Annotated in this window: 69 protein-coding genes (1 of these 69 only partly in view); 19 read left to right on the forward strand and 50 right to left on the reverse strand. The window is 55.4% G+C overall.

What is annotated here, in order from left to right; all coding sequences use genetic code 11:
- Window positions 1–222: 222 nt before the first annotated feature.
- From EDC90_RS14480 to EDC90_RS14500, 5 genes are all read right to left on the reverse strand, one after another.
- On the reverse strand, window positions 223–534 hold the full coding sequence (locus EDC90_RS14480; protein WP_132312840.1) for a Dabb family protein: 312 nt from the start codon (window positions 532–534) through the stop codon (window positions 223–225).
- A 68-nt stretch (window positions 535–602) separates the two neighbouring features.
- The gene (locus EDC90_RS14485; protein ID WP_132312844.1) at window positions 603–1,949 is read right to left on the reverse strand and encodes a DNA-packaging protein; all 1,347 of its coding nucleotides are present in this window, start codon (window positions 1,947–1,949) and stop codon (window positions 603–605) included.
- The gene (locus tag EDC90_RS14490) at window positions 1,846–2,358 is read right to left on the reverse strand and encodes a hypothetical protein (RefSeq protein WP_132312846.1); all 513 of its coding nucleotides are present in this window, start codon (window positions 2,356–2,358) and stop codon (window positions 1,846–1,848) included. Before EDC90_RS14490 ends, EDC90_RS14485 begins: the two co-directional genes overlap by 104 nt.
- Before the next feature lie 208 nt (window positions 2,359–2,566).
- A complete protein-coding gene (locus EDC90_RS14495) occupies window positions 2,567–2,908 on the reverse strand; it encodes a carboxymuconolactone decarboxylase family protein (protein ID WP_132312849.1) in 342 nt (113 codons plus the stop codon).
- A 144-nt stretch (window positions 2,909–3,052) separates the two neighbouring features.
- A complete protein-coding gene (locus tag EDC90_RS14500) occupies window positions 3,053–3,526 on the reverse strand; it encodes a YcgN family cysteine cluster protein (protein WP_132312851.1) in 474 nt (157 codons plus the stop codon).
- Window positions 3,527–3,773: 247 nt separating this feature from the next.
- Between EDC90_RS14500 and EDC90_RS14505 the strand changes: the two genes are divergently transcribed.
- From EDC90_RS14505 to EDC90_RS14530, 6 genes are all read left to right on the forward strand, one after another.
- Window positions 3,774–5,123, forward strand: a complete 1,350-nt coding sequence (locus EDC90_RS14505; protein WP_207903921.1) for a substrate-binding protein — start codon at window positions 3,774–3,776, stop codon at window positions 5,121–5,123.
- Window positions 5,124–5,196: 73 nt separating this feature from the next.
- The gene (locus tag EDC90_RS14510) at window positions 5,197–6,213 is read left to right on the forward strand and encodes a branched-chain amino acid ABC transporter permease (RefSeq protein ID WP_132312854.1); all 1,017 of its coding nucleotides are present in this window, start codon (window positions 5,197–5,199) and stop codon (window positions 6,211–6,213) included.
- A gap of 4 nt (window positions 6,214–6,217) precedes the next feature.
- Window positions 6,218–7,363, forward strand: a complete 1,146-nt coding sequence (locus tag EDC90_RS14515; RefSeq protein ID WP_132312857.1) for a branched-chain amino acid ABC transporter permease — start codon at window positions 6,218–6,220, stop codon at window positions 7,361–7,363.
- Between the two features lie 5 nt (window positions 7,364–7,368).
- Window positions 7,369–8,127 (forward strand): ABC transporter ATP-binding protein, encoded by a 759-nt coding sequence (locus EDC90_RS14520; RefSeq protein ID WP_132312859.1) that lies wholly within the window; start codon window positions 7,369–7,371, stop codon window positions 8,125–8,127.
- A gap of 5 nt (window positions 8,128–8,132) precedes the next feature.
- Window positions 8,133–8,897, forward strand: coding sequence for an ABC transporter ATP-binding protein (locus tag EDC90_RS14525; protein ID WP_245511069.1), 765 nt, complete (start codon window positions 8,133–8,135; stop codon window positions 8,895–8,897).
- A 192-nt stretch (window positions 8,898–9,089) separates the two neighbouring features.
- Entirely contained in the window at window positions 9,090–10,016 is a 927-nt protein-coding gene (locus EDC90_RS14530; protein ID WP_132312864.1) for a DUF2336 domain-containing protein, read from the forward strand.
- 18 nt (window positions 10,017–10,034) lie between these two features.
- Here EDC90_RS14530 and EDC90_RS14535 read toward each other — a convergent pair whose 3' ends face one another.
- Both EDC90_RS14535 and EDC90_RS14540 read right to left on the reverse strand, forming a co-directional pair.
- The gene (locus EDC90_RS14535) at window positions 10,035–10,397 is read right to left on the reverse strand and encodes a DUF1491 family protein (protein WP_132312866.1); all 363 of its coding nucleotides are present in this window, start codon (window positions 10,395–10,397) and stop codon (window positions 10,035–10,037) included.
- 15 nt (window positions 10,398–10,412) lie between these two features.
- On the reverse strand, window positions 10,413–11,390 hold the full coding sequence (locus EDC90_RS14540; RefSeq protein ID WP_132312868.1) for a peptidoglycan-binding domain-containing protein: 978 nt from the start codon (window positions 11,388–11,390) through the stop codon (window positions 10,413–10,415).
- A 504-nt stretch (window positions 11,391–11,894) separates the two neighbouring features.
- Here EDC90_RS14540 and EDC90_RS14545 point away from each other — a divergent pair.
- Together EDC90_RS14545 and EDC90_RS14550 are read left to right on the forward strand one after the other, a co-directional pair.
- Window positions 11,895–12,452, forward strand: a complete 558-nt coding sequence (locus tag EDC90_RS14545) for a DUF5330 domain-containing protein (RefSeq protein WP_132312870.1) — start codon at window positions 11,895–11,897, stop codon at window positions 12,450–12,452.
- Window positions 12,453–12,529: 77 nt separating this feature from the next.
- Entirely contained in the window at window positions 12,530–12,958 is a 429-nt protein-coding gene (locus EDC90_RS14550) for a SufE family protein (protein ID WP_132312872.1), read from the forward strand.
- A gap of 4 nt (window positions 12,959–12,962) precedes the next feature.
- Here EDC90_RS14550 and EDC90_RS14555 read toward each other — a convergent pair whose 3' ends face one another.
- The 10 genes from EDC90_RS14555 to EDC90_RS14600 form a co-directional block, all read right to left on the reverse strand.
- A complete protein-coding gene (locus tag EDC90_RS14555) occupies window positions 12,963–13,484 on the reverse strand; it encodes a DUF6456 domain-containing protein (protein ID WP_207903922.1) in 522 nt (173 codons plus the stop codon).
- On the reverse strand, window positions 13,474–13,908 hold the full coding sequence (locus EDC90_RS14560; RefSeq protein WP_245511064.1) for a helix-turn-helix domain-containing protein: 435 nt from the start codon (window positions 13,906–13,908) through the stop codon (window positions 13,474–13,476). The genes EDC90_RS14555 and EDC90_RS14560 overlap by 11 nt, the downstream gene beginning before the upstream one ends.
- Before the next feature lie 418 nt (window positions 13,909–14,326).
- Window positions 14,327–14,749: a MucR family transcriptional regulator gene (locus EDC90_RS14565; protein WP_132312876.1), complete on the reverse strand. Its 423-nt coding sequence runs from the start codon at window positions 14,747–14,749 to the stop codon at window positions 14,327–14,329.
- Between the two features lie 378 nt (window positions 14,750–15,127).
- Window positions 15,128–15,466 (reverse strand): monovalent cation/H(+) antiporter subunit G, encoded by a 339-nt coding sequence (mnhG, locus tag EDC90_RS14570; RefSeq protein ID WP_132312878.1) that lies wholly within the window; start codon window positions 15,464–15,466, stop codon window positions 15,128–15,130.
- 4 nt (window positions 15,467–15,470) lie between these two features.
- Window positions 15,471–15,860, reverse strand: a complete 390-nt coding sequence (locus EDC90_RS14575; RefSeq protein WP_132312880.1) for a cation:proton antiporter — start codon at window positions 15,858–15,860, stop codon at window positions 15,471–15,473.
- Window positions 15,857–16,333, reverse strand: coding sequence for a Na+/H+ antiporter subunit E (locus tag EDC90_RS14580; protein ID WP_132312882.1), 477 nt, complete (start codon window positions 16,331–16,333; stop codon window positions 15,857–15,859). The genes EDC90_RS14575 and EDC90_RS14580 overlap by 4 nt, the downstream gene beginning before the upstream one ends.
- Window positions 16,334–17,890, reverse strand: coding sequence for a Na+/H+ antiporter subunit D (locus EDC90_RS14585; protein ID WP_132312883.1), 1,557 nt, complete (start codon window positions 17,888–17,890; stop codon window positions 16,334–16,336). It abuts the gene before it with no gap.
- A gap of 36 nt (window positions 17,891–17,926) precedes the next feature.
- Window positions 17,927–18,304: a Na+/H+ antiporter subunit C gene (locus tag EDC90_RS14590; RefSeq protein WP_132312885.1), complete on the reverse strand. Its 378-nt coding sequence runs from the start codon at window positions 18,302–18,304 to the stop codon at window positions 17,927–17,929.
- Complete coding sequence (locus EDC90_RS14595) at window positions 18,304–18,723, reverse strand: Na(+)/H(+) antiporter subunit B (RefSeq protein WP_132312887.1); 420 nt, start codon at window positions 18,721–18,723, stop codon at window positions 18,304–18,306. Before EDC90_RS14595 ends, EDC90_RS14590 begins: the two co-directional genes overlap by 1 nt.
- The gene (locus EDC90_RS14600; protein WP_132312889.1) at window positions 18,720–21,098 is read right to left on the reverse strand and encodes a putative monovalent cation/H+ antiporter subunit A; all 2,379 of its coding nucleotides are present in this window, start codon (window positions 21,096–21,098) and stop codon (window positions 18,720–18,722) included. Before EDC90_RS14600 ends, EDC90_RS14595 begins: the two co-directional genes overlap by 4 nt.
- A 223-nt stretch (window positions 21,099–21,321) precedes the next feature.
- On the opposite strand from EDC90_RS14600, the gene msrB reads away from it, so the two are divergent.
- Window positions 21,322–21,729: a peptide-methionine (R)-S-oxide reductase MsrB gene (gene msrB / locus EDC90_RS14605; protein WP_132312891.1), complete on the forward strand. Its 408-nt coding sequence runs from the start codon at window positions 21,322–21,324 to the stop codon at window positions 21,727–21,729.
- A gap of 530 nt (window positions 21,730–22,259) precedes the next feature.
- Here msrB and EDC90_RS14610 read toward each other — a convergent pair.
- Both EDC90_RS14610 and EDC90_RS14615 read right to left on the reverse strand, forming a co-directional pair.
- Window positions 22,260–23,531 carry a hypothetical protein gene (locus EDC90_RS14610; RefSeq protein ID WP_132312893.1) on the reverse strand — a complete coding sequence of 424 codons (1,272 nt, stop codon included), beginning with the start codon at window positions 23,529–23,531 and terminating at the stop codon, window positions 22,260–22,262.
- A gap of 16 nt (window positions 23,532–23,547) precedes the next feature.
- A complete protein-coding gene (locus EDC90_RS14615) occupies window positions 23,548–23,919 on the reverse strand; it encodes a response regulator (protein WP_132312895.1) in 372 nt (123 codons plus the stop codon).
- 123 nt (window positions 23,920–24,042) lie between these two features.
- Here EDC90_RS14615 and EDC90_RS14620 point away from each other — a divergent pair, with 123 nt between their 5' ends.
- The 3 genes from EDC90_RS14620 to EDC90_RS14630 all read left to right on the forward strand — a co-directional run bounded on the left by EDC90_RS14620 (window position 24,043) and on the right by EDC90_RS14630 (window position 26,429).
- Window positions 24,043–24,357: a DUF3572 domain-containing protein gene (locus EDC90_RS14620; protein ID WP_245511065.1), complete on the forward strand. Its 315-nt coding sequence runs from the start codon at window positions 24,043–24,045 to the stop codon at window positions 24,355–24,357.
- Window positions 24,354–25,031 (forward strand): hypothetical protein, encoded by a 678-nt coding sequence (locus EDC90_RS14625; RefSeq protein ID WP_132312897.1) that lies wholly within the window; start codon window positions 24,354–24,356, stop codon window positions 25,029–25,031. Before EDC90_RS14620 ends, EDC90_RS14625 begins: the two co-directional genes overlap by 4 nt.
- Before the next feature lie 69 nt (window positions 25,032–25,100).
- Entirely contained in the window at window positions 25,101–26,429 is a 1,329-nt protein-coding gene (locus EDC90_RS14630; protein WP_132312980.1) for a DNA polymerase IV, read from the forward strand.
- 17 nt (window positions 26,430–26,446) lie between these two features.
- Here the strand turns inward: EDC90_RS14630 and EDC90_RS14635 are convergent, their stop codons facing one another.
- Both EDC90_RS14635 and wrbA read right to left on the reverse strand, forming a co-directional pair.
- Window positions 26,447–27,313 (reverse strand): N-acetylmuramoyl-L-alanine amidase, encoded by an 867-nt coding sequence (locus EDC90_RS14635; protein WP_132312899.1) that lies wholly within the window; start codon window positions 27,311–27,313, stop codon window positions 26,447–26,449.
- Between the two features lie 174 nt (window positions 27,314–27,487).
- A complete protein-coding gene (gene wrbA, locus EDC90_RS14640; RefSeq protein WP_132312901.1) occupies window positions 27,488–28,087 on the reverse strand; it encodes an NAD(P)H:quinone oxidoreductase in 600 nt (199 codons plus the stop codon).
- Window positions 28,088–28,247: 160 nt separating this feature from the next.
- Between wrbA and EDC90_RS14645 the strand changes: the two genes are divergently transcribed.
- From EDC90_RS14645 to gpt, 3 genes are all read left to right on the forward strand, one after another.
- Window positions 28,248–28,997, forward strand: a complete 750-nt coding sequence (locus tag EDC90_RS14645) for a competence/damage-inducible protein A (RefSeq protein WP_132312903.1) — start codon at window positions 28,248–28,250, stop codon at window positions 28,995–28,997.
- A gap of 116 nt (window positions 28,998–29,113) precedes the next feature.
- Window positions 29,114–29,956: a universal stress protein gene (locus tag EDC90_RS14650; protein ID WP_132312905.1), complete on the forward strand. Its 843-nt coding sequence runs from the start codon at window positions 29,114–29,116 to the stop codon at window positions 29,954–29,956.
- Window positions 29,957–30,162: 206 nt separating this feature from the next.
- Window positions 30,163–30,663, forward strand: coding sequence for a xanthine phosphoribosyltransferase (gpt, locus tag EDC90_RS14655; RefSeq protein ID WP_132312907.1), 501 nt, complete (start codon window positions 30,163–30,165; stop codon window positions 30,661–30,663).
- 72 nt (window positions 30,664–30,735) lie between these two features.
- Here gpt and EDC90_RS14660 read toward each other — a convergent pair whose 3' ends face one another.
- From EDC90_RS14660 to EDC90_RS14670, 3 genes are all read right to left on the reverse strand, one after another.
- On the reverse strand, window positions 30,736–30,948 hold the full coding sequence (locus EDC90_RS14660) for a hypothetical protein (RefSeq protein WP_132312909.1): 213 nt from the start codon (window positions 30,946–30,948) through the stop codon (window positions 30,736–30,738).
- Between the two features lie 170 nt (window positions 30,949–31,118).
- Window positions 31,119–32,432: a replication-associated recombination protein A gene (locus EDC90_RS14665; RefSeq protein ID WP_132312911.1), complete on the reverse strand. Its 1,314-nt coding sequence runs from the start codon at window positions 32,430–32,432 to the stop codon at window positions 31,119–31,121.
- Window positions 32,429–33,922 carry a DegQ family serine endoprotease gene (locus EDC90_RS14670; protein WP_245511066.1) on the reverse strand — a complete coding sequence of 498 codons (1,494 nt, stop codon included), beginning with the start codon at window positions 33,920–33,922 and terminating at the stop codon, window positions 32,429–32,431. The genes EDC90_RS14665 and EDC90_RS14670 overlap by 4 nt, the downstream gene beginning before the upstream one ends.
- A gap of 323 nt (window positions 33,923–34,245) precedes the next feature.
- Here EDC90_RS14670 and EDC90_RS14675 point away from each other — a divergent pair, with 323 nt between their 5' ends.
- A complete protein-coding gene (locus EDC90_RS14675; RefSeq protein ID WP_245511067.1) occupies window positions 34,246–34,629 on the forward strand; it encodes a lysozyme inhibitor LprI family protein in 384 nt (127 codons plus the stop codon).
- A gap of 45 nt (window positions 34,630–34,674) precedes the next feature.
- Here EDC90_RS14675 and blaOXA read toward each other — a convergent pair whose 3' ends face one another.
- Together blaOXA and ilvD are read right to left on the reverse strand one after the other, a co-directional pair.
- Window positions 34,675–35,493 carry a class D beta-lactamase gene (gene blaOXA, locus EDC90_RS14680; RefSeq protein WP_132312914.1) on the reverse strand — a complete coding sequence of 273 codons (819 nt, stop codon included), beginning with the start codon at window positions 35,491–35,493 and terminating at the stop codon, window positions 34,675–34,677.
- Window positions 35,494–35,584: 91 nt separating this feature from the next.
- Window positions 35,585–37,420 carry a dihydroxy-acid dehydratase gene (gene ilvD / locus EDC90_RS14685; protein WP_132312916.1) on the reverse strand — a complete coding sequence of 612 codons (1,836 nt, stop codon included), beginning with the start codon at window positions 37,418–37,420 and terminating at the stop codon, window positions 35,585–35,587.
- A 318-nt stretch (window positions 37,421–37,738) separates the two neighbouring features.
- Between ilvD and msrP the strand changes: the two genes are divergently transcribed.
- The 3 genes from msrP to EDC90_RS14700 are packed head-to-tail and all read left to right on the forward strand — an operon-like array spanning window position 37,739 to window position 39,869.
- Window positions 37,739–38,722: a protein-methionine-sulfoxide reductase catalytic subunit MsrP gene (msrP, locus tag EDC90_RS14690; protein ID WP_132312918.1), complete on the forward strand. Its 984-nt coding sequence runs from the start codon at window positions 37,739–37,741 to the stop codon at window positions 38,720–38,722.
- An 11-nt stretch (window positions 38,723–38,733) separates the two neighbouring features.
- Window positions 38,734–39,399 carry a protein-methionine-sulfoxide reductase heme-binding subunit MsrQ gene (gene msrQ / locus EDC90_RS14695; protein ID WP_132312920.1) on the forward strand — a complete coding sequence of 222 codons (666 nt, stop codon included), beginning with the start codon at window positions 38,734–38,736 and terminating at the stop codon, window positions 39,397–39,399.
- A gap of 44 nt (window positions 39,400–39,443) precedes the next feature.
- The gene (locus tag EDC90_RS14700) at window positions 39,444–39,869 is read left to right on the forward strand and encodes a DUF1801 domain-containing protein (protein WP_245511068.1); all 426 of its coding nucleotides are present in this window, start codon (window positions 39,444–39,446) and stop codon (window positions 39,867–39,869) included.
- 86 nt (window positions 39,870–39,955) lie between these two features.
- Here the strand turns inward: EDC90_RS14700 and rplQ are convergent, their stop codons facing one another.
- The 24 genes from rplQ to EDC90_RS14820 form a co-directional block, all read right to left on the reverse strand.
- Complete coding sequence (gene rplQ, locus EDC90_RS14705; RefSeq protein ID WP_132312922.1) at window positions 39,956–40,378, reverse strand: 50S ribosomal protein L17; 423 nt, start codon at window positions 40,376–40,378, stop codon at window positions 39,956–39,958.
- A 47-nt stretch (window positions 40,379–40,425) separates the two neighbouring features.
- A complete protein-coding gene (locus EDC90_RS14710) occupies window positions 40,426–41,436 on the reverse strand; it encodes a DNA-directed RNA polymerase subunit alpha (RefSeq protein ID WP_132312924.1) in 1,011 nt (336 codons plus the stop codon).
- A 96-nt stretch (window positions 41,437–41,532) separates the two neighbouring features.
- On the reverse strand, window positions 41,533–41,922 hold the full coding sequence (gene rpsK, locus EDC90_RS14715) for a 30S ribosomal protein S11 (protein ID WP_132312926.1): 390 nt from the start codon (window positions 41,920–41,922) through the stop codon (window positions 41,533–41,535).
- A gap of 143 nt (window positions 41,923–42,065) precedes the next feature.
- A complete protein-coding gene (gene rpsM, locus EDC90_RS14720; RefSeq protein WP_132312928.1) occupies window positions 42,066–42,434 on the reverse strand; it encodes a 30S ribosomal protein S13 in 369 nt (122 codons plus the stop codon).
- Window positions 42,435–42,734: 300 nt separating this feature from the next.
- Window positions 42,735–43,322 carry an adenylate kinase gene (locus EDC90_RS14725; RefSeq protein ID WP_132312930.1) on the reverse strand — a complete coding sequence of 196 codons (588 nt, stop codon included), beginning with the start codon at window positions 43,320–43,322 and terminating at the stop codon, window positions 42,735–42,737.
- A complete protein-coding gene (gene secY / locus EDC90_RS14730) occupies window positions 43,319–44,656 on the reverse strand; it encodes a preprotein translocase subunit SecY (RefSeq protein WP_132312932.1) in 1,338 nt (445 codons plus the stop codon). The genes EDC90_RS14725 and secY overlap by 4 nt, the downstream gene beginning before the upstream one ends.
- A gap of 209 nt (window positions 44,657–44,865) precedes the next feature.
- Window positions 44,866–45,342 (reverse strand): 50S ribosomal protein L15, encoded by a 477-nt coding sequence (gene rplO / locus EDC90_RS14735; RefSeq protein ID WP_132312934.1) that lies wholly within the window; start codon window positions 45,340–45,342, stop codon window positions 44,866–44,868.
- Between the two features lie 14 nt (window positions 45,343–45,356).
- Window positions 45,357–45,557, reverse strand: a complete 201-nt coding sequence (gene rpmD / locus EDC90_RS14740; RefSeq protein ID WP_132312936.1) for a 50S ribosomal protein L30 — start codon at window positions 45,555–45,557, stop codon at window positions 45,357–45,359.
- 14 nt (window positions 45,558–45,571) lie between these two features.
- Entirely contained in the window at window positions 45,572–46,141 is a 570-nt protein-coding gene (gene rpsE, locus EDC90_RS14745; RefSeq protein ID WP_132312938.1) for a 30S ribosomal protein S5, read from the reverse strand.
- A gap of 188 nt (window positions 46,142–46,329) precedes the next feature.
- Entirely contained in the window at window positions 46,330–46,692 is a 363-nt protein-coding gene (gene rplR / locus EDC90_RS14750; protein ID WP_132312940.1) for a 50S ribosomal protein L18, read from the reverse strand.
- A 12-nt stretch (window positions 46,693–46,704) separates the two neighbouring features.
- The gene (gene rplF, locus EDC90_RS14755) at window positions 46,705–47,238 is read right to left on the reverse strand and encodes a 50S ribosomal protein L6 (RefSeq protein WP_132312942.1); all 534 of its coding nucleotides are present in this window, start codon (window positions 47,236–47,238) and stop codon (window positions 46,705–46,707) included.
- Window positions 47,239–47,280: 42 nt separating this feature from the next.
- The gene (gene rpsH, locus EDC90_RS14760) at window positions 47,281–47,679 is read right to left on the reverse strand and encodes a 30S ribosomal protein S8 (RefSeq protein WP_132312944.1); all 399 of its coding nucleotides are present in this window, start codon (window positions 47,677–47,679) and stop codon (window positions 47,281–47,283) included.
- A gap of 12 nt (window positions 47,680–47,691) precedes the next feature.
- Window positions 47,692–47,997 carry a 30S ribosomal protein S14 gene (gene rpsN, locus EDC90_RS14765; protein WP_132312946.1) on the reverse strand — a complete coding sequence of 102 codons (306 nt, stop codon included), beginning with the start codon at window positions 47,995–47,997 and terminating at the stop codon, window positions 47,692–47,694.
- 33 nt (window positions 47,998–48,030) lie between these two features.
- Window positions 48,031–48,588: a 50S ribosomal protein L5 gene (gene rplE, locus EDC90_RS14770; protein ID WP_132312948.1), complete on the reverse strand. Its 558-nt coding sequence runs from the start codon at window positions 48,586–48,588 to the stop codon at window positions 48,031–48,033.
- Window positions 48,581–48,892, reverse strand: coding sequence for a 50S ribosomal protein L24 (gene rplX, locus EDC90_RS14775; RefSeq protein ID WP_132312950.1), 312 nt, complete (start codon window positions 48,890–48,892; stop codon window positions 48,581–48,583). The genes rplE and rplX overlap by 8 nt, the downstream gene beginning before the upstream one ends.
- A gap of 14 nt (window positions 48,893–48,906) precedes the next feature.
- Complete coding sequence (gene rplN / locus EDC90_RS14780; protein ID WP_132312952.1) at window positions 48,907–49,275, reverse strand: 50S ribosomal protein L14; 369 nt, start codon at window positions 49,273–49,275, stop codon at window positions 48,907–48,909.
- A gap of 378 nt (window positions 49,276–49,653) precedes the next feature.
- Entirely contained in the window at window positions 49,654–49,890 is a 237-nt protein-coding gene (gene rpsQ / locus EDC90_RS14785; protein ID WP_132312954.1) for a 30S ribosomal protein S17, read from the reverse strand.
- Window positions 49,891–49,914: 24 nt separating this feature from the next.
- Window positions 49,915–50,115, reverse strand: coding sequence for a 50S ribosomal protein L29 (gene rpmC, locus EDC90_RS14790; RefSeq protein ID WP_132312956.1), 201 nt, complete (start codon window positions 50,113–50,115; stop codon window positions 49,915–49,917).
- Between the two features lie 12 nt (window positions 50,116–50,127).
- The gene (gene rplP, locus EDC90_RS14795; RefSeq protein WP_132312958.1) at window positions 50,128–50,541 is read right to left on the reverse strand and encodes a 50S ribosomal protein L16; all 414 of its coding nucleotides are present in this window, start codon (window positions 50,539–50,541) and stop codon (window positions 50,128–50,130) included.
- 37 nt (window positions 50,542–50,578) lie between these two features.
- Window positions 50,579–51,292, reverse strand: coding sequence for a 30S ribosomal protein S3 (gene rpsC / locus EDC90_RS14800; RefSeq protein ID WP_132312960.1), 714 nt, complete (start codon window positions 51,290–51,292; stop codon window positions 50,579–50,581).
- Complete coding sequence (gene rplV / locus EDC90_RS14805; RefSeq protein WP_132312962.1) at window positions 51,292–51,675, reverse strand: 50S ribosomal protein L22; 384 nt, start codon at window positions 51,673–51,675, stop codon at window positions 51,292–51,294. Before rplV ends, rpsC begins: the two co-directional genes overlap by 1 nt.
- Before the next feature lie 2 nt (window positions 51,676–51,677).
- Window positions 51,678–51,956 (reverse strand): 30S ribosomal protein S19, encoded by a 279-nt coding sequence (gene rpsS / locus EDC90_RS14810; protein WP_132312964.1) that lies wholly within the window; start codon window positions 51,954–51,956, stop codon window positions 51,678–51,680.
- 15 nt (window positions 51,957–51,971) lie between these two features.
- Window positions 51,972–52,808 carry a 50S ribosomal protein L2 gene (gene rplB, locus EDC90_RS14815; protein WP_132312966.1) on the reverse strand — a complete coding sequence of 279 codons (837 nt, stop codon included), beginning with the start codon at window positions 52,806–52,808 and terminating at the stop codon, window positions 51,972–51,974.
- Between the two features lie 40 nt (window positions 52,809–52,848).
- Window positions 52,849–53,055: the 3' portion of a 50S ribosomal protein L23 gene (locus tag EDC90_RS14820; protein ID WP_132312968.1), read on the reverse strand. 87 nt of this gene lie beyond the right edge of the window; 207 of the gene's 294 nt are visible here — the last part of the coding sequence; the start codon falls outside the window, past its right edge; its stop codon occupies window positions 52,849–52,851.

A 53,055-nucleotide genomic window follows, 5' to 3' on the forward strand; every position in this document is an offset into this window, starting at 1 on the left:
CTGCGCCTCGGTAAAACGGCTCTTTCGCATAAATCTGCTCCATATAAATGAGCAAACTCTACATCAAAACGCGGGACCATGCGGGGGGCAGGTCAGTTCCGCCGGTCGTCGGCCCGGCAGTTGAAACGGCATTTTCATGCTCCACCCCATGTCTGGTGTCTGCAATAAAAAAGCCCCGGAAAACCGGGGCCTGCTCAGTCGATATAGATCCTGCTCTTTGCCTTAAGGCAGGCGTGTCTTCACAGCTTTTGCGCTATCAAAATCGGCAGCAATACGCATTTCCCTCAAAGGCCGAACCTCAGCGGTCGACTTTTCATAAATCGGATGTGCACGGTAAGCGGCAAGCGCAGCATCGTCCTCGAACTCGCCGTAGACCACAAAATCAACCTTTTGGTCATAAAGATCGGTCCGCGTGTTGCGACCAATCTCAAGAACGCTCGCATGAGGGTTTTCCGTCAGCTGCGACAAGCCGCGTTCGATCGCATCAGCATCACCGCCCTCAGGCACGGAAAAGAATACGATATGACGAATCATAAAAACCTCATGCGGTTGAACCTGATTTTTGCGGCTTTCCGCTACCATGCACCCTCAATCAGAGCAAGCTAAACACCGCGCACGCGCGGCATACCAGCCTCTTCCAGCAGCAAGGCGGTCAACGCCCAGACCAGCGCGTCCAGCCGGTCCGGCGAACGTCCGGCTGAAAGTCCGTCAGGGCCGAAATCGCACATCTGGTCGACGAGCCGTGAAAAATGGCCTGCATGGCGCACACGCCCTTGTTCATAAAGCGCAGCGACGGGTTCAGCACGTAAAAACTTGCCGCGCCGGGCCCGTACCGTCGTGACCGGCAACCGCTCATCTACGCTTTTTAACATTGCTGTCACCATGTCACCGCCCTGATTGATCTCCGCCACAACGCGGTCAGCATCGAACCGGCGGAAGGCTTCCACCACAGCTCGCGCCCATTGCGCTGGCGTTCCACCTTCCATTGAGCAGTCGTCCAGCACCAGCGCACCACCATTTTCCATCGCGCCTGCCACCACAATCCCGCAAATGGAATGGCGGCCCGAACCGGCAGGCGGATCGACAGCCACAACAATCCGGCCAGTCGCCATACCACGACGTGTCACCATGCCTTCGAGATCGCTCCGGCGCCAAAGTGCGTCTTCACGATCCTCAATCAGCTCACCATCCAGTTCCTGCCGCCCGAGCCGGGTTCCGCCATAGCGCCGGTTCATCGCACGTATGAAGCCGGGTGCCAGATTTGTCAGATTGTCGGCTGTCGCAATCCGTGTCAGCACGGTATCGTCTGCCGCCAGAATATTTTTCAGCAAGGGTACGGAACGCGGCGTCGTCGTAATCATCTGTTTTGGCTTGTCACCAAGTCTCAGGCCGAACTGAAGCATATCCCAACACTCAGAGGCATAGCGCCATTTTGCAAGCTCGTCGCACCAGGCATAATGGAACTGCGAACCACGCAGCGCCTCCGGATCTTCGGACGAATAAAGATAGGCCATCGAACCATTGGGCCAGATCAAACGTCGCCTGCTGATTTCGAAATCGGGTTTTGCGTACCGCGCAATACGGCAGATTCCGGAAATTCCGTCGATCATCACTTCACGGGCGTCCCCAAGTGTTTCCGCCACAAGAGCGATCCTCAAATCGCTGCTGCGTCCCGGCGCCATCGCCAACGCATGAACCCATTCTGAGCCTGCACGGGTTTTGCCGGAGCCACGCCCGCCCATCAGAAGCCAGCTTCTCCAGTCGCCATCCGGCGGCAATTGTTCGGGTCGGGCCAGAAACGCCCAGTCTTTGGCAAGAAAACGGGCATAGAAAAGCGGATCCGCCTCAGTCTTTTGCCGATGCGCCGGCAATGCTGCGTTTTGCGCTTTTGCGCTCTGCCAGTTCCTCGGCCCGTTTTTCGATGAGATCGAGGAAGTGGGCTCTGGCATCGGCGTAGTCCTTGCTGTCGAAATTTTGATCATCCGCGCTCTGACGTGCAGCAGCAAGCCGCCGTTGCAGTTCATCGGCCTTTTCCAGTGTGCGGATGATCAGCGACATCGCATCCGCCGCCGCCTTCACATCTGCGCGGAGTTCCTTCCCCGCATCATCGGTTGCAGACTTGCTCTTGCGATCAGCGGCAAGCCGCAGCCGTCTGAAGAATGCAAACTGTGCGCGCATTTCTGTGGTCAGATCATTCAGCAATAATCGCAGGCGATCATCTGCATCGGTCACTTTCGCCTTGGGTTCGATGTCATGGTAGCCAGCTTCTGCCGGCAACACACCGATACCCCCGTCATAAACCGGGCTGCGTGGCCAGGGAGCAAACAGCGACAGACGCCCGAAATCATTTTCTGCCATCTCAGAAACCTCTCATTCGAAAACGGCTGTGAGAAACGCAAAAGCCCGGCACAAAGGCCGGGCTTGAAAACGCATGTCGATAAGAAGTGAAGTATGGAACCCCAGATGAGGGCCAGTCCCATGACCGCAATTCTCCGACTGTAAAGACAACCTAACAAAACACCGTTACGCCGTCAAGGATTATTTTCCTAGAGAGGAATTTTTCTTGTCAGATCGCAAGCTGCTCGAATGCTTCCATGGCGTGTGCGGCATACATCACCGCGGGTCCGCCACCCATGTAGATTGCCGTTCCCAGCACCTCCTCAAACTCTTCTCTGGTTACACCCATCTTCACCAGAGAGCGCGTATGAAAGGCAATGCAGGGTTCGCAGCGAATTGCTATTGCGATGCCGAGCGCCACATACTCCTTCGTTTTCGGATCAAGCGCTCCGGCTTTATCCGCAGCACCGGCCATCGCATAGAAATTGGACATGGTGTCGGGAATGTCTTTTTTCAGAACAGCGGTCTGTTTGCCGATGTCAGCCATCATGGCCTTGTAGTCAGTTGCCATCACATCACCTCAGATATTCGTAACTACGATAATTGCAGGATAAAAAGATAGCGCAGAGAATTCCTTGCGCCATATCAACTCCACAGACAGAAGAGCATAGCACATCGCGTAACGTTCAACGCCCGGATCTGATCTTAAGGCCTGTTACTCCTGGCCGGCTTTTACTGGCCAGTCGACCACGTAGTTCTCGTATTCTTCCAGTGGCATACCTGCCTCGCTGACCGTGCGGTCCCGCGCAGAAATACCAGCTTGATGCACCGTTTCGCGATCACCGGACACAAGATAGTGCCACCAGTAGAGGTCACGCCCCTCATAGATCAGCCGGTAAGCGCAGGTCGGCGGTAACCACGGAATATTCTGAACACCTTCAACATCCAGCTGGATGCATTCCGGCACCGTATCCCAGCGATTTTCGTAATCGGAGCACTGACATGAATGACCATCCAGCAGGCGACAGGCAACCGAGGTAAAAACAACCTCGCCGGTGTCCCAGTCCTCCAGCTTGTTCAGACAGCAAAGGCCGCAACCATCGCAAAGACTTTCCCATTCGCCACGGGTCATTTCCTCAAGCGACTTGCGCTGCCAGAACGGTACGGCATTGTCTGGTGAACCGGACATCTTGAACCACTTTCATTTCAGAAGCAGCCCTTATGCGCTCCTCAATAGTCAGGTTCAAGGCCTTCACAATAAAAGTTTGAACGTAAACGTAAGCAAAAACTGTCTTGAACGAAGGTCGTATCACTATCGGTTAATTGCGACAATTTGGCCCACTGGTAGCATTCAATAGCGTTTTTGGGAGAAAACGCACCCGCGCCTTTGAGGAGAGGTGCGCATCTAAATTGAAGACCTGGGAGGAGTCTGTTCAATGTCGAAATTTCTGATAAACCGGCGTGGCCTTTTGCGGGCTGGCGCTGTGGCTGGTGCCACTCTGGCCGCCCCCACCTTTTTCACGCGTGGGGCTTACGCACAGGATATGATGTCCTGCAACATGCCGACGGGCAGCACCGTTACCCTCGGTTTTAACGTACCGCAAACCGGGCCTTATGCTGATGAGGGGGCTGACGAACTGAAAGCACTTCAGCTGGCAGCAAAACACCTGAATGGTGAAGGTGATGGCGGCATGCTGAACACTTTTACGCCGAATACCCTGAAAGGAAACGGTATTCTGGGCAAGAAGGTGGAATATGTGACCGGTGACACGCAAACCAAGTCCGATGCAGCCCGTGACAGCGCAAAGCGCATGATCGAAAAAGAAGGGGCTGTGATGATTACCGGCGGCTCGTCGTCCGGTGTCGCGATTGCGGTCCAGAGTCTCTGCCAGGATATGGGCGTCTTGTTCATGGCCGGACTGACACACTCCAATGACACGACAGGCAAGGATAAGCGGCGCTATGGTTTCCGTCACTTTTTCAACGCTTACCAGTCCGGCGAGGCGCTGGCCCCTGTACTTCAGGCGGAGTACGGTTCAGATCGGCGCGCCTATCACCTGACCGCGGATTACACCTGGGGCTGGACACAGGAAGAGTCGATTAAGAACGCCACAGAAAACCTCGGCTGGGAAACGGTTCAGACCGTTAAAACCCCGGTTGGTGCGGGTGACTTTTCACAATACATCACCCCGGTTCTCAATTCCGGCGCAGATGTGCTGATTCTGAACCATTATGGCGGTGACATGGTCAACTCGCTTACGCAGGCCGTTCAGTTTGGTCTGAAGGACAAGCAGGTGAACGGCAAGAACTTCGAGATTGTTGTACCGCTGTTCTCACGTCTGATGGCACAGGGCGCAGGCAAGGCCGCTGAGAACATTCTCGGATCTGCCAACTGGAACTGGTCACTTCAGGATGCCGGCAGCCAGGCCTTCGTGAAATCCTTTGGCGAGGAATATGGCTTCCCGCCGTCGCAGGCCGCCCACACCTGCTATGTGCAGGCGCTGCTTTATGCCGATGCTGTCGAGCGAGCCGGAACCTTCTATGCACCGGAAGTCATCAAAGCTCTGGAAGGCTTTGAGTTTGACGGCATGGGCAATGGTCCAACGCTCTACCGGGCAGCAGATCATCAGTGCATGAAAGATGTTCTGGTCGTGCGCGGGAACCCGAATCCACAAAGCGAATTTGACCTTCTGGAAGTTGTGAAGGTGGTTTCGCGCTCGGACGTGGATTACGACCCGTCAATCTTTGGTGGTGAACTTGGCCCGGACACGGCCAAAAACTGCTGATTTTTCATTCACATAAACGAGGTCGGGCGATAACGCCCGCCTCTTTTTATCAACGGATGTGGATGGCAGGGTCATGGACGCAATCATCATTCAATTCTTAAACGGGCTGGATAAAGGTGCAGCATACTCGCTGATCGCACTGGGCCTTACCCTTGTTTTCGGCACGCTTGGCGTTGTCAATTTCGCGCACGGGGCGCTCTTCATGCTCGGCGCCTTCTGCGCGGTTACATTCAACGCCCTTCTGACCTGGCCGATCCAGCCGCCAAAAGCCGAAGGCGCGCTGTTTGCGCCCCGCCCCGTTCCCTACATGGAATATGCCTTTGGCGATTTTGGTGCAGCACTGATTAACTGGTCCGTGCCCCTGTCGATCCTTCTGGCCATTCCGGTCATGCTTCTGATCGGGCTTGTCATGGAACGAGGCCTGATCCGCTTTTTCTACAAACGGCCCCATGCCGACCAGATTCTGGTAACCTTCGGGCTTGCAATCGTTCTTCAGGAAATCATCAAGAAGATTTATGGCGCCAATCCGGTGCCGCAGGCCGCTCCGGATGCTTTCGCAGGAACGGCCAACATTGCCGCATGGTTCGGCATGGCAGATGCCTTCATCGTCTATCCATGGTGGCGGCTGATCTATTTCCTGTTTGCAGCGCTGGTTATCGGCGCAGTGTTCGCATTTCTTCAGTTCACGACCTACGGCATGGTTGTTCGCGCCGGGATGCGTGACCGTGAAACCGTCGGGCTGCTGGGCATTGACATCGAGAAGCGCTTCACAGTCGTTTTCGGCGTCGCCGCCGTTGTCGCCGGGCTTGCCGGCGTGATGTACACGCCGATTTTGCCGCCAAATTATCATCTTGGCATGGATTTTCTGGTCTTGAGCTTCGTGGTCGTTGTCGTCGGCGGCATGGGATCATTGCCAGGTGCCATCGTCGCAGGCTTCACGCTTGGTATTCTTCAGTCTTTCGCCTCGATGAACGAGGTCAAGGCCATCATCCCCGGTATCGACCAGGTCATTATCTACCTTGTTGCTGTCATCATCCTTTTAACAATGCCGCGCGGATTAATGGGCCGACGTGGCGTGATGGAGGACTAGAGCAATGTTCGCCAATCTCTCACGCAATGACTGGCTTCTGTTTCTGGCCTTTTCCGCGGTTGTGCTTCTGGCACCAGTCATCTTCATCCCGCTGGGCGCTGCCTATCCGGCCTTGCTGCAAAAATTCGCAATCTTCGGAATATTTGCAATCGGTTTTAACATTCTCTTCGGTCTGACAGGGTATCTTTCCTTCGGTCACGCAGCCTTTCTGGGTGTGGGCTCCTATGCTGCGGTGTGGTCATTCAAGCTTTTGACAATGAACGCCCTGCCCGCGATTTTCTTCGGCATGGTGTTTGCCGGTTTGTTCGCGGCGGTCATCGGTTTCGTCAGCCTGAGGCGTTCAGGCATCTACTTTTCAATCCTGACACTGGCCTTTGCCCAGATGAGCTACAATCTCGCCTATTCGGTGCTGACACCCATCACCAACGGCGAAACCGGTCTTCAGCTCTCGCAGAACGATCCGCGCATCCTCGACCGCCTGTTTTATCCGGCAGGCGAAGGCCTGCCGACACCGGATATGTTCGGTATTCAGCTGCAGGGTTATGAAGGCTTCTATTTCTGCGCAGTTGCACTTCTGGTCTGTTTCTTCATCACACTCAGGATTTTCCGTTCTCCGTTCGGAATGATGCTGAAAGCGGTAAAATCCAATCAGAACAGAATGATGTATACCGGTTTCAACACCCGCCCTTACCTGCGCTCCGCCTTCATCATTTCCGGTATGTTCGCAGGCCTCGCCGGATCGCTCATGGCGGTCACGGATCCGCTGGCCGGCGCGGAGCGTATGCAGTGGACGGCCTCGGGCGAAGTGGTCCTGATGACCATACTGGGCGGTGTTGGCACGTTGCTCGGCCCGGTCATCGGCGCCGTGGTGATCAAGTATTTCGAAAACATTTTCTCATCCTTCAACGAGCAGACGCTGCACAGTCTGTTTGGCGCACTGCCGGATTTTATCGAAGTTCCGCTGATCAAAATCGTTGAACCCTTTGTTGGCGAAGGCTGGCACCTGACTCTGGGTCTGATCTTCATGGCCATTGTGATCTTCCTGCCCGGCGGCATCATGGAAGGCCTTAAACGTCTCAAAGCCCGTTTCACAAATGGCGGCGGCGGCAAAAGAAAAGCCGTGAACGCTCGCCTGCAGCCTGCGGAGTGAAAACAATGACCAACACCGTTCTTCATGTTGCAGACGTTCACAAGAGTTTCGGCGGGCTTCGTGCGCTTTCAGATGTTGAGCTTGAAGTCGAGGAAGGCAAGGTTCACGCGATCATCGGACCAAACGGGGCAGGCAAGTCGACGCTTCTCAATGTCTGCATTGGCAGGATCCGGCCTGACCGTGGCCATGTCATCTTCAATGGTGAAACACTGGATCGACATGAACCGCATGAAATCAATCAGCTCGGCGTTTCCCGGGTTTTCCAGACCCCTGAAATTTTCCCGGACCTGACCCTGATCGAAAATGTCATGATCCCGGCCTTTGCCCGGCGGGACGGCGCTTTCAGGCTCAATGCCATAATGGCGCTCTCCGGTGAAAAAGAAATCCGCGATGAAGCCGAGTTCGTTCTGGAAGATATCGGACTTTCGGCAAGGCGGCACCATGAGGCGGGGTCGCTTTCGCGTGGTGACAAGCGTCGGCTGGAGCTGGCCATGTGCCTGATCCAGAAGCCGAAGCTCCTGCTTCTGGATGAACCGACTGCGGGCATGGCCCGCCACGACACCAATATGACGATTGAACTTTTGCAGCGTATCAAGGCGCGCGGCATGACCAAGGTGATCATCGAACATGACATGCATGTGGTCTTCTCGCTGGCCGATAAAATCTCGGTTCTGGCACAGGGCAGCATCATTGCCGATGGCACGCCGGATGAAGTGCGTGGCAATCCGAAGGTAAAGGAAGCCTATCTCGGGGAGACGCATTGATGAACATGTTTCAGAACAGGAACAGTTTCGTGAAGGAGCAGGATCAGGTGTCAGAGGATCATGGCGGCGCCTTTTTCAGCGTTCGCGACATTCACGCCTGGTATGGCGAAAGCTATATCGTGCAAGGGGTTTCCTTCGATATTGCCAGAGGAGAGGTGCTTTCACTTCTCGGGCGCAATGGTGCAGGCAAGACCTCAACACTTCGAACACTGGCACGGCTGGACAGCCCGGCGCTCACGCAGGGTGAAATCTGGCTGGACGGTGAACCTTTACACAACAGGCGTGCCTTTCAGGCAGCGCAATTCGGCGTTCAGCTGGTTCCGGAAGATCGCCGGATTATTGGTGGTCTGACTGTTGAGGAAAACCTTATACTTGCCCAGGTTTCCGGGCAGAAGGGCTGGGAAATCGAGCAGGTTTATGAACGTTTCCCCCGCTTGGCCGAACGGCGCGGACAGGAGGCCATCACGCTTTCCGGCGGTGAGCAGCAAATGCTCGCTGTAGCACGCGCATTGGCGCGTGATCTGAAAATCCTGTTTCTCGACGAACCCTATGAAGGGCTTGCACCGGTTATCGTTCAGGAAATCGAAAGCATTGTCCGACAGATCCGCGATCTCGGCATCACGACGATTATCGTCGAACAGAACGCCGTTGCTGCTCTGCGTCTGTCCGATAAGGCCGTCATCATGGATACGGGACAGGCAGTCTTCGCCGGAACTGCGCAGGAGGTTCTCGACAACAAAGAACTTCGCGACGAATATCTGGCGATCTGAGCGAGAATATCTTTTTGCAACCGATGTGGCGGCCGAGCGAGACGTCATCTGCGTGACAGACTCAGCGCAGATGGCGTCTCTTGCTTATGAAGAGCAAAGGTCAACGCCCAACCTGTTCCATGGTTAACATCTTTCTAACGATTTGCCGCTAGTTTGATCAAAGCTTTGAAGACGAGTTCGAGGAGTAAGGCTTTGGTTGACCGCTATCGGGAACTTGAAGGAGTAAACAGCGCGCGCAAGCTCGATGTCGTGCTCATGGCAACGGTTTCCAGCTTCGGTTCGCTGCAGCAACCTACAGCCGGAGAAACCCGTCGTTTTGCCGAGCTTTTCGGCCCGGTTTACGAAGCCTCGAGCATGGAAGCCCGGCGTCAGGCTGTCGCAGCGCTTTCCGGCAATGCGCATATTCCGCAAAGCGTTTGTCTGTTTATCGCCCGGCAGGATATCACCATATCAGCGCCGTTTCTTGGCCGCTCACCTTCGATTTCCGATGACACACTGATCAGTATTATCGAAGAAGAGAGCGAAGACCACACGCGGGCGATCATCCACCGCAACGACCTTTCTCAGCGTGTTATCGAAGCACTCATCAGTGCGCACAAGCCACAACCAGACGACAATCAGGATGGTGCCGCAACTGAAAATGCGGCGACCTACGACGGAAGTGAAGCGCTGCGCCAGACGCTGAAAGCAATGGCGGCGAAGGCTGCAGGCAATGACAAGGATGACCGGCTGGGACTGGTGACACTCAATGAGCTTCAAACGGCTCTTCTGGTGCGTTTTGCCCGTCGTCGCGAGCATCTGCTTTTCCGGGAAACGCTGGCGCGTGCTCTGGGCGGTGAAACGCTTCTCGCCAACGACATTCTGAGCGACATCTCCGGTCACCGGCTGGCAACTGCTCTTGTGGCACTCGGCATGTCCGAAGACGACACAACATTTGTTCTGCCACGCATTTTCCCGCATATGGCACTCGATGATGATGGCCACACGGAAATCCGCGCAATGGTCGGGGACATTTCGACAGAGGGCGCGATTGAAAGCCTGCTGCGCTGGCAGTCAGATGCCACGCAGCGCGCGGATGGCCACGAAAGCCCTCAGCGTGACAAGCGTCGAAGCGCCTGACTTAAAAAAGGCGGCCAATTACAGCCTTGCCCTCCAGTTGTGATCCTCTGGCAAAACGGCGATGATATCGCCCATCGTTTCGATCTCGACTCCGACAATCCAGAGGTCACCGTCGAAACGGCGCTCTTTTTCCAGTCGGTCAGAAACTGAAAGCGCATCTGCATCACGCATTCGTCTTTCAAATACGCGATCGGCAATTTCAGCGTTGTCTGCGCTTTGAAGCGCGGGCAGAAACAGATTTTCCGAGCCATCGCGCAGCGTCTGGCGTATCGCGATGGCGCCAGCCTCGGCGGCCCCTTTTTTTTCGATGGCCGCAAAACCACCTTCGGCAAAGATCCGGCGGACAAGAGCGGATACAAAGATATCTGAACGCAGACGCATGTCAGATTATCCCGCTCATAGCGCGCCAATCTCTTTCAGCTTATCCAGAACGGCAACACTCGGTTCACCCGTAGCCGGCAGGCGATAATGCTTCTGGAATTGCAGAATGGCCTCTCGGGTTTTCGTTCCGGCAACGCCATCAACGGTCACATCATCATAAGCAATATTGACCAGGCCGCGCTGGATCTCGACCACCATCGGGCTTGCGACACCAGCAGTTTCAGCACTTTGAGATGCCGATGCGGTTTGAAGCACAGCCGTGACGGCATCGCCAGTGCCAGTGGAGACTTCAGCCGGTGGCCTCGGACTGGGCAGCGGTGGAGAGCCTTGCGACGCGACCGAGTTCAACACCGTCAAAAGCCCCTGATCGGCAGTTCCGGTTTCGGCAAGGTTGTGGTCGGCTTGAAACTTGATAATTGCCGTACGGGTCAAAGGACCTGTCACACCGTCAGCTTCGCCGGTGTAGTAGCCCAGATCAGAAAGCCGCTTCTGAACGGAGATGAGGATCGCGGTCTTATCCGGCAAGGCGTCTTCAAGGGTGGCATCCTGAGCCTCAACATCTGAGGCAGGCTGAACCGCAGGCTCTGGTCGCGGAGGATTATCCTGAACCGATTTCAGGATGGCCATCAGATCTGCTTCCCCGCCCCGATGAGCGCCTTCCTGTGTTTCGACCGAGCCGGTAACAACGTCTTCGTCGCGCTCGATACGGAACGTCTCATACGCCTCTTCTGACGATATCGCATGTTGTCCCGGCACCAGATAGGGATCCACCGGAGAGCGGGTTTTCATCATCGGTCCGGGATGCGGGCCCGGTTGATACCAGAGCGCATTGGCCGAGACAAAACTGAAGACAACCCCGAACACGACAGGACCCGCCAGCCATGAAGGATGGCGTGCCGCAAACCGGCCCGTCTCGGTCATCCATCTGCTCAAAAGCCCCGGCGTCTTCTTCTTTTTCCCACGCCTGGCTTTCTTTTTCACCGTCTTCGCCATCTGTTCCTATCCGCATCAGTTCTGGCGTTACCGTTATCGTCGCCTTCAGGCAGCGCCGAAGAGCATCCAACTTCGGCGTGCATAGACATAGGCCATGACGACTTAACGAAGCGTAATGCTCTGATCCATTCAAAACCAGTCTTGCAGGCCTTTTGCAATGGACATGAAGCATCAAAAATCCGGTCTATGGTTAACGTCGTTAAAACGCCCGCGCTTTTTCTGAAAGGCCGAAAGTAAAAAAAATGACGGAAAATCAGTCTTTTCGTCACAACGTCCAGAGGTTACCAGAGACAAGCATACGCAACCTTGAGCCACACCAATGCCTTCTTAGCGGCTCATTTACCAACTTGGGCTATGACCGATAGAAGATATATGTCTCTCCGGCTCTGCATTGCGAAAGTGACCGGCCTTCAGGCTTGTCTGACGAATGAAGGAATTTGAGGCGGCAATGACAATCCGCAACGGTGAATATGCGGCAAGAGATGAAACAAGACGGGCAACACAATGAGATTTCTTCTGAAGTCAGCATTCATGATATTTCTGCTGCTGCTGGTCATGCCTTTCTTCGCACCGTTTCTGCTTGATAAGCCGCTGACCAGCGAACGCTCAGCGATGCCCGGCCCACAGGAGATCGGTGGAGCGGTTTCCGCAGCGCGCGGAACCATCGAATATATGAGTGGCATCTGCGAGGATAAGCCGGAGGTCTGTGAAGATGGCGCCGGTATTCTGAGCTTTCTCGGGTCACGGGCCAGACAAGGCGCCGAGATCGTCTATATCTATCTCGGTCAGCATTTTGGTGATAATAAAACAACGGAAGAAAAGCAGGCGGACGATACATACGGCTCCACGAACCCAGCGCCTTTGGCCGACCATAATCTGGAAGCCGAGCGCCCTCCACAAGACATGGTCACAACCGGTGCGATTGCAGAAACCAACACGGTCTCAGCCGAACCATCCGCACCAAAAGCCGTGCAACCGCCGGGTCCGGTACCCGATGCCTTTTCTCCGGACATCAGTGGTATTTCCATTGATGTTCCGATCCCGACCCGCCGCCCCCGTTGAGTCGTTTTCAAGACCAAGGTTCAAAACCGGCCCAATCATGGCTATATGGTCTGTGAAGCGAACAAAGGTAAACTTACATGCCCCAGACAATCGACCAGATCATTGACGATTTTGCCTTTCTCGACGACTGGGAAGACCGCTATCGCTATGTCATCGAGCTTGGAAAAACCCTGCCTGACCTTCCTGCGGAAGAGAAGACAGAGGCCAACCGTGTTCATGGTTGCGCCAGTCAGGTCTGGCTGGTTGCCGAGGCCGAAGAGGGACAGGATCCGCCGATCAGATTTCGTGGCGATTCCGATGCTTTTATCGTCCGTGGTCTCGTCTCGATTGTTATGACGGTTTATTCCGGCAAAACAGCGTCGGAAATCGCAAAAACAGATGCGATCGACACTTTCCGGAAGATCGGGCTGGTTGATCACCTGTCCGCACAAAGGGCAAACGGATTGAACGCGATGGTAACGCGAATCCGTGAAATCGCAACCCAGCGCCTTTCGCACAACGCCTGACTGACTACCGCTCATCCCGAAACAGGGCAGACAGATCGGGGCGATAGCCATCGTCGCCCCAATGGCGTATTCCACCTGTTATGTTTGGCGGAGCATAGTGGCGCGCAAGTGCCTGCAAAGCGGTGCGCACCATCACCTTAGCCGAGCGGACGGGCCATTGCCGCTCTCTTTCAATTTGCTCAAGCCCCTTTTCAAAGCAACAGAAATCCAGCACGACATCGGCAAGCTCCGGCCCGATGGCTTTGAGAGCATGCCTAACCCGCCGGCGCGCATCCAGCGCGATATCGGAAAGGTTATCGCCTCCGCTCACGCCACCTGTCCGCGTCTCAAGACGCGGCATCAGCGAGGCGGAAATATTCGGTTGCATCTGTGCCCGGTCAAAATCCCGTGCAATCCGCGCTCCGGCTTCCACGGCCTGACACGTCAGAAACAGGCTGCCGTTGCGGTCTTTCAGACGCGAAAGCTGCATCAGCGGAGATTTCTCGCCGTGTTTCACCGCTGATACTGAATTGATCTCACGCATCATCCAGCAACTCCAAATCTGCCAGAATTGAAATGGACAGACGCTCAATCGAAGCGACGAACTCATCAAAGGCACGGTCGTCGCGTCTGTCTTCGATCACACGGCACGCATAGGCGACGGTGGTACGATCCCGATTGAAGGCCTGACCGACTTCACTTAACGAAAACTGCAAGGCAACATGACAAACATACATTGCGATCTGGCGGCTTTGTGAAAGCCTTTGCTTCTGTGCGCGCTCCACGATGTCATGCGCTCCTGCAAGATGCCCGGCCTCCTTGGTGATCAACCGGACAACACGGCAAGCGCGACGAAGCTGCGAAGGCCTGCTATTGGCCTCATTTAATTGCCCGGAACCAAGTACGCCACTGCATTTCCACTCGCTGAGCGGTGCTCGTAAACTGGTAAAGATCATTCGTTCCCTGCTCATTGTTATCCTCGCCTGAATAGGCTTGAATCCTTACATGTTTTGAAAGAACCGGGGATAGAAAAGAGCTTACGAATACCCTCAATGATTGATTTTATTTGACTTTAAAGTAATATACCAGGATTATTTTCCTATACTTTTCAGACGGCTACCAACCAGAATACGGGTGTAAAACAGTTCAAATGAGGTTTCCCACCTTCATCTATCTTCAACCGAAAGATCACGAAACATGGCTGGCAAAGCGCAACATCCCCTCAGACCATCGGCCGAAATGGATAAAAACCATTGTTGCGAAACGACTTGAGGAAACACTGAACACGATTCAATCTGAGGCAGTCGCGCTGGCGGCTCAGCCAAAAAAAATCGGCCGCCCAAAGGCGACCGAATAAAAAACGTAACATCAGAGCCCGCATGGGACCTGTCAGCGTTTGCGGCGCTGACCGAGCCCCATCTCTTTGGCAAGGCGAGAGCGCGCTTCTGCATAAGACGGTGCGACCATCGGGTAGTCAGCCGGAAGATCCCACTTTTCACGGTAAGCATCAGGTGTCAGATCGTGATGGGTCATCAGATGACGTTTCAGCGATTTGAACGTGCCACCGCACTCAAGGCAGACAAGATGATCGCCACTGATCGACTTGCGAACGGAAACCGCCGGCTTCTGCTTTTCAGCAGCAGCTGCTGCACCGGATGGCTTTGAAGTGTTGCTCAAAGCACTGTGAACTTCTGTAATCAGAGCAGGTAAATCTGCTGTCTGGACAACATGATTGCTGACATATGCGGCGACAATATCCGCGGTAAGCTCCACCAGATTCTGTGTATCTTGCTCAGCGACAGCTTCAGTCATGATTTACTCCAATCCATCTTCGTCTTCCTGTTTCGGCCGAGGCAAGCAGAGCCACTGAACTGCATTGCTGATATGACAGAATACGCGACAATCAGGCTCATACAAAACCACGATTTTCTTGCGCACTGGCGTATAACACCAAATATTCTGCAGAAAGCGCCTCTATCGAAACATGAAAAGGTAAATTTATCTTTTGTGTTTTTAAAGAGCTGAATTCATCTACTCATAGGAAGGCAATATCATTTCATACGAAAATGTAAAGTTATAAAAGACACAATAATACTGTCAGCCGATCTCCAAAACTAGAAACCGAAAGCACGCAAAAGCGGAGCAAAAGAATACTTAACTCAAGCGTCTTGAGGGCTTTTTTTCACTTTTCTAACCATCATCGCTACTTTTAAGTTCATCTTGCACTGTACCTTCGTATAAAGGGTAACCAATCTGATGCGCTGAGCGCGCAAGAAGGTGGGCAGATATCGGCGCAGTCAGAATGAAAAACAAGATACCGGCGACGGCGCGAACGAATGTCGGTATATCGCCTGAGTGAAAGCCGATTGCCAAAAATGTGAGACCCGCACCAACCGTACCGGCTTTCGAAGCTGCGTGCATACGGCTGTAAAGGTCAGGCAAACGCAGGATACCGATCGCCGCCGTCAGCGTGAAAAGCGCACCACCCAGCATCAACAGCGAGACAAGGATTGCCAAAGCATAGTCCATCGTTTCAGCCTTTCTTTTCTGCGTCAGCCGTCACAACCGGCACGTCTTCGCCACTTTCACCATGGTCGTAGGCCATCGGATGCGGTTTGACCTCAAAACCCGTGCGTGTTTCAGCCCGCATACCACTGGAACGAATGAAACGGGCAAATGCAACGGTCGCCAGAAAGCCGACAAGGCCAAGCGCGATGGCGATATCGATATAGAGCGTGAAGCCCGTGCGTATCGCAATCACAACGATGAAGGCCATACCAACAGCAACCAGCATATCCAGTGCGAGCGCCCTGTCAGGCAATGTCGGCCCTTTGACCACCCGGACCCCTGTGAGGATCAGCGAGAGGCAGAGAATCACAATCGACGCCTGAGCCGACCACTGTACGATAGTTTCAGGTGTCATCGGGAAAAGGCCTCCCTGATCTTGGTTTCAAAACCATTGGCAATATCCTGGCGGATTCCTTCGGGATCTGCACAGTCAAGCGCATGAATGTAAAGTCGCTTCTTGTCCTCCGAAACATCCACAGACAGCGTTCCCGGCGTAAGCGTGATCATGTTTGCGAGCAGTACGATCTGAAAATCATCTTCAAGCGAAAGGTCAAAGCGTAAGATACCCGGCTTGAGATGCATCTTCGGCGAACAGACCAGACTTGCGACCGACCAGGCTGATTTCATCAGTTCAAACAGAAACAGAAGAAACAACGAGAGTATTCTCATCAACCGCGTGAAATATCCGGTTCCGCCAACCTGATGGCGGACAAGCGCGACACAGATTGCTCCGATCAGAAGGCCGAAGATGAGATTGTGTAATGAAGCGCTGCCAGTAACAGCAACCCACACAAAGGCCAGAACAAGGTTCAGAAGATACATGGACATCTAGAGCCCTCCCTCAGGAAAGACCGAGGAGAAATAGCCCTCAGGCGAAAGAACACCATCAACAGCGACGGATGCAAGATGAAGGAGACTTTCCGGAAACAGACCAAACCAGACGACAAGCGCGGAAAGCGCCAGAAGCGGGATCCACTCGCTTAGCCTGAGCTCAACCCGCACGCGATCCTCCGTTTCGCTCGGGCGCCAGTACGCCAGCAGAAAGACCCGGCCAAGGGCGATCGAAGAGAAGAAACCGGCAATCAGAATAGCACAAACAAGCCACCAGTTCCCATTGGCAACCGCGGCTTTCACCAGAACCGCCTTCGGCCAGAATCCTGAAAATGGCGGCAAACCGGCCGCTGCAAAGAACAGCGCCAGAGAAAGACCTGCAAAGACAGGGTTGCTTCGGTAAAGCCCGGCGATCTGATTGAGCGAAAACCCACCAGCAAGCTTGCCTGCAAGACCAACGGCCAGATAGAGCGCCGTCATCAGTATGATCGAGTGCAGTGCATAGAAGACGGCCCCCTGAAGCGCCAGGGCATCGCCCATCGCCACACCGGCCAGCATATTCCCGATGCCGACAATCACGATGTAGCCGACGGCTCTGCGAATATCATGCTGCGCGATCGCGCCCATCCCCGCAAGGATCAGAGTCAGGAAAGCACTGACACCCACAACCCAGCCAAGGACTGCCAGATCAGTCGGCAGGATCATCACCATCACACGAATCAGTGCGTAAACGCCGACTTTGGTGAGCAAACCGCCAAACAATGCCGAAACGACAGTACGCGGCGTATGATAAGAGGCAGGAAGCCAGAAATTAACCGGAAACGCGGCGGCCTTCATCGCAAAAGCCAGGACGAAAAGAGCACCGATTGTTCCGGTTGGAAGCGACGGCTCTGAGCGGGAAAGCATCGCGATATCAGCCATATTCAGCGTTCCGAAGACCGCATATAGATAAGCAACAGCAATCAGGAACAGGGTCGTGCCGATCAGGTTCAAAACGGCGTATTTCATCGCACCGTCCAACTGTTCATGGCTTGAGCCAAGGATCAGAAGACCGAAAGACGAAATCAGCAGAACTTCAAACCAGACATAGAGGTTGAAGATATCACCGGTCAGAAAAGCACCGGAAACACCGGCCATCAGCAGCATTAGAAATGGATAGAAACCATAGCGCCGCTCGAGCTTGTTGATATCACCGATGGCGAAAATAGCGCCTGCCAGAGCAACAATGGCAGCGGCAAGCGCAAACAGTGCCCCCAGAACGTCCGCCGTAAAGGCAATACCGAAGGGAGGAAGCCAACGCCCGGCGACCATCGTTATCGGCCCGTTGGTGCAAACGGCGTAAAGAAGAAAACTGTCTACGATCACCAGAAGTGTCAGGGCGGCGATCGCGATTATAGGGTGATAGACTGTGTGCTTTCGCACCAGCATCATCGCTGCGCCCACGGTAATACATAAGGCAATAGGTAGAATGACCAGCCACTGCGTGAGGTCTGACGGCTCCATAGTGAGCGCCAGCGACAGGTCAACATGATGAGCGGAAGACGATGCGGCCATGATGTTTCGTCTTATTTCCTTGTTCTAGCCGGGTTTTCAGTAGCCGAGCGGAGGCAGCGGCTGATCTTTTGGCTCTGCCGCACGCATATCGTCGGTGTCATCGGTATCGAGATCCTGGTAGGCGCGATAGGTCAGCACCAGCAGGAAGGCGAAGAATGAAAACGAGATCACAATCGCCGTCAGGATCAGAGCCTGTGGCAAAGGGTTGGCGGTCCCTTCCGGCAAAGTATCCATGGTTTTCGGAATGATCGGCGGCACGAACCCCATGATCCGCCCGGCTGTAAAAATCAAAAGGTTCACGGCGTTGCCCAGAATGGCAATGCCCAGCATGATGCGAACGCTGTGGCGCGACAGCATCAGATAGATCGCAGCTGCAAAAAACAGTCCGACAAGAACCGACAAAGCCTGTTCCATCAGTTGTGATCCTTTTCTTCCAGAGCAAGAAAGATCGACGAAATCGACCCGACCACGACCAGATAAACGCCGATATCAAAGGTCGTTACAGTGGAGATGGCCACTTCAACACCAAAGATTTTCGGATAAATCCAGTGCGCTGTCATGAAGGGGACATGCGCAAAAATAGAGATAAAGCCCGAAAGTGAAGACAGCAGAAGACCGGCACCGGCAATCGACATCGGGTGAAAGAAGATCGCCCGGCGGACTGCACCAACGCCCATTGCAATTCCGAGGATTGCCAGCGCCGATGCAGCAATCAGTCCTCCGATAAAACCGCCGCCCGGTGCATTGTGCCCCCGCAAAAGAACGAAGATCGAAAACAGCATCATCAGACTGGACAGGATCGGCGCGGCAACCCGGAAAATCAGCGTATTCATTGTGCTTTCTCCTGCTGTGCGTCTTCATCCCGCGCACCAAGCGACGGTGCAAACCGCCGGCCTGCACGAATGCGGATCAGCGCCAGAATGGCCAGACCTGTGATCATCACAACACCGATTTCCCCAAGCGTATCTGTTCCGCGGAAGTCAACAATGATGACGTTTACGACGTTGTGTCCGTGGGCAATCGTCTTGGAATAGGTGTTGAAGAAATTCGTCAGGGCATCGTTAAACGGCACGGCCGTCACGCGCATGAGCAACATCGAAAAACCGAAGCCGCAGACAATCGCAATGGCGCCATCAAAAAGTTTCTGCCTGAGCTCACGATGGTCCGAGGGGACCAGATTAAGCCGCGTCATCACCAGCGTCAGGATTACGACCGACAATGTCTCGACCATGAACTGGGTAAAGGAGAGATCCGGTGCACCCAAAAGCAGGAAGATAATGGCAACAGCAAAGCCCTGAAGACCGAGCGTTACGATTGCCGATAGTCTGTTCTGAGCGTTGATGACCGCCAGAAGACCAGCGACAGCAATGATGAAAACTGTCCAGTGGCCGATCTGTATGTCGTCGGACAGCGTCGGCATCGGCGGCATTTCGCCGAACGAAAACAGGGAGATCATCAGCACGGCGCCCACGGCGATAAAAGTTGCCGTAATATAGAATTCAAGACGTCCCGGCTGAACCTTCTGGCTGACGGCAAACGACAGACGAACGATACCCTGCATAAAGCAATCGAACCATTTATCCGGACCGGAACCAACACGCGCCAGAACGGCCGCCATGAAGCCTCTGACCGATGAAAGGCGCCAGTAAAACAGCACGGCAATCATGACGGTCAGCACAGAAAGACCGAGCGGATAGCCGATATGCGGGATCAGCGACAGATGAATATCGACCGGTTCACCGGCAACTGCACTGGACATCGGGTTCGAGAAATATTCGTGAAACCCGTGGGAAAACAACGCGCCAATGAGCGCAGAACCGCCGAGGACAATCGGACCGATCCACATCAAAACCGGCGCTTCATGCGCATGTTTGGGCGTTTCGGTCTTCGCGCCGACGAATGGTTTCAGACCGACACCGAAGCCCACTGCAAACATGAGGGCGTTGCCAAGGATGGCAACGAGCAGAAAGATCAGCGTAATGCCCGTGCCGGTCACCAGGGCCTCATAAATTGCCTCTTTGGAAAGAAAGCCAACAAAGGGCGGCAATCCGCCCATCGAAATGGCTCCCGCCAGACCTGCGGAAAACGTGATCGGCATCGCCTTGGCCAGACCACCAAGCTTGGTCAAATCCCGGGTCCCGGTTTCATGATCAATGATACCGGCAACCATGAAGAGCCCGCCTTTGAACAAAGCATGAGCGATCAGATAAAGCACTGCAGCTTCCACCGCGTGCGGCAAACCCATTCCGGTCATCATCACCATCAGACCGAGCGAGGCTACTGTTGTGAAGGCCAGCATCTGCTTCAAATCCGTCTGCCGGATGGCGATCAGCGAACCAATCAGCAGCGTCACGCCGCCAAAAATGGGCAGAATGGTCGTCCAGTACACAGTGTCGCCCATGACCGGATTTAAGCGCATCAGCAGGTAGACACCGGCCTTTACCATCGTCGCTGAATGCAGAAACGCAGAGACAGGCGTCGGCGCTTCCATGGCGTTTGGCAGCCAGAAATGAAACGGAAACTGAGCCGACTTTGTAAAAGCACCACCAAGAACGAGGATAAGTGCCGCCAGATAAAGCGGGCTCGACCTCAGAAGATCACCGCTTCCAAGCAGAGCCGAAAGTGAGGTCAGCCCGGTAATGTGCTGAATGAGCAAAACTCCGGCGAGCAGGACGAGACCACCGCCGCCCGTCACGATCAGCGCCTGCAACGCAGCGCGGCGTGAAGCTTCGCGGGTATGGTCGAATCCGATCAGCAGGAACGACGTAATCGATGTCAACTCCCAGAACACGAACAGCATCAGCAAACCGTCGGAGATCACGACGCCCAGCATTGAGGCCATAAACATGAAAATGAAGCTCATGAAGCGGGCGCGCTGAGGGTGATCGCTCATATAACCGCCAGTATAAAGCACAATCAGCGTTCCGATGCCGCTGACCAGCAGCGCAAAGGTGAGCGAGAGTCCATCGAGAAGGAATGAAAAGCGGAGGCCGAGACTCGGGATCCAGTCATATCCGCCGACCAGAACCGCACCATGTGCAACCTGCGGCACAAGGCTTAGAAAATGCAGAAAAGACAAAAGAGGCAGTATCGCCAACAGCCAAGCCGCCCCGGAACGAAACGCCCGATAGCATATCGGAGATAAAACCGCCCCCAGAAGGGGCAAGCACAGGGCGACAAATGTTAAAGCCGTCTCACTGGCGGTCATATGGTCTCCAAATAATTCTCGTTGCACAACCAGCGCCTTGGAAGCCTTTTCCACTTAAGGGAAACTTTGAAGCCTCTCAAGTGTCGACGACCGGAATCCGGCCTGAACAACAAAGCCCGTTAGGACGTTTGCGAAAGTCACGCATTGTATTCTGTCAGCGAAAGGCACATCTAATGTACCAGTTGGCCCATTCAATGCGAATTTTTAACGGAGCGCGACATTGATGCAGAGCAATAAACAGAAAAAACAGCTATCAGATACACAATGGCGTGAAGAACTGACGCCCGAGCAGTATCATATCCTGCGCGAGCATGGCACCGAACGCCCGTTTACCGGTCCCAACTGGAACAATTTCGAATCAGGTACCTACTATTGCGCCGGTTGTGAGACTCCCCTCTTCCGCTCTGACACGAAATTCGATGCCGGTTGTGGCTGGCCGAGTTTCTTTGAGCCAGTCTCAGAAGGTGTCGTCGATGAGGTGAAAGATACATCCTTGGGGATGGTCCGCACTGAGATCCGCTGTGCCAATTGCGGTGGTCATCTCGGTCACGTTTTTCCAGACGGCCCGCCACCGACTGGCTTGCGCTACTGCATGAACGGACATGCGATGCATTTCGTGCCGGAACACTAAGCACGATCAAAAGAATCGTTATTTTCCGGATTCGGTTGTAACCAGACAACTAAACTCAGCGATCAGACGGGGTCCGCAGAAGCGGTCTCCGTTTTTTGTCAGGCAAGACAGATCTTCCATGCCAGACAACAAGCAACGAAAATGCATCGGTAAAAATGATTGAGAAAAGGGGTTTTAGTTAAAGGCGGCCGGCCGGCGAATTGCGGGCACGAGGAAACCCGTATATTGCCAGCCGACCGACCCCACGATTCCAGGAGATGCGGCGGACCTGAGCATCATGGGGCAACCAAAAGTACGGTCAATTACTTTTCCAACAACTAGAGACTATAATCAACCTCTTCTAGCGCTTCTTACGCGAATCTGTCTTTTTTGTGGTTAACACTCAAAGCGTTGTTCTTTTCTGATACTTATCAGGAGCAGACGCCGGAAATGATCATTTTAATCTCTGAAACAAAGAGTATCCTTTAATTACCGGTGGCTTGACCAGTCATACGCGAAACAAAGCTTTACGGATCATTTTCGTAAAGATGCTAGGCGAAATCGCTGCGTGCGGCGTCAACCAGAACTGTCTTCACCTTCTTCAGTGAAGAAGCATGAAGAGCGTTGTTCCCGGTGAGAGCCGGAAGAGCATGATTTTCTTCAAGCTGCGACTTCATCTGCGTGAGAGATGCACGCGCGGCCTCCTCGCCGCGATCAGGAAACAGAACGGCAAAGACGCCGTCTTCAATCCGGCTCGCGATTTCCCGCCCCACCAAATGACTGCGGATCAGCGAGCCTGCAATCTCGATGTCTTCTTCGCTCACCATCTCGCCAATCTGGAAAACGCCCATATAGAGCGGGTGACCCGCTTCATCGGCTTCGCCGCGCAAGGTTTTCAAAGCAGCGGCAAAGGCCTCGCGTGCCGGAAGCCCGGACCGTTCTCCGACTTCAGCGTTTTCCTGCAACCCGGCGTCAGCCTCACCAAGTGCAGCCAGAAGACGCCGACGCCTCAAATGCAAGAGTGAACGCAAAACCAGCTCATTGGCCTCACCGTCCCATGTCATGCAGTCGTCAGCATTGCGAACGGCCTCCCCCGATACAGCAAGCGACCCACCGCGACCGGTCATCGCTATGAGGGGCACAAACCGCATGTGAGAGATGCAGCGGACCTGCCTGCAGATGCGCAAAGCATCGGAAAGCCCGTCGGCACCATGAACCAGAACAAGATCGAAATTCTCACGCGCGGCGCGATAAAGCGCTTCGGTCACATCCCCGGTCGCAACGGTTGCGGTGAGTGAAAGCATCGCTTTCAGCAGGGACCGGCGCTCAGCAGCGGCCTCGGCGACAACCAGAACACGCACCGTCTCATCCGGCAAAAGCTCTGCCACTGGCGGGTTTTCACCAAGCTCCGCGCCGTTTCCGGCTTCCACCTGAAGCGTTCGCAGCCGCAGCAATGATGAAAGCCGCGCCGAGGCGATACTGATATTCTGATCAAGGCCAATAATATCATCCGCACCTGAGCGCAAAGCCGCAAGCCGCAGCGCCGCATCGACGGGCTCTGCAGTCACAAGCGCGATTGGGGCGGAAACACCCGAATCGGGCTCCTTCAGGATGCCGCAACAAGCCAGAGCCGGAGCCGGATCATCCTCAATAGCCACCAGAATGACATTGGCCGACTGAACGGCTGCCATGGTTCCGTCGCCATCTGAAAAATCAGCCTGATGAAACGCAACCGGCCAGTTGCCGAGCAGGGTCTTTAGCGTCAGGGCAATCGGTCCCTCGCCGCCGATCAGAACGATGCTCTCGTCCGGTTCCGTCCTCAAGAGTGCTCCACTGCTTCTATGCATCGCCAAGATATGACTTCACTGTCTTAATAAAATTCGGAACAGAAACGGGTTTTGACATATAGGCGTCGCATCCGGCATCGCGAATACGCTCCTCGTCCCCGCGCATCGCAAAAGCGGTTACGGCAACAACCGGAATTTCTGCCAGCTCCGGATCTGCTTTCAAAGATTTAGCGATATCAATGCCGGACATTTCCGGCAACTGTATATCCATGAGAATCAGTCCGGGCCGGAAGCGCCGAGCCAGTTCAAGTGCATCCGCTCCGGTCTGAGATTCAATCGCTTCATATCCAGACGCTTCGACGAGATCCCGAAAAAGCTTCATATTCAATTCGTTATCTTCGACAATCAGGACCTGTTTCGGCATTCGAGCCTTCCCCCTGCCCCGGCTTGAAACGTGCCGGTGAAGCGCTACAATCTCATTCGCGCCCCTTGAAGGACGCACCATTTTCTAAGTTTAGGACAATTTGGTTAAGAAACGGAAATCCGCTTGGAACATTTTCGAAAACAAGCTGTGAATGACCCGGCGGGAGACGACCTGGCGATCCTGATGTTCACCTGGATCGCCGGTAATCCGGACCTTCTGAACCGGTTTCTCGGGCTCACCGGCCTGGAGCCGCAGCATTTGCGGGCATTCACTGAAGAAAAAGGCTTTGCCGCAGCGGTCATCGGCTTTGTCGCAGGTCACGAGCCGACGCTCATCGATTTTTGCAACGACAATGACGTACGGCCCGAGGCCGTATCGCGGGCATGGCAGGAGCTGGAAGCGGGATCCGCCTTCGGCAGCCGTGAAGGTGACTTTTGACAGACGCCCACGCAGATACAATTCAGGCACTGCAAGGCGCTGACCACACAATCGGTCATAGACCGCTTGTGGTTTGCGACGTGGATGAGGTTGTGCTGAAGTTCATTGAGCCGTTCAAGGCGTTTTTGAGGGCCAGCGGGCATCAACTTCTCCTGCGCACCTTCGCATTAAAGGGCAATATCTTCTCGCTGCAAAGCGGTGATCCTGTCTCCAGCGAAAAGGTTGAGGAACTTCTGACGGCCTTTTATGATGCGCAGGAAGACTGGCAGGAGCCATTTGCTGAAGCCCGGCCAACGCTTATGGCGCTGCAGGATGTTGCCGATGTGATTTTGTTGACTGCGATGCCACCGCGCCACCAGCCGATGCGGCAAAGGCTTTTGAATCGCTTCGATTTCAGCTTTCCGCTGATCGCCAGTGAAGAACCGAAGGGCAAGGTTCTGTCGACACTTTTCAAGACCGCACCGCCAGCGCTGATTTTTGTTGACGACATGCTCTATAATTGCCGTTCCGTGGCAGAAAACTTGCCAGACGCACTTGCCATCAACCTGCTGATTGACGACCACTATCGTCAGACGGCGCCACAGACCGAACCACCGGCCATTATGGCTGCGAGCTGGGCGGATACGGAACGCCTGATTCGCAATCATATCAAGAACGCTTACAAGCAGGCGTAAGACCTGGAATCTTGCGTTCGGCGAAAAGCAGGACTATTTTCAGATGTTCAATTTTTGTTCTGGCTGATCATGGCGATTGATAATGCATCTGAGGACGGTTTTTGCCGGGATTGCCTGTCAGGCTTTTCCGGCACACTCAAACGCTGCCGTCATTGCGGAAGCCCCCGGCTTTTAAGCCACGAAGAGCTGCATTCACTGGCCATCGCCCATATCGACTGCGATGCCTTCTACGCCGCCATCGAAAAGCGCGATGATCCCTCGCTCAGAGACAAACCGCTGATCATCGGCGGTGGAAAACGTGGCGTTGTCTCCACCGCATGCTACATTGCCCGCATTCACGGGGTGAAGTCAGCGATGCCGATGTTCAAGGCCCTCGAAGCTTGCCCGAATGCCGTGGTTATTCGTCCGAATATGGAAAAATACGTGGCAGTCGGACAACAATTGCGGGCGATGATGCTTGAACTGACGCCGCTGGTCGAGCCACTTTCCATTGATGAGGCTTTTCTGGATCTTTCAGGAACGGAGAAACTCCACAAAGCCCCGCCATCACGCACGCTGGCAGCCTTCGCACGACGTGCTGAAGCAGAACTTGGCATCACGATCTCAATCGGACTTTCCTACTGCAAGTTTCTCGCCAAAATGGCATCGGACATGAACAAACCGCGCGGTTTTTCAATCATCGGTGAGAAAGAGGCTGTTTTCTTTCTGAAAGACAAACCGGTCAGCATGATCTGGGGCGTTGGCAAAGCATTCAATGAAACGCTGAAACGCGACGGAATCACAACAATCGGACAATTCCAGCGAATGGAGAAAAACGAGTTGCTGAAGCGCTATGGAACGCTTGGTCAGCGCCTCTATCATCTCGCACGCGGAGAAGACACGCGTCCCGTCAAACCTGAGCGAGCTGTGAAAAGTGTTTCGAATGAGACGACCTTTGCGACGGACATCTCGGACCTGGACGAACTGAGCAGCATTTTGCGGCGCCTGAGCGAAAAGGCGGCGCACCGGTTGAAGCTTGCGGGCATTGCCGGACATACAGTTGTGCTGAAACTCAAGACCGCCGACTTCAAGACCCGGACCCGCAATCGCCGCCTGGACGCACCGACCCAGCTTGCCGACCGGATGTTTTCCAACGGCCTAGATCTTTTAAAGCGCGAGGCCGATGGAACCCGTTTCCGGCTGATTGGAATCGGCGTAACCGATCTCTGCGACCCGACAACGGCAGACCCGCCGGACCTCGTTGATCAGCAGGCGACCCGGCGCGCGGCTGCAGAAGGTGCGATTGACCGGTTGCGCAACAAGTTTGGGGTAACGGCGGTGGAAACCGGATACACATTCCGGGCGACCGGGGAACGGGAAGAAAAAAAGGGCCGCGATAAAAACCGCAAGCCCGATTGATCCCGCCATGACCGCAGTCAGGCATCAAAGGCCGGGGCAATGTAGCGCCCATGCACCCATCCACGCAGATTCCCCTCCAGCCCTGCGGAGTTGACCGGTGTGACAAACGCCCACTCCTTTTCGCGGGCAAGCACCTTGATGCGTGTATCTTTTAACAATGTGCCGGGCGGGATGATTTTCTCAAAAGCAAGGCCCGGGCCACCACGCAGATTCAACCGGCCGGCGGTGACGATATGGCAACGCTCGCGGTCGTCCGCCTCTCCGGCAAGCTCACGGAAGCGTTCAATCGGAAATGCCGGTCCCGGATCGGTCTTCCAGCCCCTTGTGTCAATCTCTTCATGTGTGACGATCGCTCTGATCGGATAGGCGGCCAGCAATGCCCGCACGATATCCATTCCCGTTTCGATCTGAGCCTTTGGGAAGACCGGCCATGCATATGTTGCGCTGCCGACGCGTGCATGCGGAGCCAGCAGATATCCCCCAAGCTTCTTGAGGCTTCGGTCTGTAAAACGCTTGCCGAAAGCATCGACAAACTCACCATGTCCGGTTGGTTTCAGCCAGCCTGAATTTACGAATTCGATCCCTATGGAAAAGCCGTTGAGACCTTCGAGCGCACCATAGCGCGAGGGTCCGGCATGCCATGTGGTCCGGTTAAATTCGGCGATCTGCCAGGCGACGCCATCCCGGTCCACGACAATATGCGCGCTGGAGCTGCGATTGGTCGTGCCCCCGGCAGATCCCATCAGCCAGTCGCGACTGGCCTTGCCGTTCCAGCCTGTCGTGTAGTGGAGAACGATGGCCACCGGCGGTCTTTCCCGCGCTGCGCCAAGGTTCGACGAACGGCCATACCAGATGTCCGGAATTTTATGATTGATGATGCGCATCACTGTTTCCTCTTGAAAAGCGTCGTTTCCCGGAAAGATCCTAATGCGGCAAAAACCGCCGGGGATTTGCGGGGAAACAGGAGGAGAAGAGTGGGCGCCGGTCAGCACAGACCAATAAAAAACGCGCCCGGAAAAACCGGACGCGTTCTTCAATCAGATTTTATGCGCTACCGATCAGGCAACCATCTTGGCTGCAACCTTGGCAACATGAGCGCCCTGGAAACGGGCACCTTCAAGCTCAATTTCGGAAGGCTGGCGCGAACCGTCGCCGTCAGTCAGCGTGGAGGCACCGTAAGGTGAGCCGCCCTTGACTTCGTCGAGACCGTTCTGACCGCCAAAGGTGTAGGGAAGACCAACGACGACCATGCCATGATGCAGAAGCGTCGGCAGGAAGGTCAAAATGGTCGATTCCTGGCCACCGTGCTGTGAAGCGGTTGCTGTGAAGATAGAACCAACTTTGCCAACCAGAGCGCCGGTTGCCCACAGACCACCGGTTTGATCGATGAAATTACGCATCTGCGAAGCAATGTTGCCAAACCGTGTTCCGGCACCAAAAATGATGGCGTCGTAATCAGCCAGTTCAGCGGGCGTTGCAATCGGAGCGTCCTGATCCAGTTTAAAATGCGAAGCCTTGGCGACTTCTTCCGGAACGAGCTCGGGAACACGCTTGATGGTGACGTCGGCGCCTTCAGCTTTGGCACCCTCAGCGACAGCCTTGGCCATGGCTTCGACGTGACCGTATGAAGAATAATAAAGGACAAGAACTTTTGCCATTTCGAAAACTCCTGGTGAGGCAATGAATGTCCGTTGCATTAAGTGTTTCTCGGGCGCTTTGTCGAGGCAGCAAACAGAGACGCACTGTTCACACCTTTTCAGACACCGGGACGTGGGGTAGCGTCACATCCGCTCAAGACAATTATGGACAAGAAAAAACATGAGTAAGACAGAAAACCCAACGGCCGCCATGCTGGCGATTGGTGATGAGCTTTTGTCAGGGCGCACGAAAGACAAAAACATCGCGCATCTTGCCGAGACACTGACACTGGCCGGTATCGACCTGAAAGAAGTGCGAATCGTCGGCGATGAACAATCAGCGATCGTGGAGGCCGTGAACGCGCTGAGAACGCGCTATACCTATGTGTTCACCTCCGGCGGCATCGGCGGGACCCATGACGATATTACCGCCGACTCAATCTCGGCAGCATTTTCGCTGCAGTGCATCCAAAATCAAACGGCGATGGCGCTTCTGGCAGCACATTATGAACGCCGCGGCGTCGAATTCACCGAGTCGAGAAAGCGTATGGCCCGAACGCCTGAAAGCGCAGAGCTGATTGTAAATCCGGTTTCTGTCGCGCCGGGGTTCAAGGTCGAAAATGTTCACGTCATGGCAGGCGTTCCGCAGATTTTTGAAGCCATGCTCGACAAGATCATGCCGACCCTGAAAGGCGGGCAGCCGGTGATCAGTGAAACCATTCACTGCCCCTATGGTGAAGGTGATATCGGTGAACCGCTGGCGGCCATCCAGAAAGCTCACCCGGACGTTTCGATCGGATCATATCCGCGCTTTTCTTCTGACGGTTTTTACACCCAGCTCGTCGTGCGTGGACGAGAAGAAGGCGATATTGCCGCAGCCGCAGCCGACATCCATCAGATGCTGGAAAAACTGGCGAAGACAAAAGCCTGAAACAAACCCACCATGCGCCGAAAGGCGCGTTTCGGGGCTTCGTATTTTATGGCAAAAGCGGTAATATATCATCGCCGTTCTAAAACCGGTGATCCGTAGAGAGGAGGCATATTGCCATGACCTACAAAACGATACTTTCCGTAATGGAGTCACCCACACAGGCCGGAGGCTTCCTCGACTATACGTTCGATATTGCCCGCAGCTTCAACGCACATGTGATCGGGCTCCATGCAGAATCGGTCAATGCGACACCGATCATCGCACCAATGGAAATCCCGGATCCCGTTTCGGTTCAGGCTCTTCAGGACGCAGCCGAAAAACGCAGTGAGGAACTTGGTGACCTGTTCAACAAGCGCGCTGCGCGTGAAGACGCGTCCTATGAGTGGCGCAAGATCATCAGCTCGGTCGGCTTTGCCGGTGCCAGCGTCGTAGACAGCGCCCGCTGTGCCGACCTGATCATAGCACCGCAGGCAAGCCCCGATGCGCCATCAGATGCGCGCTCGGACTTTGAAAGTTTCCTGTTTGAGAGTGGCCGGCCCGTGCTTCTGATCCCGCATGTCGCGAAAACAGCAAAACCGTTCAAGAAGGTTCTGATCGCATGGAACGGCTCACGCGAGGCCGCCCGTGCGACCTTTGACGCCCTGCCGTTCCTCAAGCAGGCAAGCGATGTCGAGATATTCTCGGTGAATCCACCGGATACAAATGCGCAATCGAGCGAAATGTCGGGCGCCGAGATTGCCGCAACACTTGCGCGCCATGGCATCAACGTAACCGCCGTTTGTGCTCATGCCGACCGTGCATCCGCAGCGACACTGATCGAAAACAGGATGTCGGACAGTTCGATCGACCTTCTGGTGATGGGGGCTTACACGCACTCCAGACTCTGGGAACTTCTCTTCGGCGGCGTAACCCGCACGCTGCTGGAATCCATGACAGCCGTTACACTGATGGCCCGCTGATCGGTTTCCGACAGCGATATGTTGAAAATCAGCCCGCGACATCGATACCGCAGTGTCGCGGGCTTGCCATTTTATGACAATTACGGCTAATAGCGGTGGGCAACGGCACAGCCCTGCAGAAACAAAAGCAGGCAACTTTGTGCCAGCGCCGCGCACAATCAAGCATGGCGAACTGAGTTCAACACGACCGTCTTCGGAGCCCTGCCATGTCTCTTCCAGAAAAAGCCTTCCCCGTTTCATGGGATCAGTTTCACCGCGATGCCCGCGCACTCGCCTGGCGCATTTCCGGCCTCGGAAAGAAATTTCACGCCATTGTCTGCGTCACCCGCGGTGGCCTTGTGCCATCAGCTATCATTTCGCGCGAGTTGGAAATCCGTCTGATCGAGACGGTCTGCATCGCCAGCTATCATGATTATACCAGTCAGGGCGAAACCATGCTTCTCAAAGGCATTTCGGAAGAGCTGATGAAGGACGGCGGCGAAGGCGTGCTGATCATCGACGACCTTACAGACACGGGCAACACGGCCAAAGAAGTCCGCGAAATGCTGCCCAAGGCGCATCTGGCTTGTGTTTACGCCAAGCCAAAAGGCGTTCCCACGGTCGATACGTTCGTAACAGAGGTCAGCCAGGATACGTGGATTTACTTCCCCTGGGACATGGGGTTCACCTATCAGGAGCCGATTTCCAAAGGACCGATTCAAAGCTGATAAACAAAACTGCCCGGCCGTCTTCCGATAACCGGGCAGTCTCTTTACAGGCAGCCTTGTGAGGGGAAACAGTCACTGCCTGCGGGGGAAACGTGAGGTCCGGCCGCCGAAAAAGCGGATCAGGGATGGCATTGAGAGCCAGCCAATCAGGACAAGAGCTGGAAGGATAAACATTTCAGCGTCCCGCAAGACCGGCATCGTCATGATGCACAGGACAGAAACCACCCCGATGGCGGCCACCGTAATCATTGAATACAAGCGGGCAGATTTCTCGCGGTTTACCATGACATTCCTCCATGCGTTTGGTTAAGAAACGCCGGGGACAGAGAAATAGTTCCGGTGATGATTTTTGAGAGAGGCCAGGGGAACTTTACCGAAGGCGCATATCTGCCACTGCTATTGGCTTTGGAGATTTTTCGCGAGTAGCACTTGTTTTCACCTGAACGCGACATGCCTCAGCCGCCGCTGCGCTCCCGGCGCAGGCGGTCCCACCAGGCAAGACGTTTGTTAATGTCGCGCTCAAACCCGCGATCAGGTGGCTTATAGAATTTCTGACGCCCCATCTCCGTGGGAAAATAGTCCTGTCCTGAAAACGCGTCCGGCTGATCGTGATCATAGCGATAGCCTTCGCTGTAGCCTTCTTCGCGCATCAGCTTTGTCGGGGCATTCAGAATATGTTTCGGGGGCAGCAGCGAGCCATGTTCCTTCGCCGCCCGCATCGCAGCCTTATAGGCTGTGTAAACGCCATTCGACTTCGGCGCAGTTGCCAGATAAACGCAGGCTTCTGCCAGCGCCAGCTCACCTTCCGGCGACCCGAGATAGTCATAGGCGTCCTTGGCCGCATTGGCGACGACAAGCGCCTGCGGATCGGCAAGGCCGATATCTTCCGATGCCATTCTGACCAGACGTCGCCCCAGATAGAGCGGATCTTCACCGGCATCGAACATGCGCGCCAGGTAATAGAGCGCAGCATCAGGATCCGATCCGCGAACGGATTTATGCAGTGCGGAGATCAGATTATAGTGTCCGTCCTGCCCCTTGTCGTAAATCGGGGCACGACGCTGAACGACTGAAAGCAGCGCTTCCGGCCCCATGATCTCTCCATCACGGGCCGCACGCCAGATTTCTTCTGCCAGAGTGAGAATAGCGCGGCCATCGCCATCGGCCATCAACACCAGAGTCTCACGCGCTGCTTCATCCAAAGGCAGCGCCCTTCCTTCTGCCGCCTCGGCCCGCTTCAGAAGCTCTGTCAGACTATCAGTATCGTGGGATTTGAAGGTCAGAACACGCGCCCGCGACAACAAGGCCGCATTCAGCTCAAACGAAGGGTTTTCTGTTGTCGCGCCAACGAGAATGATCGTGCCATCCTCCATGACAGGCAGAAAGCTGTCCTGCTGAGCGCGGTTGAAACGATGGATTTCATCAACAAAAAGCAGCGTCTGCCGCCCGTTCATTCGACGCGCACGCGCCGCCTCGAAAACCTTTTTAAGATCGGCAACACCGGAAAAGATCGCCGAAATCTGCTCAAAGGAGAGGTCCGCTTCGCCGGAAAGCAACCGGGCAACGGTTGTTTTTCCGGTTCCCGGCGGCCCCCAGAAGATCATTGAGCCGAGTGAACCCGACTCAATCATGCGCGTCAGCGCCCCATCCGGCCCTGTCAGATGCGCCTGCCCGGTCACATCGCTTAATTGCTGAGGGCGCAGACGATCGGCCAGCGGCCGACGCTTCTCAACATCTTCGGGTATATGGGGCGCAAACAGATCAGTCATCGGAATAGCTGGGTTATCATTCTTCCACCGCGATTGATACTGAGCTTCCAGTATCCGGGGCTTTGTTCCGCAACATTTTCCATCATTCTGGTCGTGTCAATATTGTCGTCGTTTACAGCAACAATGATATCGCCGCGGGCAAAGCCAACCCGTGCGGCGGGAGAACCGTTTTCGATCTCGGAAACGACTACGCCTTTTGCACCATCAGGCAAGCGCATCTCCTCAATCACTCTGGGCGAAATATTCTCAACCGTCAGTCCGGCAAACGGGCTGTTTCCCGAGATTTGACGCGTATCACGCGGCGGATCTTCCGGTGCAAGCTGCAATGGCAGTGAGACGTCACTGATCGTTCCATTGCGATCAACACTCAAATCCGCCTTCTCGCCAATGCCCAGAACGGTCAGGCGATAGAGCAGTGCATCGGGATGCTGCACAGGAACGCCGTTGACCGCCACAATGACCGATCCTGTCTTCAGCCCGGCCTTTTCCGCCGGACTGCCCGGCACAATATCAGAAACGATAGCGCCACGCGCTGCCTTAAGACCAAGCGCTTCTGCCATATCCGAAGTGACGGGGCCGAAAGTTGCACCGACATAAGGGCGCTGAAAATGCTTTTCGCCACTCTCGGCAGCCGCCAGAAACACTTTGACCATATTGGCGGGGATCGCGAAGCCAATTCCGTTTGAGCCACCGCCCTTGGAGAAGATCGCCGTATTAATGCCGATCAGATCACCATGCATATCAAGCAGCGCACCGCCGGAATTGCCCGGATTGATCGCAGCATCCGTCTGCAGGAAGAAACCAAATTCACCATCGGTTATCGAATTGCGGGCAGTGCCTGACACAATACCACTGGTGACAGTCTGGCCCACGCCGAACGGGTTGCCAATGGCAAGCGTTATGTCGCCCACTTCGACATCGTCGGAATTGCCGATTGGAACCGTCGGAAAGGTCTCATCAGACCGGATTTTCAAAACCGCCAAGTCGTAGCGATCATCCTTCAACAGCACCTTGCATGGGAATTCGCGGCCATCGGAAAGCGCCACTTTCACCTCATCTGCGCCAGAAATCACATGGTTGTTTGTAATCACAATACCATCGCCGGCAACGATCACCCCGGACCCCAGAGACATCTGTTTTTGAGACCGGCCCTGAGGTGCCTGCCGCCCAAAGAACTGGCCGAAGAACGGATCGGAAAACAACGGCGAGATCTGGCGCTCGACCATGCGCTCTGCGTAAACATTCACAACTGCCGGAGCAGTCTGCTTAACCAGAGGGGCATAGGAGAGCTGAACCTCTGACTGCGTCTGCGGCACAGACCTTTCAGCAAAAGCAGGCTGGGCGACTGCAAGCGCTGTCAGCGAGGCAGTCAGAAGTAAAACTTTTGCAGCTCCGCTCACGCCTCGGCTGCGAACAATCGATACTTCATTTCCGGCAGAAAACACTTTTAAAGCCTTGGTCATGGATAAAACCTTTAATGCATCAGTCATGGAACGTGTTTCGATTCAGCAATCATTCATCGGCAGGCAAATAGTTTCGAACATGCCTGAGGGATGCAGCAAGACGTGATCGTGATCGCATCATCTCTAACAAGCGATAAAAAGGAAGTTTGGCGGAAGCGTGAAAATATCGAGACCGCCGCATTTTCTTGTCGTAATTGGTTGCTACAGCATCGGCCCGAAAATCGGAATCGTTTTTCGGAAAGCACGATGCGTAAATTCAATAGGTTAGAGCGCCGTGCATCCGAATGGATGCACGGCGCTCTAAGCCAAAAAAGTCAAACACAGGTTGAATTCAGAGAGGTTCTTCAGCAATGCACACGAAACCGACCGCACTGACCGCCCTCCCCGCAATGCTCGCGCTGACCGTTTCACTGCTGGCAACACCATCCTTCTTTGGCGCAAGCGATGCCAATGCAGCCAGTTTCAACTGCTCTGCGCGTAATCTCACGGCCAATGAGCAAACCATTTGCAGCGATCTTCAGCTCAATGACGACGATGTCAAAATGGCGACGATGTACACCATGCTGAAGGGCCTGTTTGCCATGGGCGTTTCCGGCAATATGGCGGATGATCAACGTGCATGGCTCAAAACTCGCGAGGCCTGCGGCGCGGACGTGGCGTGTATTTCGAAGGCCTATAAGGTGCGTATTGGTCAGCTCCAGAAGCTTTACGACGGGATCGACAAGCCGATCTGACGGCAGGTTCCGAGGGAACGCCCCGCGCCCCTCCTGCCCCACATTTCAGCGTGGCGCGTTCAGCGCCCGCTTTGACAAAGCCGGCCATTGCGCGAGGAGCGCCTCACGGGTTCGGTTTCCCGGCGACTGCTTGCTGCGTTGCTCTGACTGCGTCAGCGTGACGAACACCAGCGCGTCATCGCCGCGTTCCGCCCAGCCGACATACCAGCCCCAGCCATGCGCGTAGTCGAAACTGCGATCCGCGCGCCGGGGATAGGCCGCGCCGGTCTTGCCGCGCATCAGCCAGCCGTCGACATTGTTCTGCTCCAAGAGGCCGCGCGTCTTCGCCATGGCGTCCCGGCTGGCCGGCAGCGTACCAAGCACCAGCCCGCGCAGAAAGGCGGCCTGCTGCGAGGGAGAAATCTTCAGCGATGACGCAATCCATGCGCGGTCGAGCCCGTTGTCGTAGCCCGGATCGCCGGAAAAATCGACATTGCCGTAGCCAAAGGCCTCGCCGTAGCGTGTAAGCGTCGCCGCGCCGAGACTATGGGTCAGGCGCTGCGAATACCAGACGACGGAATAGCGGATCCAGCGTTCGGGATCGATGTCCTGTTTCCAGGCCGCCCCGCCCCAGTCGGGATCGCCGGCGCGATAGGTCATGACCGGGTGATGCGCATCCTGCAGAATACCGGCATCGAAAGCCATCACCGCCAGAGCCACCTTGAAGGTCGATGCCGGCGTAACCGCGGACCGGCAATCCCCCTCCTCCAGCAAAACCGCCCCGGATTGTGCGTTCATCACAAGTGTGCAAACGGGCGCCGCCTCGGCGGAACGCGCCAGCACCGGCGACAGGAGCAATACGAGACCAACGAACAATCGCAGCATTTTCACCTCCACCACGCAAAGTTTCGGGCCGACCCTTGCAGGACGGCCCGAACGCTTTCACAGACCCGCATGCGGCGCGGGAAAGCCGCTCTTATTCCGGCAGGATGCGAACCGCGCCCTTATCAGCGCTGGCGGCGAAGGCGGCGTAGGCCTTGAGCGCGGTCGTCACCTGGCGGCGGCGGGGCGCTTCCGGCTTCCAGCCCTTCTCATCCTGTTCTTTCCGGCGTGTTTCCAGTTCAGAAGGTGACACTCTGAGATTGATCGTACGCGCCGGGATATCGATATCGATCATATCGCCCTGATGTACAAGACCGATGGCGCCGCCATTGGCTGCTTCCGGCGAGGCATGGCCGATGGAAAGTCCGGACGTGCCGCCGGAGAAACGACCGTCTGTAATCAGCGCGCAATCCTTGCCCAGACCTTTCGATTTCAGGTAGCTGGTCGGATAGAGCATTTCCTGCATGCCGGGACCACCCTTCGGCCCCTCATAGCGAATGACGACGACGTCGCCGGCCTTGACCTCATTGGACAGGATACCCTTGACCGCAGCATCCTGACTTTCAAAAACAACCGCAGGGCCGGAAAATTTCAGGATCGACTCGTCAACGCCCGCGGTCTTCACAATACAGCCATCCAGCGCGATATTGCCCTTTAGAACTGCAAGCCCACCATCCTTTGAGAAGGGGTGCTCGGCGCTGCGGATTGCCCCGGATACGCGATCCGTATCCAGTTCGGCCCAGCGACGGTTCTGCGAGAAAGCCTCCTGCGAGGGCACACCGCCGGGAGCGGCCATATAGAAATTGCGGACGCTTTCTGAGTTGGTGCGCACAATATCCCACTGGTCGATGGCATCACCGATGGTGGCGGCGTGTACCGTCGGGCTGTCGCGCTTGATCAGCCCTGCCCGGTCCAGCTCTCCGAGGATCGCCATAATGCCGCCTGCCCGGTGCACATCTTCCATGTGAACATCGTTCTTCGCCGGGGCCACCTTGCAAAGGCATGGCACGTGGCGCGAAAGCTGATCGATGTCATCAAGATCGAAGTCCAGCTCCGCCTCATAGGCAGCAGCCAGAATATGCAGCACGGTATTGGTCGAGCCGCCCATGGCAATATCCAGCGTCATCGCGTTTTCGAAGGCCGACTTGCTGGCCACGTTGCGCGGCAGCACGCTTTCATCATCCTGCTCGTAGTAACGACGCGCGATATCGACAATCTGGTGACCGGCCTCAACAAACAAACGGCGGCGATCAGCATGAGTGGCCAGCGTGGAACCATTGCCCGGAAGCGAAAGGCCAAGCGCCTCCGTCAGACAATTCATCGAATTGGCTGTGAACATACCCGAACATGAGCCGCAGGTCGGGCAGGCTGAGCGCTCAATCGACTGAACGTCGGAATCCGAAATCCGGTCATCGGCGGCTGCAACCATGGCATCGACAAGGTCGAGCGCCTGTTCCTTGCCGTTCAGAACCACCTTCCCGGCCTCCATCGGCCCGCCGGAGACAAAGATCGCCGGAATGTTCAGCCGCATGGCTGCATTCAGCATGCCGGGCGTGATTTTATCGCAATTGGAAATGCAGACCATAGCGTCAGCGCAATGCGCATTGACCATATATTCGACGCTGTCCGCAATGACCTCACGCGAAGGCAGCGAGTAGAGCATACCATCATGGCCCATGGCGATGCCATCATCCACGGCAATCGTATTGAACTCCTTGGCAACGCCACCGGCTGCTTCGATCTCGCGGGCAACGAGTTGCCCGAGATCTTTCAGATGTACGTGACCGGGCACAAACTGGGTAAACGAGTTGACCACCGCAATAATCGGCTTGCCGAAGTCCCCGTCCTTCATGCCGGTTGCGCGCCACAAACCACGCGCGCCGGCCATATTGCGTCCATGTGTCGTCGTTCTGGAACGATAGGCTGGCATTGGTGTTTCCTTTCCAAAAAAGTCGGACAGTGCTTCGTAACGGCATTCAACGGCCGTTTGTGCTTTCTGCAGTTTTTCTGCAGCACTCTGCCCTTTCGTCATTTTGGTAACGCAATTGCGGCGATGTGTCACTATCGGTTGGCCGCAAAACGGTACTGTACGGTACGCCTTTTCCAAAAGATCGACCAAAGATCGTGTTTTTGACGATTTCACTCTTCAAACACGAAATTGTGGCTGGAACCGATCTTGATAAAAGTGAAACTGAAGCCAGACTTTTTGCGTAGAGGTTTAAGACAACAAACCGGGAGGCATATAACAATGTCCGCATATAAACCGCCGCATATACCGGCATCCGAGATCACCCCGGAACACATCTACCTGAACCGCCGAACGCTTCTGGCAGCCGGACTTGCCGCAGGCGCCGCCTTCGCAACAGGCGTGGGAAGCGACACGGCAAACGCCGCGACGCTTTCTCAAGGCGAAGCCCTGAAAACCGTGCCCGGCCCTTTCCCCGCGCCCAAGCGTGCTGAAACGAGCTATCAGGACGTCACGCACTACAATAACTTCTACGAGTTCGGCGTTCGCAAAAGCGATCCGTTTGAAAACTCCGGTGACTTCCAGCCCTATCCCTGGACGTTCGAGATCGGCGGCATGGTGCAAAAACCGAAGACTGTCGATATTGAAACGCTTCTGACTCAGTTTCCTTTGGAAGACCGTATCTATCGAATGCGCTGTGTCGAAGCCTGGTCAATGGTGATCCCGTGGGTTGGCATCCCGCTTAAATCGATCATCGACATGGCCGAGCCGCTTGGTTCTGCCAAATATGTGGCTTTTGAAGGCGTCGTTCGCCCGAAAGAAATGCCGGGCCAGCGCGGCTTTGGACAACCGATGCAGTGGCCCTATCTGGAGGGCCTGCGCCTTGACGAAGCCAACCACCCGCTGACGATCATCGCCGTTGGCCTTTATGGCAAAACCCTGCTGAACCAGAACGGCGCGCCAATGCGCCTTGTGGTACCGTGGAAGTATGGCTTCAAGGGCATCAAGTCGATTACAAAGATCACGCTGACCGATAAACAGCCGCCCAATAGCTGGAACCTGCTGCAGCCGAGCGAATACGGTTTTTATGCTAATGTGAACCCGAATGTGCCACATCCTCGCTGGAGCCAGGCGACGGAGCGGGTGATCGGTGAAGGCGGCGGGCTATTTGGCGGCGGACAACGCATCGATACACAAATGTTCAACGGCTATGGCGATGAGGTGGCAAGCCTTTACGCCGGCATGGACCTGACCAAAAACTACTAAAGCCGGAACCAATGGCGACGTCATCAACACAACAAAAGCAACACGCCCGAAGTCGTTGGCGTTCCGGCTCGGTCTGGGCCGTTTATGCCGTCGGGCTGGCACCTGCGGTCTGGTATTTCTGGCTAGGTGCGACGAACCGGCTTGGCGTCGATCCTGTCAAAAGCTTCGAACATCTTCTGGGCATATGGGCGCTCAGGTTCATTTTACTGACGCTTTGCGTGACACCGCTGCGCGATCTCGCCAACATCAACCTGTTGCGCTACCGCCGTGCGCTGGGCCTGCTCGGCTTTTACTATGTCTGCTTCCACTTCCTAGTCTATATGGTGTTGGACCAACAGATGAACCTCGCCGTCGTGGTGCAGGACGTGATCAAGCGCCCTTTCATCACCTTCGGTATGATCGCACTCGTTTTGCTTATTCCCCTGGCGGTAACATCGAACAACTGGTCGATCCGCAAACTGAAGCAGAACTGGGTACGCTTGCACAGGCTGGTTTATGTGATCGCTGGTCTCGGCACGCTGCATTTCGCCATGGGCCGCAAGGTCATCGGGCCGGAAATCATGTTCTATATCGCTGCGGCCACCCTGCTGCTCGGATACCGGTTGATCCGCCCGAAGCTTATGGAACGCAGACGTGCCCGCAAGAAGGCGGCGCGGATGCAGGCAGGCACAAAGTAGATTATGTTGGTCTCAAGCACAGCATCACACACTCGGTACAAACAATGAAAAGACCCGACGCAGATATGGCGACACCAGCTTTCGCAGATTCAGCCGTCGCAGAGCAATTCGCGGCTCTTCCCGAGCACGAACGTGAAAAAATGCTGGCCTTGCGTCAACTTATTTTTGAAATTGCCGCGGAAACACCGGGCGTTGGACGGCTTCAGGAAACCCTGAAATGGGGGCAGCCTGCCTATCTGACGCAAGAAACCCGGTCTGGCTCAACCATCCAACTTGGAAAGCCGAAAGAAGGCGGCATCGCGATCTACACGCACTGCCAGACAACACTGATGCGAGATTTCCAAAGCATATTCCCCGACGAGTTCACCTATGAAGGCAACCGTGCCATCCACTTCTGTGAGGACGAACCTCTTCAGCTTGACACGTTGCGGCTTTTGATCCGCAACGCACTCACCTATCATCAAAAATAGATGGGCACTATTGGCAGATAAGCAAAAAGCCGGGCGCTTCACAGCACCCGGCTTTTTCACAATCTAATCAGCTAAAGCTGAAAGCCTTAAGCGGCTTCCATTTCAGCTTCTGCCTCAACGCGAGCCTTGTCGGCTGCACCCTTGGCATCAACATCGCGGTCAACGAACTCGATGACAGCGAGGGCCGCATTGTCACCGTAGCGGAAGCCTGCCTTCATGATGCGGGTGTAGCCACCCTTGCGCTCGCCGTAGCGCGGAGCCAGAACATCGAAGAGCTTCTTGACAGCTTCAACATCCTTAACCTGTGCGATCGCCTGACGACGGGCATGAAGATCGCCGCGCTTACCGAGCGTGATAAGCTTTTCTACGACCGGACGAATTTCCTTCGCCTTCGGCAGAGTGGTAACGATCTGCTCATGCGTGATGAGCGAGACGGCCATATTGGCAAACATCGCCTTGCGATGGCTTGCCGTTCTGTTCAGCTTGCGGCCTGAAATCTTATGGCGCATTGCTTGTTCTCCTTCACTTGCAGGCAGCTGGCCCGCAGTATGACTGGTTAGTACTGATCCTCGTACCGCTTGGCGAGGTCTTCGATATTTTCCGGCGGCCAGGCCGGGACTTCCATGCCCAGATGCAGGCCCATGGATGCCAGCACTTCCTTGATCTCATTGAGAGACTTACGACCGAAGTTGGGCGTACGAAGCATTTCAGCTTCAGTCTTCTGGATAAGATCGCCGATATAAACGATGTTATCGTTCTTCAGGCAGTTGGCCGAACGGACCGAAAGTTCCAGCTCGTCGACCTTCTTGAGCAGGGCCGGATTGAAGGCCAGCTCGGTGACGTCTTCCTCTTCGGCATCCTTCTGCGGCTCTTCGAAGTTGACGAAGACCGACAGCTGATCCTGAAGGATACGCGCAGCAAACGCTACGGCATCTTCACCCGAAACCGAGCCATCGGTCTCGATCGTCATCAGCAGTTTATCATAGTCGAGAACCTGACCTTCACGGGTGTTTTCGACCTTGTAGGACACCTTGCGGATCGGCGAGTACAGGCTGTCGACCGGGATAAGTCCGATCGGCGCATCTTCCGAGCGATTCCGCTCGGCAGGTACGTAGCCCTTGCCATTGTTGACGGTGAATTCCATACGGATTTCAGCGCCTTCATCGAGGGTGCACAGTACGAGTTCCGGATTAAGGATCTCGATATCACCAACGGTCTGGATATCGCCAGCGGTAACGACGCCCGGGCCCTGCTTGCGCACGACCATACGTTTGGCTTCGTCGCCTTCCATCTTGATGGCGATTTCCTTGATGTTCAGGATGATGTCAGTAACATCCTCACGAACACCGGGGATCGACGAGAATTCATGGAGAACACCGTCAATCTGAACAGCGGTAACAGCAGCGCCGCGCAGCGACGACAAGAGAACGCGGCGAAGCGCATTGCCGAGTGTCAGACCGAAACCGCGTTCCAGCGGCTCAGCGACCAGCGTCACCTTCTTCGAGCTTGACGAGGTAAACTCGACCTTGCTCGGCTTGATCAATTCCTGCCAGTTTTTCTGGATCATATTTCTACCTTTCGTTCGCCGCACTATCCAATCGTGACGGCCGAGCTTCGTAGAACCGGCACCTTACAAAAAGCGCCGGAGCAAAATGACAGACGATTAGACGCGGCGCTTCTTGCGCGGACGGCAGCCGTTGTGCGGGATCGGCGTAACATCGCGAATCGAGGTGATGACGAAACCGGCAGCCTGCAGGGCACGCAGAGCCGACTCGCGGCCTGAACCAGGACCGCAAACCTCAACTTCAAGCGACTTCATGCCGTGTTCCTGAGCCTTCTTGGCGCAGTCTTCAGCAGCAATCTGGGCAGCAAACGGGGTCGACTTACGCGAACCCTTGAAGCCCTTCGCACCAGCGGACGACCAGGCAATAGCGTTGCCCTGAGCATCCGTGATCGTGATCATCGTGTTGTTGAACGACGAGTTAACGTGCGCAACGCCCGACGAGATATTCTTACGTTCGCGACGGCGAACACGTGTGGCATCCTTGGCCATGTTATTCCTTTCTTGGATATCGTCACCGCCGTAACACCAGCGGCTCCACCGACGGGCCGGATCAAAGACGAAACAGCCCAGTCAAACTACACAGAAAGCCGGCACAAAAGGCCGGCTCTTTCCGGTTTTCAGCAAAACCGGTCTTATTTCTTCTTACCAGCAATCGCCTTTGCCGGACCCTTACGGGTGCGGGCATTGGTGTGCGTGCGCTGACCGTGGACCGGAAGGCCACGACGATGACGCAGACCACGGTAGCAGCCAAGGTCCATCAGACGCTTGACGTTCATGGAGTTCTGGCGACGAAGGTCACCTTCAACCATGTATTCGCGGTCGATCGTTTCACGGATTTGCAGAACTTCTGCATCCGTCAGTTCATGCACGCGACGCTCAGCCGGGATAGAAGCCCGGTCACAAATGTCCTGCGCGAATTTTGGTCCGATCCCGTGAATATACTGCAGCGCGATGACGACGCGCTTGGCAGTCGGGATGTTGACGCCAGCAATACGAGCCACGCCGTTTCTCCTTAGTATTATCTATTGGGCAGATCATTGTTCTGAACTGCCGGTTTTCCGCGCAGATAAACCGCGCCTTTGTGCCCTAAAACAACATCCGGACAAACCGAGCGAAGCCCTGACCATGAAAAGATAAGGACGCATTCGGTTCAACCCTATGTCGAGAGTTGGAGCGCTCATAACGGAAACGGCACAGAATTGCAACCGATTCCTTAACATTTCTGGGGTAGCCGCCAGCCAGAACGACCTGACGCCGACCCAAATATTTCAGCCGAAACTTTCAAGGCCGCACCGGGCCGCCTATTTCAGCTCCGAAAGAATCGCCTCGATGCTTTCTGTTACCGTATCCATGTCAGCCATGCCATCGACCGAATACAGTTTCTTCTTGGCGTAGTAGTAGCCGGTCAGCGGCGCTGTGCTCTTGTAATAAGCACGAAGGCGATCTGCATAGACCTCTGCATTGTCGTCCTTTCGAACTGGCTCACCGGCTGCACGCGCCTCCTCGGCGCGCCGAAGGATACGATCCACCATAGCCGAATCATCAACGACCAGTTCAATCGCCACATCGAGCGACTGGCCTTTCTGAGCCAGCATCGCATCAACGGCATCGGCCTGAATCAGCGTGCGCGGATAACCATCGAGAATAAACCCGTCAGCACAATCGGTTTCATCGATGCGGGCGGAGACAATCGCGTTCACCACCTCATCGGGAACCAGCTCACCAGCGTCCATCAACGCCTTTGCCTTCATACCGACTTCAGTACCCGCTGCAACAGCGGCCCGAAGCATATCCCCCGTCGAAAGCTGCGGAATGCCGTGTCTGGCCACAATTCTCTGTGCCTGTGTGCCTTTGCCGGCACCAGGCGGCCCCAATAGAATAAGCCTCATCGTCCCCTCTTTCCTCCCCGGAGCTTCGATTTCTTCATCAGTCCCTCATACTGCTGAGCGATGAGGTGGCCCTGAATTTGCGAAACAGTGTCGAGCGTAACACTGACAATAATCAAAAGCGAAGTACCACCCAAGGCCAGCGAAACGCCGGTACGGGCAACAAGGATCTCAGGCAGAATGCAGACGAAGACCAGGTAAATGGCACCAACCACCGTGATTCGGGTCAGCACGTAATCGATATACTCCGCAGTACGCTCACCCGGACGAATGCCCGGAATGAAACCACCGTGACGCTTCAGATTGTCAGCGGTTTCCTGCGGGTTGAACACAATCGCTGTGTAGAAAAACGCAAAGAACGCGATCAGCAGGCCATAAAAGACCATGTACAGGATCTGGCCGTGCCCGAGTGCTGAAATAATGGAGGTCGCCCAGCCGGGAAGATCGTTCTGCGTGAAGCCAGCCATGGTCGCTGGCAGCAGCAACAGCGAAGATGCGAAAATCGCCGGAATAACACCCGCAGTATTAAGTTTCAGCGGGAGATGCGAGGTATCGCCCTGGAACATGCGGTTGCCGACCTGGCGTTTCGGATACTGAATCAGAAGGCGGCGCTGAGCACGCTCAACAAATACGATCAGCGCAAAAACACCGATGACAACGATGAGAACGCCAACGGCAACAAACGCAGAAATCGAGCCCACACGCGACAGCTCAAGCATATTGCCGATTGCAGCAGGCAGACCGGCGACAATACCGGAAAAGATGATCAGCGAAATACCGTTACCAATGCCGCGTGAGGTGATCTGCTCACCAAGCCACATCAGGAACATGGTGCCACCAACAAGCGTGACAACGGTGGAAAAAATAAAGAACCAGCCCGGATTGGTGACCAGATTGTTACCCGACTGCAGACCGACGGCGATGCCGTATGCCTGCGCAGTCGCCAGAACAACCGTCCCGTAACGGGTATACTGATTGATAATCTTGCGGCCCTGCTCGCCCTCTTTCTTCAGCGCTTCCAGCGACGGCACCACCGCAGTCAGAAGCTGCACAATAATCGAGGCCGAAATGTAGGGCATAATGCCAAGAGCGAAGATCGCCATACGCTGAACGGCACCACCGGAGAACATGTTGAACATGCCCAGAATGCCTTCAGACTGACCCTGGAACGCCTGAGCATAAGCATCAAGGTTGATCCCCGGAAGCGGAATATGCGTACCCAGCCGATAGACCAGAAGCGCAAGAAGCGTGAACCAGATTCGCTTCTTCAGATCCGTCGCTTTGGCGAAGGTTGAGAAATTGAGATTGGAAGCCAGTTGTTCCGCTGCAGAAGCCATGCGTATCTCCGCGTCGCCGCACGGCCACCACATTGGCGCCCGGTGCGTTTGTTACCCTATTGCCAGACCTGACGCGCATCAAACGCGGCAGCTCAAAACAGCAATAAGTCACCGCCGTCTTCTGGACGCGCCGGTGACCGAGGCACATATGGAAGAAAAAACGCCCGGTGTGAAGCACTCCGGGCGATCATTTTTATTTCAAACCGAAATTATTCGGCGTCTTTTTTAGCATTCAGCACCGAGATGGTGCCGCCAGCCTTTTCGATCTTCTCGATTGCGGCTTTCGATGCGCCGGCAACTTCGATCGTCAGCTTGGTCTTCAGTTCGCCATCGGACAAGACCCGAACACCGTCTTTGACCCGGCGAATCACACCGGCTTCCTTCAGCGCTTCGGCATTAACCGTCTTCTTCGCATCCAGCTTCTTGGCATCAACAGCGGCCTGCAAGCGACCGAGAGATACTTCCGAATAACTCTTGGCGAAGATGTTGGTGAAGCCACGCTTCGGCAGACGACGATAGATCGGCATCTGGCCGCCCTCGAAACCGTTGATAGCAACGCCCGAACGGGACTTCTGACCTTTAACGCCGCGACCGCCGGTCTTGCCGAGGCCCGAACCGATACCGCGACCAACGCGCTTCTTGGAATGCGTAGCGCCTTCGCGGTCCTTGATTTCGTTCAGTTTCATCTTTTGCTCCCGTCTCACTTCTCGTCGACGACGCGTACGAGATGGGCGATCTTGTTGATCATGCCACGCACTGCAGGGGTATCTTCCAGCGTGCGGCGGCGATGCATCTTGTTGAGACCGAGGCCGATCAGCGTCTTGCGCTGGGCTTCGGGACGGCGGATCGGGCTGCCGATCTGCTCAACGGTGATGGTCTTCTTTGTGCTAGCCTTAGCCATTTAAGCCTCTCCTATCACTCGTCGATCATTGCGCCAGCGGCTTCGCGGCGAGCCTGGAGCGTAGCGTATTTGATACCGCGCTGAGCAGCGACATCCTTCGGATGCATCTGGCTCTTGAGGGCATCAAACGTGGCGCGAACCATGTTGTAAGGGTTCGACGTACCCGTCGACTTGGCAACCACATCTGCAACGCCAAGCGTTTCGAAAACAGCACGCATCGGACCACCGGCAATGATTCCAGTACCGGCCTTGGCAGTGCGCAGAAGCACCTTACCAGCGCCATGACGGCCCTTGACGTCGTGATGAAGTGTACGGCCGTCGCGCAGCGGAACGAAAATCATTTCGCGCTTGGCAGCTTCAGTTGCCTTGCGGATTGCTTCCGGCACTTCGCGCGCCTTACCGTGACCGAAGCCAACGCGGCCCTTGCCATCACCAACAACCACGAGAGCGGCAAAGCCCATGCGGCGACCGCCCTTGACGGTCTTGGCGACTCGGTTAATCGCGACCAGCTTATCAACGAACTCGCTGTCGCGCTCTTCCCTGTTCTGGCGATCGTCACGCGATCCCCGTCTTTCCTGTGCCATTGTCCTATCCTTGTTCTTTTCCGGGTCCAATCGGCAGATTGAAGGGCCATCATCAACACATGTGATGAGGCCAGTGAAAACCAAGGCGACTTGCTACTTCCAAAGGAAACGCAGTCCCGCCTCAGTCTGTATCGCAGCATCGCGCAAATGCGATGCAAGCGGCACTGGAAAACCAGCGCCGCCAGTCCTCAGAAGTTCAGACCGCCTTCACGTGCACCATCTGCCAGAGCCTTAACACGGCCATGGAACAGGAATGCACCACGATCAAAAACAACGTCCTTGACACCAGCCTTGACGGCACGCTCAGCAACGAGCTTGCCAACAGCCTCTGCTGCGCCCTTGTCTGCACCCGTCTTCAAAGACGAACGCAGGCCCTGATCGAGGGTGGAAGCAGCAGCGAGCGTGCGACCGGCCCTGTCATCGATGATCTGGGCATAGATATTCTTGGAAGAACGGTGAACGGAAAGACGCGGACGCCCGTTCGCCACCTTCTTGACCTGACGACGAACACGCATAGCGCGGCGTGCAATCGTCTCTTTTCTGCTAGCCATAACGCGTGCTCCTTACTTCTTCTTGCCTTCCTTACGGACGATGCGCTCTTCAGCGTATTTCACGCCCTTGCCCTTGTAGGGCTCGGGACCGCGATATTCGCGAATATGCGCAGCGACCTGACCGACCTGCTGCTTGTCGATGCCGGTTACCGTAATTTCGGTCGGCTTCGGGCAGGCGATCTGGATGCCTTCCGGCGGCTGGTAAACCACGTCGTGGCTGAAACCAAGCGAGAGCTGAAGGTTCTTGCCCTGCATGGCAGCGCGGTAACCAACGCCGTTGATTTCAAGCTTACGCTCGAAACCATCCGTAACGCCCTTGATCAGGTTCTGAACCATCGTGCGGGACATGCCCCATTTTGCACGTGCGTCCTGAGACTGATTGATAGGCTCAACGACAATCGCATTATCTTCCATTTTGACGCTGACTTCGTCATTCGCGACGAAAACCAGCTCGCCCTTCGGGCCCTTGGCTGTGATTTTCTGGCCGTCAACGGTCGCAGTTACACCAGCCGGAACCTGAACGGGTCTTTTACCGATACGAGACATTTTTCTACCTGTCTGTTTCGTTAGGAGTTTCCGTGAACGATCTTAGAAGACCGAGCAAAGAACCTCACCACCAACATTCTGTTCGCGAGCCTGGTGATCAGCCATCACACCCTTCGGCGTGGAAAGAATGGTGATACCCAGACCGTTAGCGACCTGCGGAATGGACTTGACCGAGACATAAACCCGGCGGCCCGGCTTCGAAACGCGGCCAATCTCACGAATAACCGAATGACCTTCGAAATACTTCAGTTCAATTTCAATCTCGGACTTACCGTTTTCGAATTCGGTCTGCGTGTAACCGCGGATATAACCTTCCGACTGAAGAACATCCAGAACACGTGCACGCAGCTTGGAAGCCGGCGTGGTTACGGATGACTTCCGACGCGAAGCGCCGTTACGGATACGAGTGAGCATATCGCCCAGTGGATCAGACATTGCCATGGGGATACCTCCTTACCAGCTTGACTTGACGACGCCCGGCACCTTGCCGGTGTTGCCCAGATCACGCAGCGCGATACGGGACATACCCAGTTTCCGATAGTAACCGCGCGGGCGGCCGGAAACTTCGCAGCGGTTGCGGATCCGCGTCTTGGAGCCGTCACGCGGCATGTCAGCAAGCTTAAGCGAAGCGCGGAAACGCTCTTCGATCGGAAGCTCCTGATTCTTGATGATCGCCTTCAGCGCGGCACGCTTTTCAGCATCCCGGGCGACCGTCTTGCGGCGGCGCTTGTTCTTTTCGACTGCGCTTACTTTCGCCATGTCGTTGTTCCTTTTCTACGCTCGTCGTTACGGTTACTTACGGAACGGGAAGTTGAACGCTGTCAAAAGCGTCCGGGCTTCGTCGTCCGAGGTAGCCGTCGTGCAAACGATGATGTCCATGCCCCACATCTGATCGACCTTGTCGTATTCGATCTCTGGGAACACGATGTGCTCCTTGATGCCCATGGCGAAGTTGCCACGACCGTCAAAGCTCTTCGGATTCAGACCGCGAAAGTCACGAACGCGCGGAAGCGCGATGTAAACCAAACGGTCCAGGAATTCATACATGCGGTTGCCGCGCAGCGTCACCTTGGCGCCGATCGGCATGCCTTCACGAACCTTGAAGCCAGCAATCGAGTTACGGGCATGCGTGATGACAGCCTTCTGACCGGCAATTGCCGTCAGATCTGCAGCAGCATTGGTTGGCTTCTTCGAGTCGGCAACAGCTTCACCAACACCCATGTTGATCACGATCTTATCCAGACGCGGGATCATCATCGGGTTGGTGTAGGAATGTGCTTCCTGCATTTCGGCACGGATCTTGTCGGCGTAAATCTTCTTCAGCCGCGGCGTGTAAACTGCATCAGCCATCGATCACTTCTCCCGAACGCTTGGCATAGCGGACCTTCTTGTCACCCTCGACCTTGAAACCGACACGGGTCGGCTTGCCATCCTTGGGATCGGCAATCTGAAGGCTGGACAGATGGATCGGCGCTTCCTTGGTTACGATACCGGCTTCGGTGGTCTGCGTCTGACGCTGATGGCGACGCACAACATTGATACCCGAAACCACAGCGCGGTCTTCTTTCGGCATTACCGAAACGACTTCGCCCGTACGGCCTTTGTCTTTTCCGGCAACCACGACGACTTTGTCGCCCTTTTTGATTCTCTGCATTTCTCGCGCTCCCCTTACAGAACTTCCGGAGCCAGGGAGATGATCTTCATGTGGCGCTTACCGCGAAGCTCACGCGGAACAGGCCCGAAGATACGCGTACCAATCGGCTCTTTGTTGTTGTTAATCAGGACAGCTGCATTGCTGTCAAAACGGATGACGGAGCCATCGGCCCGGCGAATGTCCTTGGCCGTGCGTACGACGACAGCCTTCATCACATCGCCCTTCTTGACGCGCCCGCGCGGAATAGCCTCCTTAACCGATACGACGATAACATCGCCAATCGAGGCATATTTACGCTTGGAGCCGCCCAGAACCTTGATGCACATGACACGACGTGCGCCGGAATTATCCGCCACATCGAGGTTTGTTTGCATCTGAATCATATCAGGTCGCCTTCTTGTTGTTACCGGACCGGTTGGGCACCTCATCGCCCCCTAGACCAGCTTAATCCGACACGTATCAAAGCGTCCGCCCTGCTCTCTCGAACCCTGCGGCCGCTTAAAAACTTCTTGCCAGCGCTACTAGACGAAGATTTCTCCCTCAAAAAAGAGGGAAGCGCTAATAAGCAAAAGGGCCATCCGTTTCCGAACGCCCGTTGCACTTCTTCGCCGTGCTTCATACAGATTTCTGGCCAAAGCGCAAGAGCCTCAGGCCAATCAGTCAAAACGAACACACTATAACAGTGTTTTATACGTCCAGACTGTGTGAAAGCCGGCCCCAAAGAACTGTTCTTTATGAGCCGGCTTTCTGATCTTTCAGTCTCAAGACTGGTTGGAAACCACCGTCCAGCGCTTGTCCTTGGAAACAGGCGCGCATTCTTCAATGGACACCATATCACCGACCTTGAACTGGTTCTCGGCGTCATGCGCCTTGTACTTCTTCGAGCGGCGAACAGTCTTCTGCATCAGCGGGTGGGCGAAACGACGCTCAACCCGGACGACGACCGTTTTATCGTTCTTGTCGCTTACGACAACGCCTTGCAGGATGCGTTTAGGCATTTTCTTGTCGGTCCTCTATCTGGTTCAGGCCTTGGCGGCCGCTGCCTTCTGGGCAGCAATGGTTTTAACACGCGCAATGTCGCGGCGCACTTCCTTGATGCGCGCCGTCTGCTCCAGCTGTCCTGTCGCCTTCTGGAAGCGCAGGTTGAACTGCTCTTTCTTCAGCTTGGCGAGCTCGTCCTTGAGCTGGTCTTCGGTCATGGCGTGTACGTCTGAAGTTTTCATCGGTACAACTCCTTAGTCAGCGATACGCTGGATGAAGCGCGTCTTGACCGAAAGCTTGGCTGCGCCGAGACGCAGGGCTTCACGTGCAATTTCTTCGCTCACACCATCGATTTCGAACATGATCCGGCCAGGTTTAACGCGGGCCGCCCAATAGTCGACGCCGCCCTTACCTTTACCCATACGCACTTCGGTCGGCTTGGAGGTGACCGGCGTGTCAGGGAAAATACGGATCCACACACGACCGGCACGCTTCATGTGACGGGTGATCGCACGGCGGGCCGCTTCGATCTCACGTGCGTTAACGCGGTTGGGTTCCTGCGCCTTCAGCCCATATTCACCGAAAGCCAGGTCGCTGCCGCCCTTGGCAACGCCATGGATGCGGCCTTTGAACTGCTTGCGGTACTTTGTACGCTTTGGCTGCAACATTTTCTTTTATCTCCGAACTTCGCGGAAAACGCCCCTATCAGGCGTTTTCGCGGCGGCGATTGTTGCCGCTGTTACCCTTGTTGTCGCCTTCGGTTGCGCGACGCTCGGAAGCCATCGGATCATGCTCAAGGATTTCACCCTTGAAGATCCAGACCTTGATGCCGCAGATGCCGTACGCGGTTTCTGCTTCGGCCGTGCCGTAGTCGATGTCGGCGCGCAGCGTGTGAAGCGGAACGCGACCTTCACGATACCATTCGGTACGAGCGATTTCAGCACCACCAAGACGGCCACCGCAGACGATACGAATACCTTCAGCGCCGAGACGCATTGCCGACTGAACCGAACGCTTCATGGCGCGGCGGAACGCAACACGGCGTTCCAGCTGCTGAGCGATCGACTGAGCAACGAGCGTTGCGTCGGTTTCCGGCTTACGCACTTCAACGATGTTGAGGTGCATTTCCGAATCCGTCATCGTCGAGAGCTTGCGACGCAGCTTTTCGATGTCTGCGCCCTTCTTGCCGATGATCAGGCCCGGACGCGCCGAATGGATCGTCACACGGCACTTCTTGTGCGGACGCTCGATGACGACCTTGGCAACACCCGCCTGCTTCAGTTCCTTCTGGATGAAGCTACGGATCTTCAGGTCCTCATGAAGCAGACGACCATATTCATGATTGTCTGCAAACCAGCGGCTGTCCCACGTGCGGTTGATGCCGAGACGGAAACCGATTGGATTAATTTTCTGACCCATTATGCGGCCTCCTCTTCGACTTCACGGACGACGATCGTCAGGTGCGAGAACGGCTTCAGAATGCGCGAAGCGCGACCGCGACCGCGAACCATGAAGCGCTTGGCGACAATCGACTTGCCGACATAGGCTTCTGCGACGATCAGGGAATCGACATCCAGATCGTGATTGTTTTCGGCGTTCGCGATAGCCGATTCCAAAGTCTTCTTGACTGTCTCGGAAATCCGCTTCTGCGAAAATTCAAGATCGGCCAAAGCCCGGTCAACCTTCTTGCCGCGAATCATAGCGGCGACGAGGTTGAGCTTCTGGGGGCTGATGCGGATCGTGCGCGTAACAGCCTGCGCCTCGTTGTCCTTAAGCCGACGAGCGGCTTTTGCCTTGCCCATTGTTACTTCCTCTTCGCCTTCTTGTCGGCGCCGTGACCGTAGTAGGTACGTGTCGGTGCAAACTCACCAAACTTGTGCCCTACCATCTCTTCCGACACGGAAACCGGAATGTGCTTCGAACCGTTGTATACGCCGAACGTCAGGCCGACGAACTGTGGCATGATCGTGGAGCGACGGCTCCAGATCTTGATCACTTCATGACGACCGCTTTCGCGCACCTTCTCAGCCTTCTTGAGAAGATAGCCGTCAACAAACGGTCCCTTCCATACTGAACGAGCCATTTAAGACTACCTCTCTTATTTCTTCTTCTGGTGGCGCGAGCGCATGATGAACTTGTCGGTCGACTTGTTCGAACGGGTGCGCTTGCCCTTGGTGGGCTTGCCCCAGGGCGATACTGGATGACGGCCACCGGAGGTGCGGCCTTCACCACCGCCGTGCGGGTGGTCAATCGGGTTCATGACGACGCCGCGAACATGCGGACGCTTGCCACGCCAGCGCGAGCGACCGGCCTTGCCGTCATTCGTGTTGGAGTGATCCGGGTTGGACACAGCACCGACGGTGGCCAGGCAAGAGCCCGGTACCAGACGCTGCTCACCGGAGTTGAGGCGAATAATCGCCATACCCTGGTCACGGCCAACGAGCTGAACATAAGCACCAGCTGAACGGGCCAGCTGACCGCCCTTGCCCGGCTTCATCTCGACGTTATGAACGATCGAGCCAACCGGAACAAAGCGCAGCGGCATGGTGTTGCCGGGCTTGACGTCGATGGCGGTTTCAGAAGACCGGATCTTGTCGCCGGCAGCCAGACGCTGCGGCGCCAGAACGTAAGCCTGCTCACCATCTTCGTACTTGATCAACGCGATGAAGGCCGAACGGTTGGGGTCGTATTCCAGACGCTCGACCGTACCTTCAACACCGAACTTGCGACGCTTGAAATCGATCAGACGGTAGGTCCGCTTGTGACCACCACCCTGAAAGCGCGCCGTGACGCGACCGGCGTTGTTGCGGCCGCCCTTGGACGACAGGCCCTGTGTCAAAGACTTGACAGGCTTGCCCTTGTAAAGCTCCGAACGCTCGACGATTACCAGTTGGCGCTGGCTCGGCGTTGTCGGATTGAATGTTTTCAATGCCATTTTCTCATTCCCTACTGGGTTTTTACCCTACCGGGCCTGCTTAAACGCCGGTCGTCACGTCAACAGACTGACCTTCAGCCAGCGTGACGATCGCCTTTTTGACGTCCTTCTGCTTGCCGGAAAAGCCCCGGAAGCGCTTGATCTTGCCCTTGCGGACGAGCGTGTTGACGGCCTTGACCTTGACGCCGAAAAGTTCTTCGACAGCGGCCTTGATTTCCGGCTTGCTCGCCTGCTTGGCAACATTGAA

It is taken from the genome of Martelella mediterranea (genome assembly GCF_004342225.1).
In the GTDB taxonomy this organism is placed as follows: Bacteria; Pseudomonadota; Alphaproteobacteria; order Rhizobiales; family Rhizobiaceae; genus Martelella; species Martelella mediterranea_B.

Excerpts from the sequence above, each read along its gene's own strand:
- EDC90_RS14660 (WP_132312909.1), bottom strand. The coding sequence starts at position 30,948 with ATGGTAAACCGCGAGAAATCTGCCCGCTTGTATTCAATGATTACGGTG.
- rplF (WP_132312942.1), bottom strand. The coding sequence starts at position 47,238 with ATGTCTCGTATCGGTAAAAGACCCGTTCAGGTTCCGGCTGGTGTAACT.
- EDC90_RS14675 (WP_245511067.1), top strand. The coding sequence starts at position 34,246 with ATGCACACGAAACCGACCGCACTGACCGCCCTCCCCGCAATGCTCGCG.
- msrB (WP_132312891.1), top strand. The coding sequence starts at position 21,322 with ATGCAGAGCAATAAACAGAAAAAACAGCTATCAGATACACAATGGCGT.
- rpmD (WP_132312936.1), bottom strand. The coding sequence starts at position 45,557 with ATGGCTAAGGCTAGCACAAAGAAGACCATCACCGTTGAGCAGATCGGC.
- EDC90_RS14550 (WP_132312872.1), top strand. The coding sequence starts at position 12,530 with ATGCCCCAGACAATCGACCAGATCATTGACGATTTTGCCTTTCTCGAC.
- EDC90_RS14535 (WP_132312866.1), bottom strand. The coding sequence starts at position 10,397 with ATGCGTCTGCGTTCAGATATCTTTGTATCCGCTCTTGTCCGCCGGATC.
- rplP (WP_132312958.1), bottom strand. The coding sequence starts at position 50,541 with ATGTTGCAGCCAAAGCGTACAAAGTACCGCAAGCAGTTCAAAGGCCGC.
- rpsH (WP_132312944.1), bottom strand. The coding sequence starts at position 47,679 with ATGGCAATGTCTGATCCACTGGGCGATATGCTCACTCGTATCCGTAAC.
- rplB (WP_132312966.1), bottom strand. The coding sequence starts at position 52,808 with ATGGCATTGAAAACATTCAATCCGACAACGCCGAGCCAGCGCCAACTG.
- rplX (WP_132312950.1), bottom strand. The coding sequence starts at position 48,892 with ATGCAGAGAATCAAAAAGGGCGACAAAGTCGTCGTGGTTGCCGGAAAA.
- rplE (WP_132312948.1), bottom strand. The coding sequence starts at position 48,588 with ATGGCTGATGCAGTTTACACGCCGCGGCTGAAGAAGATTTACGCCGAC.
- rpsN (WP_132312946.1), bottom strand. The coding sequence starts at position 47,997 with ATGGCGAAAGTAAGCGCAGTCGAAAAGAACAAGCGCCGCCGCAAGACG.
- EDC90_RS14585 (WP_132312883.1), bottom strand. The coding sequence starts at position 17,890 with ATGGCCGCATCGTCTTCCGCTCATCATGTTGACCTGTCGCTGGCGCTC.
- EDC90_RS14710 (WP_132312924.1), bottom strand. The coding sequence starts at position 41,436 with ATGATCCAGAAAAACTGGCAGGAATTGATCAAGCCGAGCAAGGTCGAG.
- EDC90_RS14490 (WP_132312846.1), bottom strand. The coding sequence starts at position 2,358 with ATGGCAGAAAATGATTTCGGGCGTCTGTCGCTGTTTGCTCCCTGGCCA.
- wrbA (WP_132312901.1), bottom strand. The coding sequence starts at position 28,087 with ATGGCAAAAGTTCTTGTCCTTTATTATTCTTCATACGGTCACGTCGAA.
- EDC90_RS14485 (WP_132312844.1), bottom strand. The coding sequence starts at position 1,949 with ATGCCAGAGCCCACTTCCTCGATCTCATCGAAAAACGGGCCGAGGAAC.
- EDC90_RS14525 (WP_245511069.1), top strand. The coding sequence starts at position 8,133 with ATGTTTCAGAACAGGAACAGTTTCGTGAAGGAGCAGGATCAGGTGTCA.
- secY (WP_132312932.1), bottom strand. The coding sequence starts at position 44,656 with ATGGCTTCTGCAGCGGAACAACTGGCTTCCAATCTCAATTTCTCAACC.
- EDC90_RS14580 (WP_132312882.1), bottom strand. The coding sequence starts at position 16,333 with ATGTCCATGTATCTTCTGAACCTTGTTCTGGCCTTTGTGTGGGTTGCT.
- EDC90_RS14600 (WP_132312889.1), bottom strand. The coding sequence starts at position 21,098 with ATGACCGCCAGTGAGACGGCTTTAACATTTGTCGCCCTGTGCTTGCCC.
- EDC90_RS14565 (WP_132312876.1), bottom strand. The coding sequence starts at position 14,749 with ATGACTGAAGCTGTCGCTGAGCAAGATACACAGAATCTGGTGGAGCTT.
- EDC90_RS14515 (WP_132312857.1), top strand. The coding sequence starts at position 6,218 with ATGTTCGCCAATCTCTCACGCAATGACTGGCTTCTGTTTCTGGCCTTT.
- msrQ (WP_132312920.1), top strand. The coding sequence starts at position 38,734 with ATGGCGACGTCATCAACACAACAAAAGCAACACGCCCGAAGTCGTTGG.
- EDC90_RS14500 (WP_132312851.1), bottom strand. The coding sequence starts at position 3,526 with ATGTCCGGTTCACCAGACAATGCCGTACCGTTCTGGCAGCGCAAGTCG.
- gpt (WP_132312907.1), top strand. The coding sequence starts at position 30,163 with ATGTCTCTTCCAGAAAAAGCCTTCCCCGTTTCATGGGATCAGTTTCAC.
- EDC90_RS14505 (WP_207903921.1), top strand. The coding sequence starts at position 3,774 with ATGTCGAAATTTCTGATAAACCGGCGTGGCCTTTTGCGGGCTGGCGCT.
- rplR (WP_132312940.1), bottom strand. The coding sequence starts at position 46,692 with ATGGCTAGCAGAAAAGAGACGATTGCACGCCGCGCTATGCGTGTTCGT.
- EDC90_RS14615 (WP_132312895.1), bottom strand. The coding sequence starts at position 23,919 with ATGCCGAAACAGGTCCTGATTGTCGAAGATAACGAATTGAATATGAAG.
- EDC90_RS14590 (WP_132312885.1), bottom strand. The coding sequence starts at position 18,304 with ATGGAACAGGCTTTGTCGGTTCTTGTCGGACTGTTTTTTGCAGCTGCG.
- mnhG (WP_132312878.1), bottom strand. The coding sequence starts at position 15,466 with ATGGACTATGCTTTGGCAATCCTTGTCTCGCTGTTGATGCTGGGTGGT.
- EDC90_RS14630 (WP_132312980.1), top strand. The coding sequence starts at position 25,101 with ATGGCGATTGATAATGCATCTGAGGACGGTTTTTGCCGGGATTGCCTG.
- rpsQ (WP_132312954.1), bottom strand. The coding sequence starts at position 49,890 with ATGCCTAAACGCATCCTGCAAGGCGTTGTCGTAAGCGACAAGAACGAT.
- EDC90_RS14665 (WP_132312911.1), bottom strand. The coding sequence starts at position 32,432 with ATGACTGATCTGTTTGCGCCCCATATACCCGAAGATGTTGAGAAGCGT.
- EDC90_RS14635 (WP_132312899.1), bottom strand. The coding sequence starts at position 27,313 with ATGCGCATCATCAATCATAAAATTCCGGACATCTGGTATGGCCGTTCG.
- EDC90_RS14510 (WP_132312854.1), top strand. The coding sequence starts at position 5,197 with ATGGACGCAATCATCATTCAATTCTTAAACGGGCTGGATAAAGGTGCA.
- EDC90_RS14555 (WP_207903922.1), bottom strand. The coding sequence starts at position 13,484 with ATGATGCGTGAGATCAATTCAGTATCAGCGGTGAAACACGGCGAGAAA.
- EDC90_RS14520 (WP_132312859.1), top strand. The coding sequence starts at position 7,369 with ATGACCAACACCGTTCTTCATGTTGCAGACGTTCACAAGAGTTTCGGC.
- rpsK (WP_132312926.1), bottom strand. The coding sequence starts at position 41,922 with ATGGCCAAGGATGCCACACGTGTTCGCCGTCGCGAACGTAAGAATATC.
- EDC90_RS14575 (WP_132312880.1), bottom strand. The coding sequence starts at position 15,860 with ATGACACCTGAAACTATCGTACAGTGGTCGGCTCAGGCGTCGATTGTG.
- EDC90_RS14480 (WP_132312840.1), bottom strand. The coding sequence starts at position 534 with ATGATTCGTCATATCGTATTCTTTTCCGTGCCTGAGGGCGGTGATGCT.
- EDC90_RS14540 (WP_132312868.1), bottom strand. The coding sequence starts at position 11,390 with ATGGCGAAGACGGTGAAAAAGAAAGCCAGGCGTGGGAAAAAGAAGAAG.
- rplO (WP_132312934.1), bottom strand. The coding sequence starts at position 45,342 with ATGAAACTGAACGAAATCAAGGACCGCGAAGGCGCTACGCATTCCAAG.
- EDC90_RS14700 (WP_245511068.1), top strand. The coding sequence starts at position 39,444 with ATGAAAAGACCCGACGCAGATATGGCGACACCAGCTTTCGCAGATTCA.
- rpsS (WP_132312964.1), bottom strand. The coding sequence starts at position 51,956 with ATGGCTCGTTCAGTATGGAAGGGACCGTTTGTTGACGGCTATCTTCTC.
- EDC90_RS14495 (WP_132312849.1), bottom strand. The coding sequence starts at position 2,908 with ATGGCAACTGACTACAAGGCCATGATGGCTGACATCGGCAAACAGACC.
- rplV (WP_132312962.1), bottom strand. The coding sequence starts at position 51,675 with ATGGGCAAGGCAAAAGCCGCTCGTCGGCTTAAGGACAACGAGGCGCAG.
- rpsE (WP_132312938.1), bottom strand. The coding sequence starts at position 46,141 with ATGGCACAGGAAAGACGGGGATCGCGTGACGATCGCCAGAACAGGGAA.
- rplQ (WP_132312922.1), bottom strand. The coding sequence starts at position 40,378 with ATGCGCCATAAGATTTCAGGCCGCAAGCTGAACAGAACGGCAAGCCAT.
- rpmC (WP_132312956.1), bottom strand. The coding sequence starts at position 50,115 with ATGAAAACTTCAGACGTACACGCCATGACCGAAGACCAGCTCAAGGAC.
- EDC90_RS14560 (WP_245511064.1), bottom strand. The coding sequence starts at position 13,908 with ATGAGCAGGGAACGAATGATCTTTACCAGTTTACGAGCACCGCTCAGC.
- EDC90_RS14670 (WP_245511066.1), bottom strand. The coding sequence starts at position 33,922 with ATGACTGATGCATTAAAGGTTTTATCCATGACCAAGGCTTTAAAAGTG.
- EDC90_RS14645 (WP_132312903.1), top strand. The coding sequence starts at position 28,248 with ATGAGTAAGACAGAAAACCCAACGGCCGCCATGCTGGCGATTGGTGAT.
- ilvD (WP_132312916.1), bottom strand. The coding sequence starts at position 37,420 with ATGCCAGCCTATCGTTCCAGAACGACGACACATGGACGCAATATGGCC.
- blaOXA (WP_132312914.1), bottom strand. The coding sequence starts at position 35,493 with ATGCTGCGATTGTTCGTTGGTCTCGTATTGCTCCTGTCGCCGGTGCTG.
- rplN (WP_132312952.1), bottom strand. The coding sequence starts at position 49,275 with ATGATTCAGATGCAAACAAACCTCGATGTGGCGGATAATTCCGGCGCA.
- rpsC (WP_132312960.1), bottom strand. The coding sequence starts at position 51,292 with ATGGGTCAGAAAATTAATCCAATCGGTTTCCGTCTCGGCATCAACCGC.
- EDC90_RS14650 (WP_132312905.1), top strand. The coding sequence starts at position 29,114 with ATGACCTACAAAACGATACTTTCCGTAATGGAGTCACCCACACAGGCC.
- EDC90_RS14545 (WP_132312870.1), top strand. The coding sequence starts at position 11,895 with ATGAGATTTCTTCTGAAGTCAGCATTCATGATATTTCTGCTGCTGCTG.
- EDC90_RS14725 (WP_132312930.1), bottom strand. The coding sequence starts at position 43,322 with ATGAGGCTTATTCTATTGGGGCCGCCTGGTGCCGGCAAAGGCACACAG.
- EDC90_RS14595 (WP_132312887.1), bottom strand. The coding sequence starts at position 18,723 with ATGAATACGCTGATTTTCCGGGTTGCCGCGCCGATCCTGTCCAGTCTG.
- msrP (WP_132312918.1), top strand. The coding sequence starts at position 37,739 with ATGTCCGCATATAAACCGCCGCATATACCGGCATCCGAGATCACCCCG.